This window comes from Raoultibacter timonensis (assembly GCF_900240215.1).
Classification (GTDB): domain Bacteria; phylum Actinomycetota; class Coriobacteriia; order Coriobacteriales; family Eggerthellaceae; genus Raoultibacter; species Raoultibacter timonensis.
The window spans coordinates 1,841,774-1,893,609 of the sequence record NZ_LT964679.1 but is presented as its reverse complement, the minus strand read 5'-3'; the positions used below and the strand labels follow the sequence as shown (position 1 = coordinate 1,893,609).

34 protein-coding genes and 1 pseudogene are annotated in these 51,836 nt (G+C 61.1%); 26 read left to right on the top strand and 9 right to left on the bottom strand.

The genetic code is table 11. The features are described from left to right. Window positions 1-144: 144 nt before the first annotated feature. The 7 genes from nrfD (C1722_RS08370) to C1722_RS08340 all read left to right on the top strand — a co-directional run bounded on the left by nrfD (C1722_RS08370) (window position 145) and on the right by C1722_RS08340 (window position 8,215). Window positions 145-1,197 (top strand): NrfD/PsrC family molybdoenzyme membrane anchor subunit, encoded by a 1,053-nt coding sequence (gene nrfD, locus C1722_RS08370; protein WP_342352763.1) that lies wholly within the window; start codon window positions 145-147, stop codon window positions 1,195-1,197. A gap of 65 nt (window positions 1,198-1,262) precedes the next feature. Continuing rightward, window positions 1,263-1,748, top strand: a complete 486-nt coding sequence (locus C1722_RS08365; protein WP_102378819.1) for a GntR family transcriptional regulator — start codon at window positions 1,263-1,265, stop codon at window positions 1,746-1,748. A gap of 6 nt (window positions 1,749-1,754) precedes the next feature. After that, entirely contained in the window at window positions 1,755-2,768 is a 1,014-nt protein-coding gene (locus tag C1722_RS08360) for a slipin family protein (protein ID WP_102378818.1), read from the top strand. Between the two features lie 262 nt (window positions 2,769-3,030). After that, on the top strand, window positions 3,031-5,439 hold the full coding sequence (locus tag C1722_RS08355) for a molybdopterin-dependent oxidoreductase (RefSeq protein ID WP_102378817.1): 2,409 nt from the start codon (window positions 3,031-3,033) through the stop codon (window positions 5,437-5,439). Between the two features lie 9 nt (window positions 5,440-5,448). Next, window positions 5,449-6,066: a 4Fe-4S dicluster domain-containing protein gene (locus C1722_RS08350; RefSeq protein WP_102379594.1), complete on the top strand. Its 618-nt coding sequence runs from the start codon at window positions 5,449-5,451 to the stop codon at window positions 6,064-6,066. Between the two features lie 12 nt (window positions 6,067-6,078). Beyond that, window positions 6,079-7,299, top strand: coding sequence for an NrfD/PsrC family molybdoenzyme membrane anchor subunit (gene nrfD / locus C1722_RS08345; protein WP_102378816.1), 1,221 nt, complete (start codon window positions 6,079-6,081; stop codon window positions 7,297-7,299). A gap of 100 nt (window positions 7,300-7,399) precedes the next feature. Beyond that, on the top strand, window positions 7,400-8,215 hold the full coding sequence (locus tag C1722_RS08340) for a TorD/DmsD family molecular chaperone (RefSeq protein ID WP_102378815.1): 816 nt from the start codon (window positions 7,400-7,402) through the stop codon (window positions 8,213-8,215). Here C1722_RS08340 and C1722_RS08335 read toward each other — a convergent pair. Then, window positions 8,189-10,294, bottom strand: a complete 2,106-nt coding sequence (locus tag C1722_RS08335) for a DUF6541 family protein (protein ID WP_102378814.1) — start codon at window positions 10,292-10,294, stop codon at window positions 8,189-8,191. The two genes, C1722_RS08340 and C1722_RS08335, sit on opposite strands and share 27 nt — an antisense overlap. Before the next feature lie 530 nt (window positions 10,295-10,824). On the opposite strand from C1722_RS08335, the gene C1722_RS08325 reads away from it, so the two are divergent. Further along, window positions 10,825-11,274 carry a PIN domain-containing protein gene (locus C1722_RS08325; RefSeq protein WP_102378812.1) on the top strand — a complete coding sequence of 150 codons (450 nt, stop codon included), beginning with the start codon at window positions 10,825-10,827 and terminating at the stop codon, window positions 11,272-11,274. A 252-nt stretch (window positions 11,275-11,526) separates the two neighbouring features. Here C1722_RS08325 and C1722_RS08320 read toward each other — a convergent pair whose 3' ends face one another. The 3 genes from C1722_RS08320 to C1722_RS08310 all read right to left on the bottom strand — a co-directional run bounded on the left by C1722_RS08320 (window position 11,527) and on the right by C1722_RS08310 (window position 15,310). After that, complete coding sequence (locus C1722_RS08320; RefSeq protein WP_102378811.1) at window positions 11,527-12,936, bottom strand: helix-turn-helix domain-containing protein; 1,410 nt, start codon at window positions 12,934-12,936, stop codon at window positions 11,527-11,529. Between the two features lie 167 nt (window positions 12,937-13,103). Further along, window positions 13,104-13,355, bottom strand: coding sequence for a 4Fe-4S dicluster domain-containing protein (locus C1722_RS08315; RefSeq protein WP_102378810.1), 252 nt, complete (start codon window positions 13,353-13,355; stop codon window positions 13,104-13,106). 44 nt (window positions 13,356-13,399) lie between these two features. Next, window positions 13,400-15,310 carry an FAD-binding protein gene (locus C1722_RS08310; protein ID WP_102378809.1) on the bottom strand — a complete coding sequence of 637 codons (1,911 nt, stop codon included), beginning with the start codon at window positions 15,308-15,310 and terminating at the stop codon, window positions 13,400-13,402. Between the two features lie 473 nt (window positions 15,311-15,783). Between C1722_RS08310 and C1722_RS08305 the strand changes: the two genes are divergently transcribed. The 8 genes from C1722_RS08305 (at window position 15,784) to C1722_RS08265 (ending at window position 25,748) form a co-directional block, all read left to right on the top strand. Continuing rightward, window positions 15,784-17,112, top strand: coding sequence for a lipase family protein (locus C1722_RS08305; protein WP_244902499.1), 1,329 nt, complete (start codon window positions 15,784-15,786; stop codon window positions 17,110-17,112). A 205-nt stretch (window positions 17,113-17,317) separates the two neighbouring features. Further along, complete coding sequence (locus tag C1722_RS08300; RefSeq protein WP_102378808.1) at window positions 17,318-19,063, top strand: sensor domain-containing diguanylate cyclase; 1,746 nt, start codon at window positions 17,318-17,320, stop codon at window positions 19,061-19,063. A gap of 114 nt (window positions 19,064-19,177) precedes the next feature. Further along, a complete protein-coding gene (rlmB, locus tag C1722_RS08295) occupies window positions 19,178-19,927 on the top strand; it encodes a 23S rRNA (guanosine(2251)-2'-O)-methyltransferase RlmB (RefSeq protein WP_102378807.1) in 750 nt (249 codons plus the stop codon). A 7-nt stretch (window positions 19,928-19,934) separates the two neighbouring features. Beyond that, the gene (locus C1722_RS08290; protein WP_102378806.1) at window positions 19,935-20,477 is read left to right on the top strand and encodes an NYN domain-containing protein; all 543 of its coding nucleotides are present in this window, start codon (window positions 19,935-19,937) and stop codon (window positions 20,475-20,477) included. A gap of 116 nt (window positions 20,478-20,593) precedes the next feature. After that, complete coding sequence (locus C1722_RS08285) at window positions 20,594-22,357, top strand: DNA-3-methyladenine glycosylase 2 family protein (RefSeq protein WP_102378805.1); 1,764 nt, start codon at window positions 20,594-20,596, stop codon at window positions 22,355-22,357. Window positions 22,358-22,411: 54 nt separating this feature from the next. Beyond that, entirely contained in the window at window positions 22,412-22,942 is a 531-nt protein-coding gene (locus tag C1722_RS08280) for a methylated-DNA--[protein]-cysteine S-methyltransferase (protein ID WP_102378804.1), read from the top strand. 1,148 nt (window positions 22,943-24,090) lie between these two features. Continuing rightward, window positions 24,091-24,897: a helix-turn-helix domain-containing protein gene (locus tag C1722_RS08270; protein WP_102378802.1), complete on the top strand. Its 807-nt coding sequence runs from the start codon at window positions 24,091-24,093 to the stop codon at window positions 24,895-24,897. A gap of 8 nt (window positions 24,898-24,905) precedes the next feature. Beyond that, window positions 24,906-25,748: a DUF4097 family beta strand repeat-containing protein gene (locus C1722_RS08265; RefSeq protein ID WP_102378801.1), complete on the top strand. Its 843-nt coding sequence runs from the start codon at window positions 24,906-24,908 to the stop codon at window positions 25,746-25,748. Window positions 25,749-26,032: 284 nt separating this feature from the next. Here C1722_RS08265 and C1722_RS08260 read toward each other — a convergent pair whose 3' ends face one another. Further along, entirely contained in the window at window positions 26,033-29,293 is a 3,261-nt protein-coding gene (locus C1722_RS08260; RefSeq protein WP_180995101.1) for a cell wall-binding repeat-containing protein, read from the bottom strand. Between the two features lie 257 nt (window positions 29,294-29,550). Continuing rightward, entirely contained in the window at window positions 29,551-31,137 is a 1,587-nt protein-coding gene (locus C1722_RS08255; RefSeq protein ID WP_180995100.1) for a diguanylate cyclase, read from the bottom strand. Between the two features lie 190 nt (window positions 31,138-31,327). On the opposite strand from C1722_RS08255, the gene C1722_RS16700 reads away from it, so the two are divergent. From C1722_RS16700 to C1722_RS08210, 9 genes and pseudogenes are all read left to right on the top strand, one after another. Continuing rightward, window positions 31,328-31,675, top strand: a complete 348-nt coding sequence (locus C1722_RS16700) for a hypothetical protein (protein WP_180995099.1) — start codon at window positions 31,328-31,330, stop codon at window positions 31,673-31,675. A 617-nt stretch (window positions 31,676-32,292) separates the two neighbouring features. Further along, window positions 32,293-35,686, top strand: a pseudogene (rpoB, locus tag C1722_RS08245) (DNA-directed RNA polymerase subunit beta). After that, window positions 35,686-40,104, top strand: coding sequence for a DNA-directed RNA polymerase subunit beta' (locus tag C1722_RS08240; RefSeq protein ID WP_102378797.1), 4,419 nt, complete (start codon window positions 35,686-35,688; stop codon window positions 40,102-40,104). The pseudogene rpoB and the gene C1722_RS08240 overlap by 1 nt, the downstream one beginning before the upstream one ends. A 50-nt stretch (window positions 40,105-40,154) precedes the next feature. After that, window positions 40,155-40,649: a phosphoribosyl-ATP pyrophosphatase gene (locus tag C1722_RS08235; RefSeq protein ID WP_102378796.1), complete on the top strand. Its 495-nt coding sequence runs from the start codon at window positions 40,155-40,157 to the stop codon at window positions 40,647-40,649. 5 nt (window positions 40,650-40,654) lie between these two features. Further along, a complete protein-coding gene (glmM, locus tag C1722_RS08230; RefSeq protein WP_102379592.1) occupies window positions 40,655-41,989 on the top strand; it encodes a phosphoglucosamine mutase in 1,335 nt (444 codons plus the stop codon). A gap of 109 nt (window positions 41,990-42,098) precedes the next feature. Continuing rightward, on the top strand, window positions 42,099-43,676 hold the full coding sequence (locus C1722_RS08225; protein WP_102378795.1) for a helix-turn-helix transcriptional regulator: 1,578 nt from the start codon (window positions 42,099-42,101) through the stop codon (window positions 43,674-43,676). A 210-nt stretch (window positions 43,677-43,886) separates the two neighbouring features. Then, window positions 43,887-44,930 carry a TAT pathway signal sequence gene (locus C1722_RS08220; RefSeq protein WP_102378794.1) on the top strand — a complete coding sequence of 348 codons (1,044 nt, stop codon included), beginning with the start codon at window positions 43,887-43,889 and terminating at the stop codon, window positions 44,928-44,930. Between the two features lie 95 nt (window positions 44,931-45,025). Then, window positions 45,026-45,235, top strand: a complete 210-nt coding sequence (locus tag C1722_RS08215; RefSeq protein ID WP_102378793.1) for a hypothetical protein — start codon at window positions 45,026-45,028, stop codon at window positions 45,233-45,235. A gap of 68 nt (window positions 45,236-45,303) precedes the next feature. Then, window positions 45,304-46,011, top strand: coding sequence for an ECF transporter S component (locus C1722_RS08210; protein WP_244902498.1), 708 nt, complete (start codon window positions 45,304-45,306; stop codon window positions 46,009-46,011). On the opposite strand, the gene C1722_RS08205 is transcribed toward C1722_RS08210, so the two are convergent. Together C1722_RS08205 and C1722_RS08200 are read right to left on the bottom strand one after the other, a co-directional pair. After that, complete coding sequence (locus C1722_RS08205) at window positions 46,008-46,493, bottom strand: HsmA family protein (RefSeq protein ID WP_102378792.1); 486 nt, start codon at window positions 46,491-46,493, stop codon at window positions 46,008-46,010. The two genes, C1722_RS08210 and C1722_RS08205, sit on opposite strands and share 4 nt — an antisense overlap. A 269-nt stretch (window positions 46,494-46,762) precedes the next feature. Continuing rightward, window positions 46,763-48,271 (bottom strand): FAD-dependent oxidoreductase, encoded by a 1,509-nt coding sequence (locus tag C1722_RS08200; protein ID WP_180995098.1) that lies wholly within the window; start codon window positions 48,269-48,271, stop codon window positions 46,763-46,765. Between C1722_RS08200 and C1722_RS08195 the strand changes: the two genes are divergently transcribed. Continuing rightward, on the top strand, window positions 48,270-49,031 hold the full coding sequence (locus tag C1722_RS08195) for an IclR family transcriptional regulator (protein ID WP_102378790.1): 762 nt from the start codon (window positions 48,270-48,272) through the stop codon (window positions 49,029-49,031). The genes C1722_RS08200 and C1722_RS08195 overlap by 2 nt on opposite strands. 33 nt (window positions 49,032-49,064) lie before the next feature. On the opposite strand, the gene ppk1 is transcribed toward C1722_RS08195, so the two are convergent. Beyond that, entirely contained in the window at window positions 49,065-51,713 is a 2,649-nt protein-coding gene (gene ppk1, locus C1722_RS16965; RefSeq protein WP_425319376.1) for a polyphosphate kinase 1, read from the bottom strand. Window positions 51,714-51,836: the final 123 nt, after the last annotated feature.

Here is a 51,836-nt window from a genome sequence, read left to right as displayed (position 1 = left end):
GACGGTTTCGAAGGCCGTACCGTGCGCTGGTCGCAGGAGGCTAGCGCGCATGCGCCGCCGCATGGCCGGGATATGAATTCTCATCGCATCGCCGAATAACTCAGGTGCGTTTTCCCGCCGCTTCGCGTACAATGATCGAGGCTATTGTCTTATGATAATCCCGTCGCAACGACGAACGGGTCGAGCGGGCCTTTGGAACCATGCCATGAGGGGCGGATCATGTTCGGTATGTCGATCGTACTCTATCTCTTCCTTGGCGGGGCGGGCGCGGGTGCGTGCCTCGTGCTCGCGGTTGCGGGCTTGCTCGTGCCCGGCGAGTGCATCGCCGTTTCGCATCCCGATCGGGCGCGTCGCGCGTCGCAGACGGTTTTCTGGGCACCGAGCACGTATCGGAAGCTCTTTGCTCCAGCGTACGGATGCGTTCTGGTTGTTCTGTTGTTGGGCGTCCTGTGCTTGGTCGCCGATCTGGGCAGGGCCGATCGGCTGCTGCTGTTGCTGTCTACGCCGACGTTTTCCCACATCGTCGTCGGGGCTTATGCCTACGCCGCTTGCTGTGCGCTCGCCGTCATGCTTGCTTTGGCGTGGGCGGGCGTTGTTCGGGGCGTGCCCTTGGGTTGGGTGCGCTTCTTCGGGGTTCTCGCCGTACCCGTTGCGGCGGTTGCGATGGTGTACACGGGGCTTTTGCTGCAGAGCTTGGCTGCGGTGCCGCTTTGGGCGGTGTTCTGGCTGCCTGCCGTGTTCGTGCTCTCGTCTCTTTCGTGCGGGATCGCCCTGTTCGTAGGCGCTGCCCATATCAGCGAGGCCGGTACGGCGTTTGCCACTCTGTTCAGGCGGATCGTTTTGTGCGATGCGGTTGTCGTTCTGCTCGAGATTGCGGCGGTTGCGGCGTTTCTCGCGGCGTGCGGAGGAGCCGTCGACGCACCCGCGAGCGGTACGAGCGAGGCTGCGGTGAACTCGTATCTTGATCTGATTGCGGGTTCGAACGCGGGCTTATGGTGGGTGGGGTTCGCAGGCTTGGGCCTTGCGGCGCCTTTGGCGCTCGAGGTGGTGTTTTTGCGCAGGGCGCGCGTGGGTCACACGCCGCGCAGGCTGGCACTTGCTGCTTCGGCGTGTGTGCTGTTCGGCGGTTTCGTCATGCGGTTCTGTATCGTGGAGGCGGGAATGCATCCCGTGCTGGCCATCGCTGCGGGCGGGTGACGTCGGCTTGCGGTGGTGGGTTGAAGCAGGCGAGGTAAAGGCGGCGAAGATTAGTAAGGTGAGCGATGTTACCATTTGAGGTTGATACGACAAGCGATGTGCCCCTTTGGGTGCAGTTACGGCAGCGGCTGATCTACCTTATCAATTCGGGGTACTTCAAGCCAGGCGACCAGCTTCCCACGGTGCGCGGGCTCGCATCGGATATATCGATCAACTACAACACGGTTAACAAGGCGTATCTGAGCCTTGTTTCCGATGGGTATCTGGAGTCGACGCGAGGGCGCGGGGTGTTCGTACGCGATCTCGATGCCGAGATGGACGAAGAGTATACAACGGAGATAGAACGGCTGATGGACGACTGCGTGATGGCATGCCGCGATCTGGGACTCTCGCTCGACGATATCGAAAAGTGCATGGCCAAGAAAATCAAGCAGATCAAGAAGGCCGAGGGCTTGACGGATGTCGGCGAGGGCTCGTCGGCGATGGGGCCGGGGCGAATTGTAACGATCGACGTTTCCGCAAAGCGCGCGAAGCGCGAGGGCGAAAGGTAGGACGCCATGGCAATCGGGAAAGAGAAAGCGTATGAGGCGGGTTTTGCTGCGGGCCGGTCGTCTGCCGGCAGCCACTGCGGGGACGCGGGTTCCTCTCGGCCGAGATCGCGGTTCCGGGTTGTTCCCGACGCGAGTACGGAAGTGGTAGGGGAGCGGGCTTCGAATGCGGGCGTTGTTTTGTTCTCGGCGGTTGTGTTCCTTGTTTCGTTTTGCGCAGCGTTGGGAGCCGCATGGGTGCTGCAGGGCGAGTTGGGCGTAGCATCGCTGCTGATCGCGCTTGTGGTTGCCTTGGCTGTCATGTCTTCGGTCCATATCGCCCAGCAATGGGAGAAAGTCGTGGTGTTGCGCTTCGGCAAGTTCAATCGCGTATCGGGTCCCGGGCTTTTCTGGACGATTCCGATCGTCGAGCAGAATACGATGCGCGTTGACGGACGCGTCCGGGCAACGTCGTTTGGGGCGGAGGAGACGCTCACCGCCGATCTGGTGCCCCTCGACGTGAACGCCGTTCTGTTCTGGATGGTGTGGGACGCAAAGGCGGCGTGTACCGAGGTGGGGGACTTCACGCGAACCGTCGAGCTAGCCGCGCAAACGGCGCTGCGCGATGCGATCGGGCGCGCGGGCGTCGCCGAGGTTGCGATACGGCGAGAACAGCTGGATCGCGAGCTCAAGCGCATTCTCGAGGAGAAGGTTGCACCGTGGGGCATCACGATCCTCTCGGTGGAGGTCCGCGACATCCTTTTGCCCAAAGAGTTGCAAGAAGCGATGTCGCTCGAGGCGCAGGCGGAGCAGCGCAAGAAAGCGCGCATCATCCTCATGGAAGCCGAGCAGGACATCTGCGAGATGATGGACGATATGGGGGATTCCTACTCCAAAAACGACGCGGCGTTGAGATTGCGCGCAATGCATCTGCTCTACGAAAGCGTCCGCGAAACTGGGGGAACGGTGGTCGTTCCGAGCTCGTTCTCGGAGGGTTTTGGCGACGTGCTTCCCGACACCTTGAAGGACTCCTTTAAAGGTTAATAAAGTAAGATATCACTAATATATAGATTGCTGATCTGGGATAATCTAAAAATACCTGCTAATCTTTATTCTAAAAATAGAATAAAGATTGCAGAAATAATCATATGACAATTCTTGATTGTCATATGATTATTTCGTATAGTGCAGATAGTGGAATCGGCCGATTCTCGAATGACGAGGAGTGTCTACCGCGCTGACGAGTGCCCAGCGATCGACGGATCGGGCAGTGTAGGTGGTGGGACGCGATTGTTAAGGAGGAGAGATGTCAGAAGCGAACGGTTCGCAGAACGTGCTTACGCGCAGAAGCTTCCTCAAGGCTTCCGGTGCCGCCGTTGGGGCATTGGGCCTAGCGGGAACCGCTATGTTGACGGCCGATGAATGGCTTGCGCCAGCTCAGGCCCATGCCGATGAGCAGGAAAGGACCGGCTATACGTTTCATTATCGGCACTGCCAGTGTAACTGCCATTTGAAATGCACGGTACGCGACGGGCGCATGGCTTTTATCGAGCCAAACGATTGGCCCGATAAAAGAAACGAAACCATATGCCTTAAGGGCATTTCGGAAATACAACACGTTTACAGCGTTGACCGCCTTCAGGTTCCGCTCAAGCGAGTGGGTGAGCGCGGGTCAGGCGAATTCGTGGAAATCACCTGGGACGAGGCGCTTGACGCGGTAGCTCAGGGCATTCAGAAGGTGTGGAGCGACTACGGCAAGCAGGCGATCGCCTATATGCCGTCGGTCGATACGCTCTCGGTTAACCTCGGGAGGATTCTCGGAGCCCAAGAGAAGCCGCATCGCGGTATCGACATTGGCCTCGGCAACGGCTTTTCGCCTGCAATCGCCGAATCGGGCGGGCAGGGCGCGGCCTCGAATGAGATGAAGGATTGGAAGAACGCCAAGACGATTCTCAACGTGGGGTGCAACGTTCTCGAAACGTGCATGGTGACTGCGCCGTATTTCTTTGAGGCGCTGGAAGCCGGGGCCGAGATTATCACGATCGATCCGAACTACTGCACGACGGCTGCGAAAAGCTCGCGGTGGATACCCATCGAACCCGGCACCGATGCCGCGCTCTACTTGGGCATGATGTCACTCATTCTCGAAAACGAGTGGTACGACGAGGCCTACCTCAGGGAGAATACAAGTATGCCGTTTCTGGTTGACGAGGCCGACGGTTCGCTCCTGCGCGACCATCCTGCGGAGTCCCCGAAGGAGACAGGCGCCGACAACCCGTTTATGGTGTGGGATGCAGTAAGCGATTCGATGCAGCCCTACGATGCGGATGGCGTCGACCCGAAGCTCGATGCTTCCATCGAAATCGATGGGAAAACCTACTCGACGGTATTCCGCAAATTCAAGAAGCAGCATGAGGCATACCCGATCGAGTGGGCGGCAGAAAAAACCGGCGTCTCGGAAGAGGTGCTTCGGGAGATTACCGAGAAATACGCATGCAACGGGCCTTCTATTCTGTCGTTCGGATTCGGCGGCGCCGACAAGTTTTCGAATGCCGACGTTTCCGGGCATGCGGCCGTGGTTTTGGCGACTTTGGTGGGGACGTTTGGATCCGAGGACGGCGCCGGTGCCGGCGCGTACGTGAATGCGTACCAGAAGGTTTTCGGCGCAGGCAAGCTACCGAATTGGCCGCTGCCCGAAGAATGCAAAGCGGCTTCTGCCCCGAAAGAAAGCGTCGACATCCGCGATGACAAAAGCGGCATACGGATGCTGTATTTCCAAGACGGGGCCATCCAGCAGTGTAGCGCAAACATGAACGAGACGGCAAAGTGGATCGATACCCTCGACTTCGTCGTGGCGCAGGAGATATACCACACTCCATCGGTCGACTATGCCGATATCGTGCTTCCCACTTGCTCTCACTTCGAGCTTGATCAAGAAATCGGATCGCTTCGTGCTCTACGCGGCCATGCCTTGCTCCAGCAGAAGGTTCTCGATCCCCTGTTCGAGAGCAGGACCGATTTCTGGATCGAAACCGAGATCGCAAAACGACTTGGATACGGCGATGCCATCCCCGAAAGCTACGAGGAGCTTGTTCGCTATCAGCTTGACAACGCCAAAGACGAAGCGGTCAAGGGCATCACGCTTGAAGAGCTTATTGAATCCAACGGGGTTGTGGCGCTCAACGACCAACCGGAAATAGCCCGCAGCTACGTGGGGCAGAAATACGCCACCGCATCGGGTAAGATCGACCTGTATTACGAGAATCTGGTCAATTACGGTCAGGCGCTTCCCGCATGGGAGGATCCCTGCGAAGCGTATGCCGGCAACCCCTTGCGCGATGAGTATCCGCTGCAATTCTTTCAACGCAGAACCAAATACCACATCCATTGCAACATGGTCGATTCGACGTGGATACAGCAATTCTTTAAGCCGAGCGTCGAGATGAATCCCGTGGACGCCGAATCGCGCGGGCTTGCTTCGGGGGATATTGTCGAAGTAGTTAACGACAGAGGATCGTTTTCCTGCGAATGCGTGATAACCAACGCCATCCGCCCGGGCACCGTGGCCGTCGTCGAAGGCATATGGGACAAGTATCTTGAAAGCGGCGCGATCCAGAGTGTGACGAACGACACTGCGATCGACCGCGGACCGGCGCTGCCGAAGGGACGCGTGATCCCCTTTAACGACACGCTTGTCGAAGTGAAGAAAGCGTAGGTGATCAATATGACGCGATTTGGTCTAGCAATCGATCTGAGCCGCTGCACGGGATGCAACACCTGCGTGATGGCTTGTAAGATGCAAAACAACGTTCCGATGTCCCTCGCCTGGAATCGGGTAGTGGTCGAAGATTGCGATTTCGAGGTCGGAGCGGTTGGAACCTATCCGAACCTTACCCGATCCTACCTTCCCATCGCCTGCCAACATTGCGAGAATCCGGCCTGTTTGAGGGTTTGTCCAACGGGTGCAACGTACAAAGACGACAAGGGGCGCGTCGAGATCGACTACGACAAGTGCATCGGCTGCCGCATGTGCATGGCGGCATGCCCGTACAACGCACGTGTTTTCAACTGGGAAGACCCGGTTCGCGATCCCGATTTCAACTACGGAGACAAAGACGTTCCCGTAAGGCCGAAAGGCGTAGTCGAGAAGTGCACGCTTTGCAAAGAGCGTACCGACAGGGGAGATGAGCCCATGTGCGTTCGCTGCTGTCTTTCGAAAGCTCGTACGTTTGGCGATCTCGATGATCCCGAGAGCGAGATCTCGCGGCTCGTTCGCGAAAAGAAGGCTGGCGTACTCCTGGAAGAACAGGGCACGCGTCCGCAAGTCCACTACTTCAATTAAGGGGTGCGCACGATGCAAACTTCAGTTAAATTCAAAGCTGCCGCGGGCGTGCTCGCGGTGCTCACGGCGGCGGGCGTCGCCGCCTGGATCTACCAGATCATGGGCGGCCTCGGCGTCACCGGCATGAACAACGGCACCTCGTGGGGCCTCTACATCACCTGCTTCATGTTCTTCGTCGGACTCTCGGCCGGCGGCCTCATCGTGGCCTCCTCGGCGTCGGTCTTCCACGTGAAGGAGTACAAGAAGGTGGCGCTGCCCGCGGTCATCCTCTCAACCGTGTGCATCTGCCTGGCGGGCATGTTCGTGCTCATCGACCTCGGCGGCATCCAGCGCATCTACCAGCTGCTGCTCTCGCCGAACGTCATGTCGCCCCTGTTCTGGGACATCTGCGTGATCTCCTTGTATCTCGTGATCAACGTGATCTACCTGGTGTTCATGTTGTCGAAGAAGTCCGGGGCGCAGGATCGCGTGGCCATCGTGTCCCGCTTCGCGCTGCCGGTGGCCATCCTCGTGCACAGCGTGACGGCCTGGATCTTCGGCTTAGAACTTGCGCGCGAGGGCTGGTACTCGGCCATCATGGCGCCGTTGTTCGTGGTGTCGGCGATGGATTCGGGCCTCGCCCTGCTGCTGCTCTCCCTTATGGGGCTGAACAGATCGGGCCTGTTCAAAACTGACAAGAAGCTCTTGTCGAACCTTGCGGGGCTGCTCGCCGTCTGCATTGCAATCGACGGATTTTTCGTCGGTTGCGAAATTCTCACCATGGCGTATCCCGGTGCCGCGGGCACCGAGACGCTTGCGATCATGGCAACCGGAGCTACGGCGCCGTTCTTCTGGTTCGAGATCGTAGCGGGCATCTTGATTCCGTTTGTCATCCTCGTATTCGCGAAGAATCGCGCACGCATGGGGCTGGTCGCTTTTGCAAGCATCTGCGTGATCGTCGGCGTGTTCTGCAAGCGCGTATGGCTGCTGCTCACCTCGTTCATCGAGTTCAATGTAGCAGGCGCGCCAGGGGTTATATCGGGATCGTCGGCCGCCGCCCACGCCTCGGGCACCGATGTGTGGGCTCTCGCGGGAGCCTATGCGCCCACGTGGGTTGAGATCGTCGTTGTCGTCGGCGTCGTGTCGCTCGGTATCCTCTCGTTCATGGTTCTCTGCAGGAAACTGCTCCCCGGCAACCGTGCTGCTGCGGATGCCGAGTCTTCCGGGAAAGGGGCAATCGGCGAAATCGCTTGATTTTCTGGGCCGCCTGTAGCGCTCGACATACGGGCGGCCTCCTCCCAACCCGCGAGCGCCGTACCGCCTCGCTCCCGTTGCCAGTCAAAAGGAGATTGCAATGTCTATCAACATCCCATGGAGCGATTTAGCCGACGTATACGGCTTTATCGGCAATTCGCTGCTCAAACCGATGACGCAGACAGCCGATGCGGGCATCGATCCCGGCTTCTGGGCTTCGTTTCCCGATTTCGGAGATGCTTCGATTCGCGAAGCGATCGCTCGCTGCAGGCGCTTCGCAGAGCAGGCTGCTTCGCATGTTTCTAACGGGGAGGATGTCGTTTTGCGGGTCTCGGTCGAATACACGAGCTTGTTCATCGGACCACCTTCGCCTGCAGCGCCCCCGTGGGAAACAATGTATCGGTCGGACCATGCAACGGTGGGGTTCGGGAACCCGACGTTCGAGATGAGGCGGATCCTGCGCGAGTCCGGCTTGGAGCTCAGCAACGAGAACAACCAATACGAGGACCATATGGGAATCGAGCTTCTGTACCTGTCTACGCAATGTGCCTCGTTGGGGTTTGCTGCGGGAGGCGAACCTCGAGAAGCTTCCAGTGGGGCCGATTCGAATGCGCTGGCTGTGCTCGGCTTTATCACGGGCCATCCGTTGGACTGGATCGGCGGCTTCCGCGAACGGATAGCGCAGACGCATCCCGACGGTTACTTCGCCGTGTTGCTCGGACTGGCGGAAAGCGTGCTGACATGGCACGCGGACGCGCTGCGGACTCGGGATTGGATGGCCTTGCGATGCGATGAGGTGCCTTCGGCAACCGAGTCTCGGCGGCCGAGACTCGGATTCGGTTCGGCCGCGCCTTCCTTTGCCGAATGCGGGCATCCGCAAAAGCTGCTGTCAGGCGATCTCGTCGATCTGGTATAGCCGCATGTCTCCTTCGCTCAGCAGCAGCGTGAAGCCGGGCGTATCGGCTGTGACCGACTCGAGGCCCACCCATTTGGCGGCTTCGTAGCGTTGGTCGGTTATCGTGGGATTGTCTCCCGTGGGGTCGTCGAGCAGAATGAGGTATCTCGCGCCTACTTCGCGGATCGCCTGCTGCACCTCTTCGTCGGCGGCAATGTTAGCCAAGCGCGTACGGATGATCTCGTTTGTTGCGGGAGGGAAGGGGTTGCTGCCGTTGTCTCCGGTGCGGCGGAACAGCACGCGCAACCCGTCGGTTCCGTAACACCAAGCCGTTCCGTCGTTGGGAACGTTGATCACCGTGGCGTTTTCCTCGACGAGTGCAGCAGCCTGCTGCACGAAAGCCCGCTCTTCTGAGGTGTAGATGTCGTCCCACGAATACAGGCTTGCCACCTGATCCCGCATTGCGGGCAGTCCGTTTTCTATCGAGCGTTTTCCGAGGCTTATCTGGAAGGGCATCGCTTGACATAGCACGAAAACGACTGTGAGCGCCGCTGCCGCGTATGCGTTTTTGCGTTCGCCAACCTTTAGGAGCCGGGAGAGAGCGGAGCCGAGAAGGCGTACCAGCCAAGCGAACCCGAGTGCTGCCAGGGGGATGGCGAACAGCGCGTTCATGGCGCCCGTGCGATAGTAGTCCGAATACCAGAATCCGGAAATCACCTGGCGCAAAACCCCATCAGTGCATACGTTGCCCATGTAGATGACGAGCGTGATCACGTAGGCTACGGCAAGCCAGAGCCAACGGCGGTCGCGCAGCGAGGCAATCAGGCCGAAGAGCACTGCGATCGACAAGAACGGCTGGATGCCGCCCCATTTCACGTACATGAACGACAGGACGGACAGTACCGCCTCGGGAAACGACAGCAGGGTGTCCCATGGCCCGTACGTGACCACGCTGCGCAAGGGGGGAGCGAGGTACAAAACCGCCCACAATGCACAGGCGCCCGCTACGAGGCCGACGGCGCAGGCGATCCTTTTCGGTGTGATAGTGGCGCGCTTGTCGTCTGGGCGGCGGAAGATGCGGCAGAGGGCGTAGGAAGTCATTCCGATGACGCAGGTAAACGCGCCGTTCGGTTGGCAGAGCGCAATGGAGACGAGCGCGATGAGCGCCCCTGCGGCAAGGCGCGCGCGGGTTCCCCTGTCGTTCGCTTCAACGGCGGATACGAACAGCGCGATGGCGGCGGGGATGAGCGCGAAGGACGCCAGGTTGGGCAGAAGCTGGCCTTTCGTCAGAAATCCCCACGGCATGATGGCGAAACTCGCTGCGAACAGCGATCCCGCCAGAACGACTCCGCGTCGATTCGGAAATATGGTGCAGAGCAGCAGGCATACTCCCAGCGGGAGCACGACGACGGTAAAAGCGATCGTGGCCGCGTTGGTGGCGATATCCACTCCGCCGCCGATGCACGATGCGGCTATGGCGACAACGATATGCCAGGCGGACGGGTAGTACGTGCCTGCGGTTCCCTGATCGAGAAAAGAGCCGCTGTGCAGCGTGGAGTAGGTTCCCGAATCGAGAAAGGCGCGGACGATGGACAGATGCACGGTGGTATCGTCTTTTCGTGCGAAAGAATCGGGTCCGTCGATGGCGGTCAGGAACACGAAAGCGCACACGACGAGCCCAACGCATGCGTACAGGGCAAAGGCCTGCCAGGTAAAGCGGGATGAAAGCGCGTCGCTTTTCTCAGGGGTGCGTTCGGAAGGCGAGGCGTGTCGGGGGCGAGGTTTCTGGGTTGTTTGGCCGGGTTGGGGCGTGCTGTTCGCGTGGCCGGGTTTACGCGAGCGTTTGCCCTGGATGCCGCGGGCAAGTGCGAAGGCGATGAGGGTTACCGCGCCAGTGGCGGCAGCGAGTGCCAACGCGTGGCAGGATATGCCCGCCGTCCGGAAAACTACACCCAAGACGACCAGCGGCGCAAGGGAGAGGGCGGGCGCTGCGGCGCAGGAGACGGTGCGTTTCAGCGAAAGCGCGCGCCCGATCAGGTAGCCGGGAACGTACAGTACCGCAATGCATATGATAACGGCGAGAAACAGCGTGAACCACATGGGATACCCCTCAAAACGTGCGCACGATGCGCTCAACGTGTTTCGAACAATGTCAGGGACGATTATAACGGTATTGGCCTGTTGCGCAATCGACCTGCGTCGATCGGCTCGGCGAGGCGCTTGGGTATCGGGGCGAGATTCGTTCAAGGCGCCCTTCCCGTATGTCAACTGTATTGCATTACGTAATGCAATACAGTATGCTGAAGATACTCTTTGAAAGGGGGAGCAATGGGAATGGCAACGTTGAATGTTCGTATGCCTGAGGATCTGAAGCGAAGCGGCGATCGCGTGCTCGAGCGTGAGGGTGTAAGCGTATCGGAAGCCGTCCGGAGGCTCTACCGGTATCTTGAGGACGAGCAGAAGGTGCCGGAATGGCTTCGTGATGGCGAGGGCGGAAACGAATACATATTTGAGCGAAGAAGGCGTGCTTTGTGCCAGCTCGTCGGCAGTGTAGAGCTTCCGCCTGATTTCGATCTCGATGTCGTTCGTCATGAGCGATTGATGCGAAAAACCGAACCGGGGGTTCGGGTATGATGAAGATTCTCTATGATGCGAACGTCGTGGTAGACATTTTTGGGAAGTCGGAAGATTTCTTTCACTCGTATATTTCTTACGATGTTGCCCTGACGAAAGGGTTCGTTCCGTATGCGACGGTCTCCTCCGTTTCCGATATCGTCTACGTGCTTGCCGCAAGGAAATATCTTTCGAAAAGGCAAGCGCGTAGCTCGATTGCCGGCCTCATGGAAATGTTCGATCTTCTTGACGCCTTACCAGCCGATTGCAAGCGAGCGAACGAAAGCGACATGGATGACTTCGAAGACGCCCTCATCGCGTACGCTGCGGAAAGGAACGGAATCGATTTCATCATCACGCGCAACAAGAAGGATTTCCTCAAGTCGCCCGTTCCCGCACTGACTCCCAAGGAGTTCGTTGCCATCTACAAGCCCGAGTGCCTGGAATACGAGATGGTAGAGTCTTAGCGCAGCGGATATACGGTCTCGGGGCGTGCTTGGCGGAGCAGCTTCCCGGTTTCAAAGTGCGCTTAACCGAGCCGCTTCACGGCCTTAAGGCGCACCTTTCCGGAAAGTCATCGATCCGTCGCGTAGAGGTAAGCGAGCCGTTGGTTGCTTCGGGTATCTGCGAGCACGACAATGAGGGTTATCGAAAGGCAGTGCGCGGCCAGGTGCCGCTCAAATGCGATAGCGCAGCCGTGCGAGCGCGAGGGTCGGAAGTCAGTACTTAAAGCTCTCGACAAGCTGTATCAGATCCTGTTTCGAATGGATCCCGAGCTTCCGATACAAATTCCTCGTGTGGCTGTTCACGGTTGATTCCGACAGATACAGCGCCTCGGCGGTTCTCTTTGCGCTGTAGCCGCGGTACACGTATTCTGCGACCTGCAGCTCTCGTTCGCTGAGGTTTCGGTTCTCCAGAGCAGTTTTGCAGATCGATTGGTGAATGTCGTCTTGGCGACGACTGATGGCTTTTGAGAGTTTCATCATTTCAAAGGCGAGAAACACGATCGACAGGGCGGCGGTAACGAACGTGGCGACGATCGCAAGGGGGCCTGCCATGTCGGTATGGATGATCCAGTCGAGAAAAGGCGACTGATACGAGAGGTCGAAAGAGACGAAATCGGGAAGGGCGACGAGGGTTAGTAGGAAGAAGCCGAAGGCGACGATAGGCGAAAGGATCTTCCTGCTAACGAGGCAACAGAGCGCCACAAAGACGAACAGTTTAAAGCATCTCCCGCTTGCAGCCCATATCCTGTTAACAACAACGTTCGTCTGATCGGTGATGAGCAGCACGACGACCAGCGCGGCGATATAGAGAATTACCAGCGTTGCGAATACCACGACGAGCGTGTTCGGCGAAAACGATCTGCCCTTAAGGAATGCGATAATGCCGAACGAGACCACGAGGGCAACGAGCGAAGTGAACACGTGGAGAGAGTCCGACGTGCTCGGATCTTGGGCGAAAAGTATCTTCACGTACACAATGTTGAAGAACACGAGAGCAACGCTGCCGATAATCATGTACCAGGGTATTTCCGAGCGGACGATTCGAATGTCGAGCGGATGGCCTTTTCGGGGTTGCGCAAGCAGTGCAAACAAGGTGGCGAGCGCGGGGGATAGCACGAGCACCAGCCCGGTGTTCGTGCCCGTCAGATTCAAGACGAGCGAAACGAGTTCCCAGATGACGAAGGAGAGGACCGCTTCGACGGCCACGCGTCCCGGCTCTCCTTGGGATAGCATCCCCCCGACGGCAATGCAATACGACGTCACGTAAACTGCTGCAAGGATCAGCCCGACGACGAAAACCCAGACAGGAATCGCCGGCCACGCTTGGGGAATGCAGAGAATGGCATGACCGATTACGCCGAACGCACCGCATGCGCCCAGCATGCGCACGGATGCTGGCCCCGGAGTTTGCTTGCGGCTTCCAAGCAGAAAGGCGAAAACGAGCGCAACGATCAACAGGGAGGGGAAGACGATGAAAAACGGGAAGTCCGTGAGTGAAGACACGGCTGCATTCGAGGCAATCGTCGTGTAATACGTTGTCGGAATAAGGCATGGCCAAAGAAAAGCCATGCTCAGCACAGCGAACGGATCGCTTGTTTTTCCGAGGCGCTTTACTATGCCCATGCCGTCTTTTCTCGTGATTGGCGCTATTCCCCGGCGCCGTTTTTCCCTCAACCGCCATAGAGCAATATAGCATGCAATGGGGGTTCGTTCGATAATGGAATTATACCAATGCCGCGCACGAGGAAGGAGCCCAAAGGGGCTCCTTCCTCGTATTGGGTTGCAGTCGGTTAGGCTGTTTGAGATTCATGTATTTCGGGTGCGCGGTAGGTTGTGATCGGCTGACCCGCTTCGTACCAGGTGATCACAAGCGAGCGTCCCGTGCAGTTCACGAAACACTGCCCGCAGCTTTGGCAGCTTTCGGGGTAGGCGATTACCGATTTCATCTCCGAGCTGTCGAACCGGAATACGTCCATGGGGCAAATGGTCACGCAGTTTTTGCATCCGATGCATTTGTTCAAATCGTAACGAGCGACGCTCATGGTGTTTCCTCCAATCGTTGGGTGTTGTCTGTGCGACGCGTCTGCTACTCGGGGAGGCCGAGGGCTTCGGCTTCGCCGGGAAGGCGGGTAACGTAGCGTTCGGTGTAGGGCTGCGAGAGATCGCCCTTCCACTCGTCTTTCACGGGAACCCGCTTGATCTCCATTTCTCCGTCCTCGTTTTTCGAAGCGGTTATGTAGCAGAGGAAGTTTTCGTCGTCGCGATAGGGATAATCGCTTCGGTAGCAGTATCCGCGGCTTTCCTTCCGCTCGAGACTCGTCCTCAGCTTGATTTCGGCGTTGAGGATCTTGTGCTTAACCTCATGCACGGTACGCAGATCGTGGGAGTTCGTTGCCATGAGCTTCGGCGCAACGTTTTCTTGCAATTGCATGACGTTTGCGAGAGCTGTTGAGAGGCTCTGTTCGTCTTTGACCATGTCGACCCAGTAGGGAGCCATGATGCTGAGAAGCACGTCTTGCGCCCAGTAGGGGCTGAATCCCGTCTCGAGGCTCATTGGTGCGAGCAGCTCCTCGGATTTCGACGATACGGTGTCGGCGTCGATCTTTACAAGGTCGACGGTGTCGGCGTACTCGGCCGCCGCTTTCGCGGCGCGCCTTCCTTGTATGTGGGATACGGGAACGGATCCCCCTTGTCCGGGGGTGTAGACGGAGCCGTAGATCATCGAGGCAAGCGTATCGCCTGCTGCGTAGAGGCCGGGGATTCCCGTGTATCCCACGAGATCGTCGACTCCGCAGAAGATCCCGTCGCACTTATGGATTCCCTTGCCAACGGCTGCACCGTCGATGTCTCGTGACGGCATGGGGTCTACATCGTTGCCGATGATGCGCGGATCGTCGGGGTTCGTCGAGTTCTTCGCGTTGTCGAGCGGCTGGTCGGAGGTTTTGCCGGCATCGATCGGTTCGAGGCCGTTGCGGGCTTTGTTGATCTTGCCGACGATGGTGCTGGTTCTTGTTTTGATCCTCTCGGGTACGTCCTCGGCACCGAAAATGCCGCCGACCGGATGAATGTTCTCCAGGTATCCCCACGTGTACACGCGCCACCCGCATGTCGGTGCAACCGAACTGGTGGCGATCTGGTACGTGAACTCTTTGCCGGTGATCGAGGCTCCCGCATTATACCCGATCCAGTCGCCGTCGAACGTATCGCCCGACATGGGCCATCCACCGTTCTTGTAAGCGCCGCCGCCCATGCACAGCACGACTGCCTTGGCGTTGAACGTCATGACGGTACCGCTTGGAACGTGCAGGCCCATGGCTCCGATAACGCGACCGTCTTTTTTGACGACATCGGTGATCATCGTGTACTCGACGCTTTCGATACCTTTGTCCTTAAGCAGCTGGTTCCAGCGAGCGCGGCGATCGTACTGGGCGAACTCATCATGGTAGTCTTGGTAGCGCTTCGTATCGAAATAATCTCCCGCTTCCGATGCCTTGGGGAATCGTTCGAAAATACCCCATTCCTCTAGCTGATCGAAGCATTCTTTCGACTCGTCCATGTAGACGTTGTACCAGTCGAGGTTTGCGATGTATTCGCCGGCAGCTTTGGTGACTTCCCTTTGGGCATCGCGATCGTCGCCCCATTCTTCATTGAAGAACTGGTAGCACTGGGGAAACGGGCTGCATCCCGAGTAGCCGGGATGCCCTTTGTCTACGAGAAGGACTGACTTGCCCTGCGCCTGGGCCTCGATGGCAGCGGGGATGCCCGCGAATCCGGCTCCGACGATCAACACGTCGGTTTCGTATTCGGTAACGGACGGCGCCTCCGCTTCGGGAATGGGCAGTTCGGTGATAACCGGCTCCTGCGGGTTTCCACCCGTCGCCTTCGTTTCGTCTTGGCTCTTCGGGGTTCCTCCCGAGCAGGCCGTAAGCCCGGCAAGAGCCGTCGCTCCGCCGACAAAGGCAGCGCCTTGCAAGAACTGTCTGCGATCAATGGTCATATTTGCTCCCTACTCCTCGGTGTTTCTGCTGGGCGCATCCGTCTTGTTGGCGCGAGTCCCAGCTGGTGACACGCGTGGACTCATGCGATTGCGCCTGACCGCAACGATAGCGAGCGGACGTACGAATGAAGCCCCAAGAATCTTATGAAAGGCCGATTCATAAGAAAATGATGAGGTACTGACGGCACGGCACCGAATCTACCCCGAACGGTCGCTCAGCTCTTGCCTTCGTCTCCGCCGACGCTTCCCGGGTGCCGGGCGCGTAAGGGGCGATGCGGCCGCCTGGGCGACCGGGCGGCCAATCCGAGGCCGTCATCCGCTCCGTACAGCCCGAACCTTACACCACCCTTACAAACGTGTGGATATAATCGCGGTTAGCTGACAGCTGGCATCTTCCGCGCGATTGCCCCCTATACTGGTGGAAGTTGATACGTGTTTCCGACCAGTGGAACCCGACGAGAGGGAGATGGCCTGTGGCGACGAACCGCCCCCGATCGATCCGATCGGCTGCCCGCATTGTGGCGACGACCTTCTTCTGCCTTATGCTCGTATCCGTTTTCTCCATCCAGCTGCGCTACAGCGCCGCGGTCTTCGGGTTTCTTCCGGTGCCGCAGGCCAACGCGTACGAGCACGAGGGAGCTGCGGGCCAAGCTCGGGTTGACGGGCCGATCACCGTTTCGGTCGACTACACGAGCGAAGTAGTGGCGGGCAACGATCGCATGAACCCGTCGGGACTCACTTCCACGCAGATGACGTTCGACGATGCGTGGTTGCGTGCCGATTCCCATACCTACAATCATGATCTTGCGACGGCGTGCGCGGTGCTGAGCGCCGTCGTCAACTCCGAGTCGCAGTTCTACGGCAGCGTCGATGGGGCCGTTCCCTACGCAGAGAAGGCTTTGAGCTCGCTCGGATTCGACAACGTGCGCACCGAATCCTTCGCTCTGCGCAGCCATGTGCTCGATCAGATTGGTGCCCTGTTCGCGGGATCGCATGACGTCGCCGCGTACGCGTTCGCCTCCAAGACGCTCGAGGGTGCCGACGGCGAACCCGACGAAACGCTCATTTTCGTGGGCATTCGCGGCAGCTACGGCATCGAATGGTTGAGCAACTTCAATCTGGCCGGCGGCGAGGCGGGCGCCGATCATCAAGGTTTCAAGCGGGCGGAGTCGGAGATCGCCGAAGCGCTCGAACAGTACGCGAAAGGCATCGGGGCCGATCCCGACCATACGAGGGTTCTCGTAACCGGGCACAGCAGGGGCGGTGCCGTAGCGAATCTGCTTGCAGCCGATCTCGACGACAGGGCGGCAACCGACCGTGCGCTCGCTCGAACGGACGGCGTGTACGCCTACACGTTCGCCGCCCCCGGATCGACCCAGTCGATCGAGCGGAACGCTTCGTCGTACGGCAATATCTTCAACGTAGCCAATCCTTCCGATATCGTTCCGAAGCTTCCTCTGTTCACCTGGGGATACGGACATTACGGGGCAACCGTCGAGCTTCCCGATGTGAAGGATTCGACGTTCTCGCGCGAATACGAGGCGATGCAGGCGGCGTTTCAGGCTAATACGGGGTACGCGAACCCCTGCTGTTCGGAGGATCTCGGCGCGCTCGATTCGTTCGATGTGAAGGCGGCGAAGACGGTTCCCTCTCTCGAGAACATGCTCAGCATCGAAGGCGTCGTCGGCACGGTGCAAGCGTTGGCCGGAATCGATTACCCCAAGGCGCTCGCCGCCCACTATCCCGATACCTACATCGCATGGATGCAAACCGTCGATTCCCGTAGGATGACGGTCGTCTGACCGCGTTGCCCGTCGGTCTCGACGGTCGATCTGCCGAGTTCGCGATAATGCGGACGATGGTGATAATGATCGGCTGAACGAACGGCCGAAGCGGTATACTCGAAACTATAAGCAAAACGGTTGTTTTAAACGGGCACGAAGCCGATGGCCGAGGGCTTCGCGCATAGCATGAGAGTCGACGTACGGGCACAGGAGGTGAGGTCGGATGAATCCGCTTTTCGGACACGCTGTCGAATTCGTATCCGATACGGTCCATCGGTTTTACGGCGGTAAGGAAATCGATCGGGTCGTCGAGCGGTTCGCCGATGATTTCAGCTGGATCGGCGCAGGCGAAATCGAGTTCTCAACCGATTCCGCCGGCATCGTGTCCTACCTCGTCGAGCGCGCGCCGCTCGCACCGCCGTGCGATGTGTCCGAGGAGGAGTTCCATCTCGTAAACGTAACCGATCGAACCTGCACTGTCATGGGGCGCTACCGCGTGCGCACGGGCGCCGAATCGGGCATGGTGCTCGAGGAACATCAGCGATGCAGCTACGAACTCGTCGATGACGGCGGTTCGCTGAAGATCCGCCACGTACATGTGTCGAACCCGTATCAGGCGATGAAGGACGAGCCCTATTTCCCGTTCGAAGCGGGAACCCAAAGCTACGAATACCTCCAGCAGCTCCTCCGCGAGAAGACGGAGATGATCGATCTCATCACGAAGAACACCAACGGTGGCCTCAAGGTGAGCGAAGACGACGATCTCTACACGTTCGCCTACGTCAACGAGGGGTTGGCCGGCCTGCTTGGGTACACGGTCGACGAGTTCATGGAGATGAGCGGCGGAACGGCCGTCGGAGCGGTTTACCCGCCCGATCTCGAAAACGCTCTCGGCGATGTGGCTCGCTGCTTTGCGAGTGGGCCTACGTACGAAACGGAGTACCGCATTCGCAAGAAGGACGGAACGCTCGCCTGGGTGCTCGATTCGGGCCGCAAGGTTCCGCTTGCCGACGGAACGGTGAAAATCAACAGCGTGATCATGGACATCACGTCCCGAAAGACCATCGAAGAAGAGTTGAGGTTGGAACAGGAGCGCTACCGCGTGGCACTGCGCAGCGTAACCGACGTGCTGTTCGAATACGAAGTCGAAACCGATACGCTCGTCGAGTTCCGGCGCCCCGAGGGCGCTACCGACGAGAATCCGCTCCAAGAGCACCGCATACCCGGCTACAGCAACCGGATGAAAGACGGTTTCTGGCTGGTGCTCGAAGATTTCAAGCGGTTGCCCGACCTGCTCGAGGACGGCCAAACGGCTACGTTCGATGTGCGGAGATCCTCCGTCGAACCTGGCGCTCGGCAGGGTTGGGTGCGCCTGCACATCATGGTGGTGCGCGACCCGGCGGGCAAGCCGGTGCGCGTCATCGGCAGCTGGAAAGACGTGACCGACGAGCACAGCCGCATCGAAGAGCTTGAGGACAGGGCGCGCCGCGATCCTCTTACGAAGCTGTACAACCAGGTTGCGGCAAACGATCTGGTGGGTTCGGCGCTTGCGGACTGCCTAGCACGCGGCACGGGCGTTCTGTACGTGATCGATGTGGATGATTTCAAGACGGTAAACGATACGGTCGGCCATTTGATGGGCGACGATCTCCTTGTCGAGGTTGCCCGTGCGATCGAGGGTACGTTTGCGGACAACGGGGGCATAGCGGCCCGCGTGGGCGGCGACGAGTTCTTGGCGTTTCTGCCGACCGCCGACCGCGATCGCGCCGTCGAGGTTTCCGGTGATTTGTCCGATGCCGTACGCGACATACGGGTTTCCGGCCGTCGGGTAACGCTGAGCGTGGGCATGGCGATGGTAGGCGAAGACGGCGACAGCTACGAGCTTCTGTTCGAGGCGGGCGATCGTGCGCTGTACCGAGCCAAGCGCGAGGGCAAGGACCGTACCGAATTCGCCGACGGCGAGCAGTAGGGCAGTTCGTTCTTGCTCGTTTTCTGCTGCTTCGTCCCATATGGGCGGGCGGGGACTGTCTCTGGTACCATAGATGCGAAAAGCGAAACCGCCGAGAAAGAGCAGCATCACCCCATGACAGATTACATCGAAGGCAAGCGTCCGGTTATCGAAGCGCTGCGCACGCACGTGCCCATCAAGCAGGTCCTCATCGCCGACAACCTCAAGCGCGATGGGCTGGTCGAAGACATCCTGCGCAAAGCCAAAAAGGCCGACGTACCCGTAAAGACCGTGCGCCACCGCGACCTCGACGAGAGGTCGGAGCGGGGCAGCCATCAGGGCGTCATGGCCGAGGCGAAGCCCTACGAGTACTGCAACGTGCAGACGATCCTCGATGCGGCCGAAGCGCATGCCGCCGAACACGACGGCGCCGCGCTCGTAGTGCTGCTCGACCATATCACCGACGCAGGGAACCTCGGCGCAATTGCCCGATCGGCGGAAGTGGTGGGTGCGAGCGGCATCGTCATCCCCAACAAGCGCAGCGCGCACGTGACGGCCGCTACCTATAAGAGCTCTGCGGGGGCCATAAGCCATCTCAACGTGAGCCAAGTCGCCAACATCGCGCAGGTCATCGAGCGCCTCAAGAAGGAGGGGTTCTGGGTTGCCGGAGCGAGCGAGCATGCGAAAGAGGTCGTGTGGGATTCCAACCTCAAGGGCAAGATCGCGCTCGTGATGGGCAACGAGGGGGAAGGCTTGGCGCGTCTCACCCAGGAAGTCTGCGACTTCCTCACGAAGCTGCCGCAGGAGGGCAACGTCGGTTCGCTCAACGTGGCTCAGGCGGCGACGGCTTGCATGTACGAGTGGATGCGCCAGAACCGCGCATAGATTCGCCATGGCAAAGCAGCGCAGAAAGATCCTCATCATCGACGGCTACAACGTGCTTCGTTCGGGCAGTCGCTACAAGCAGATAGCCGGACCCGATTACACCGACGATGCGTTCAACCGCGCTCGCGAGACGCTGATCAACGACGTTGTCGGCTACGCCGGTCATGAGTGGGGAGCGGTTATCGTGTTCGACGGTGCCAAGAACAGGTTCTCTACCGGGGAAGCCGAATCGGTTGGCGGCGTGCGCATCATGTTCTCGCCCTCGGGCCAGTCGGCCGACAAGGTGATCGAGAAGCTCGCGCACGATGCCCGCGAGCGCGGCATCGAAGCGCTTGTGGTTACGAGCGACGCCACCATTCAGGATACCGTGTTCGGCGGCGGGGTCGATCGCATGAGCGCGAACGACTTCAGCTGGGAGATGAACAACCTCCTTGTCGAAAACGAACTCGATGCAACGCCGCGCGTATCGAGGAAGAACACGGTTGCCGACCGCATCGATCCTGCCGTGCGCGCCAAGCTCGAAAAGCTCAGGGACGCTGCGCAGCAGTAGCCGGCGTCCGCCCCGGCGTTCTGCGTGCCGTGCGACTTTCGTGTCCGAAAACGGCTAGCGTAGGTTCCTCTAGTGTGGTTTCATTGGTGGAGAAGCGAAGCGCGGAGGAAGACCGTATGAAACAGCAGAGCACAACGCGACAACCGTTCCAGTCCAAGCATGGCGCCGAAGCAGTCGAGGAAGTGCTCGGTGCCGAACGATCCTTCGGCACGCCGCTGCCGGATGGGGATACCTGCTGGGAGGCGCTCGGCATGCGCGATCCGCGCCTCGACGGGCTGTTCTTCGTCGGAGTGAGCTCGACGGGCATTTACTGTCGTGCGGTATGCTCCGCCAAACGGCCCAAGCGCGAGAACTGCACGTTCTTCAAGACGGCTGCCGAAGCCGAGGCGGCGGGTTTCCGCCCCTGCCTCAAGTGCCGGCCCGAGCTCGCGCCCGGCGTTCCCTTGGCCCCCGATACCGACCGCGCCGTCAGGCGGGCCGCCCAGCTTATACGCGAGGGATCGGGAGCCCGGGGGATTGCCGACATCGCCGCCGAGCTCGGGCTTTCGGAGCGTCAGATGCGACGCCTGTTCGCGCGGGCGTTCGGCGTCACGCCGACGGAGTACCGGACCACATGCCGCCTGCTTTTGGCTAAAAGCCTCCTTACCGATACCGAGCTGCCGATCACGCGCGTTGCGTACGCGTGCGGATTCTCGTCGGTTCGCCGATTCAACGATGCCTTCTCCGAACGCTATCGCATGCCGCCGAGCCGCTTTCGCGTCAAGGCAGCCTCGGGCATATCGCAGACCGGCGCCGGCCCCATTGTGCTGCACGTCGGGTATCGTCCGCCGTTCCGTTTCGACCTGCTGCTTGATTTTTTGCGCATGCGAGCCATCGACGGCGTGGAGGCGGTTCGCGAAGACTCGTATGCGCGTACGGTGCGTCTCGATGCTTCTTCGCCGCGCATCGGCCTCGACGCCTCGTCCTTCGATGGGGAAGCGCGGGCTGCGACAGGCGGCACGGCTGCTTCCTATCCGCGTATCGGCTGGATCGGCGTCGAGGACGAATCGGAGAAAAGCCGTCTCTCGGTCACGGTCTCGCCCGAACTTTTCGACGATCTCCCGCTGGTGCTCGCACGCGTGCGCCGCCTGTTCGACACCGATTGCCTGCCGTCGTCGATCGAGGCGGGTCTCGATGATTTTTACGGGCGCGTGCCCGGTTCGCGCCGCATTGCCGGCGTACGCCTGCCATGCTGTTTCGACGGGTTCGAAATGGCCGTGCGGGCCATCCTGGGGCAGCAGATCACCGTGAAAGCGGCGGGTACGCTTGCCGGACGGGTCGCGCACGAGTTCGGGCATCCGGTCGATACGCCCTACGAGGGGCTCGACATAGCCTTTCCGCCGCCCGTTGCGTTTTGCGCGCCCGACGCGGCGAACCGACTCGGTGAGCTCGGCGTCATCGGGCAGCGAGCCCGTGCCATCTGCGCGCTTGCAGAAGCCGTCTGTTCGGGCGAGGTGGGGTTGTACCCCGGCGCCGATCTCGAGACCGACGCGGCGGCGCTCAAAGCCATCCCCGGTATCGGGGATTGGACGGTGCAGTACCTGCTCATGCGCGCCTACGGCCATCCCGACGCCTTTCCGGCAGCGGATCTCGGGGTGCGCGACGCCTTTCCCGGTCTGAAGCCGCGCGAAATCGCAGCGCTCTCCGAAAACTGGAGGCCGTGGCGGTCCTATGCCGTCATGTCGCTTTGGTCGTCCCATGCGACGAGCGCGTTCGGCTCGCAGGGGGGTAAAGCCGCTTCGGGCAAGGCGACCGGCGCCTCTTTGCGAAGCGGTTTCGGCAAAGAAGTCGGCACCCGTTCGCAAAGCGGTTCGGCCAAAGGGATTGAGTCCGCCCCGTAAACCGGCCAAGCGGCGCATTCTCCGTGCAGACAGGCTAACGACAGGAGCAAACCTATGGATTACATCGACCTATACGAATCGCCTCTCGGCCCGATCACGCTTGCCAGCGATGGCGAGTCTCTCGTGGGTCTGTGGTTCGAGCAGCAGAAGTACGACAAGGCTACACTCGGCGCGTGCGAGGCTCGGCCCGATCTCCCGGTCCTTCTCGAAGCACGCAGGTGGCTCGACGCATACTTTGGGGGCAAGGACCCCGGTCCTATTCCTCCCGTCAACCCGCGCGGCACGGAGTTTCGCCAACGCGTTTGGAGGCAGCTCGCCGAGATCCCGTACGGCCGGCTGACAACGTACGGCGAAATCGCCCAGCGGATCGCCGAAGAGACGGGCGCCCGCGCATCCGCCCGTGCCGTGGGCGGGGGAGTCGGCCACAATCCCATCTCCATCATCTTGCCGTGCCATCGCGTCGTGGGTGCCAACGGAAGCCTTACGGGTTTTGGCGGTGGCCTGCCGCGCAAGATCGCACTGCTCGAGCTCGAGGGCGTCGACCTTTCGAAACTCACCGTCCCCACGAAGGGCACTGCGCTGTAGCGGTCGGCGGCGGTTTCGCGCGAAGCGCCGGCTCGACGGCATCGCTGGTAAGCGGCAATGGGCTGCGCTCGATCAGGTAAGAAGTTAGCGCATGAAAAGCAGGCACTTGGGCGCAAGAAATTTCGTTTGGGGGATCCTCCCAATCCGACGAAGGTTTGCGCTTCCGAAATCGCAAACCCGTCAGAACCAAGGACGGCGCACCTTCTCGACCTGGACTGTCTCCAAGTAAAGAAAAGCCGCGCTCCGCCGCCCTTTCCCTGCTGCAACGACCGATCCTTCAGATCGGCGGTTTTTGTCGTCAACGCCCGATTTCCGTTGCCGAACCGATGTCGGCATGCGCCCGCTCGGGGCTTCGGAGCGTCAGGCCGCTGCCGGGCGCCTTGCAAGGGCGCGTCGATCCCGGTTTACCAGCGGAACCCGATTGACCTTGCTAAAACACGACGGTTCCATCCGCCTCGTCGCACGGATCGCAGAGCTGCAGAAAGTCCCACCCATGGATGGGTGTATGTATGTATGGATCGTCTCCACCCATGCACGAGAGTCCCTGAGCGTCGGCGGGAACTGGGCATGGGATGCAAGGGTCCATCCAAGCTGTGCGCCTAGCCGCGCGCCTCTACAGGCCGTCTCCCGCTCTGACGAATAACCCGGTGGGCGGCAGCGAGGTTGCCACGTGGCAGGGCGCGGATGCGGAGCGCGTGCGGCTTGCGGTGTCGGCTATCATGAGATGGACGGGGCGCTTCGCGATGCCGATGCTTGCGAAGTCCGCCGATTCGACGGCCCTTCGTTCGGGAGTGCGGTTCGCTGAGGGAAGGGCGCGCGTGAGCGGCGGTCGGTTGAGAGCATGGTCCGATCGCCAGAATCCTAGAGCCGATTCGTATCCGATGAAAACACCCATAGAAGCAGCGTAGCATGCCAGCCTTACCGCGGTTGAGCCGCGACCTTGCCGTTTTCTTACGCGAATCGGAATCGGGTACCTGGTTACAAACGATTGTTTTTCGGATAAAATCCCACTTCATGCACGGTTGCAACCGACGGTTGCGTAAAATGATTACCAGACTTGCTAGTGCAACCGCGCCCGCAACGGTACCGTTGGGTTCGTCGACGAAAGAGAAAACGCCATGGCTCGAACATCACGGAAGGAACCATTCATGAACGTCGAGATCGCCCAACGCCTCGCAGAGCTGAGACGCGAGAAGGGCTACAGCCAAGAAGAGCTTGCCGAAAGGCTCGGACTGTCCCGCCAAGCGGTATCGAAGTGGGAGCGCGCGGAATCGTCTCCCGACACCGGAAATCTCGTTGCGCTCGCAAAGCTGTACGGCGTGACGCTCGACGAGCTGCTCCGCTTCGATGAGGATTTGGAAGACGATATAATCTACGAGGCGCAGGATCGCAACGCATCCGCCGAAGAGAAGGCGCAAGCGGCAGCCGAGAAGGCGAGCGTTGCCGCGGCCCAAGCGGCTGCGGCGGCTGCACAAGCCCAAGCGGCCCAGACCGCGGCGAAGGCAGTGCAGGATCAGCAGGCCTACGCCGCCGCATCTCAGGCTGCTCAACCCGCCCAAGCCCCGCAAGGCGCCCCTCAGCCGCATCCGGCTCAGACGGCCGCCTACGCCGCGCCCCCGTACCATACCGCCCAGACACCACCGCCTCCGGGCGCCTACGCGACGGGTCCGAGCATCCCGCCCCAGTCTCCCCATCAGTATCCTGTTGGAAGCAAAGAGTGGGAGGACGCCTACGTCGAGCGTGAAATGCGCAACGCCGTTGGCGACATCAACGACGGCGGCCATCGCAAGGGCGCGTGGTCGAGCTTTCCCTACCCGATCCTGTGCGTGATCGTGTTCTTGCTCGCCGGTTTCTTCTGGGGCATCTGGCATCCCGCCTGGATCGTGTTCCTCACGATTCCGATCTACTACTACATTGCCCATGTCATCGAAAGTGACCCCAACTACAGAAAGTAGGACGAGCCATGGCACGATTGACCGGGGCGTCTTACGCCAAAATCGCATCAGCCGTTCTTCTCGCCGTGGCGCTGTTCGCCATCGCGGGGTTCGGCGCAGGCTGCTCTTCGTGGCAGCTGAGAGCGGGAGGAGATTCTATGATAGGAAGCGCAAACGTCGCTGCGAGCGACGTGAAGAACATAGAGGTTGATTGGGCGGCCGGCTCGGTACAGATGCACGTGGTCGATTCCGCCTCCGACGAGATCGAGCTTATCGAGACGGGCAACGGCATCACAAAGGGACAGGAGATGCGTTGGAAGATCTCCGGCAATACGCTCTTCATCGATTATGGCGGATGGTTTTCCTGCTTCTCGTTCGGCAGCAAGAGCCTCGAGATTCGCGTCCCTCAGAAATACGCCGCCGACTTCGGCCTCGTGAAGATCGACGGGGCGTCGGGTTACTACAACGTAACCGGTATCGGTTGCGACAAGCTCGACGTCGATCTCGCTTCGGGCGAGCTCGAGGCGAGGGATTTTGCCGTCCGCGAGCTCAACATCGATGTGGCAAGCGGCAAATCGTATGCGCAGGGATCGGTGTCGGAGTCGGTCAAAACCCATGCGGCATCGGGTCGGATCGAGGTTGTGAGCAGCGTGTGCCCGAACGTCATCGACGCCGACATGGCGAGCGGCACCATCGCCGTGACGATTCCCGACAACGAGGGGTTCACCGCCTACGTCGATAAAGCTTCGGGTTCGTTCGAGAGCCAGTTCGAAACCGTCCGGCAGGGCGACGGCTCCTATGTGCATAAGAGCGGCGGTGCGAAGTTCGACATCGACATGGCGTCCGGTCATTTCATCTTGAACAGGCTGTAGAGGGAGGCGCTTGCGGCGGGGCATCGGCGAGCTGGGCATCTGCGACAAAGTGCCTGCGGGCGAGGCGCCTGCAGTTGAGCGGGCCCCGTAGACAGGCGAAGGCTGCGCTTGGCTGATAAGCGCGAGGCGTTTGCGCAAATCGACAGGCGGAAGCGAATGGAAGCGAATGCGCCGATCCGTTTTGGTTCGCCGGGTCCGTTGACGAGAAACGAGAATCCCGCCCGAAATGCGACTCGGGCGGGATTCTTTCGGCTGCGGCATCGGTTCGATTGCCGGCCTCGGCGCTATTTCACCTCGAACGCTACGTCGTCGTTCGGTTTCCAGAGGATGGAATCCCATGTGAGCGCCTTGATAAGCGCTTTCGAGGTGTCGAGCGATATCGCGTATTCGTTACCGAAGAAGCGCAGCTCGGCAACGGTGCCGTCGTTTGCGGCGAGCAGCGCCAGCGCGTAGCTGCTTGCGGAGGTGCCGCTCGTCAAGAGCACCGGCGAGCGATCCCTTCCCTGCAGGGCTCCGCCGGTAAGCGAGTCGGCATGCTTGTCGCCGCGTGCGAGGGCGGGCTTGTTCCATGACAGGCGCTCGACGGCGGAACGCTCGTCGGACGTGGTCCATTCTGCTACGAGTGACGATGTATGGTAACGGTCGGTTCCGCCGAGGCGAACAACCTGCGCGTCGGTGAGGCCCGCGGCAGCCTGTGCTTCCTTGAGGGTTGCCGCCGATACGGAGTTCTCGTCGCCGAGGACGAGCACGCGATCGAAGCCTCCCGAAGCGAGCGCTTCCTTCGTCCCCTCGGTCAATCCCGCCGATCCGGATTTGGCGAGGAAAATCGGGCTTTGGGTAACCGCGGACCACGATGATGCGGAGAGCGAATCGGGGAAATCGTCGGCCCGTGCGATGATGGCGGTCGTGGAGCGAGACGAGCCGATTTCCCGATTGACGAGTTCGGCGGTCTCGTAGCGGTCGGCTCCGCCGATGCGCTCTACGGTTGCAACGGAAGACAGCGCGCGCACGCTTGCCTCGACCTCGGAAGAGACGGCGTTTTGGTCTCCGATGATAATGACGGTTCCCGCTTGCAGGTCCGATTCGATGGCCGCGCGGGCATCGTCGGCGAGCAGGTCGGTGGGCGTCAGCACGATGGGGGCGTTTCCGAGGTTGCCGGAAAGCGCCGAGGCCGTGAGGGCATCGGGGAAGTGGTAATCGTCGCCCGAGGCGAGAATCACCGTGTTTTCGGTACCGCGTTCATAGGTTGAGACTTGCCTCGAGGTTGCGTAGCGGTGCTCGCCGTACAGGCGCGCAACCGAAAGCTCGACCGATGTATCCGCCTCGCCGTAGCGGGCGTACAGGTGCACTTCTCCATCGAGCAGATCGTCGGTTTCGACAACGATGTTTGCGCCGGGAGCGTAAAGGGTCTCTCCGGCAACCTCGTGCTCGGTGAGGGCCCAGCCGACGAGCTCCATGTTCTCGGGGGCGAGCGTCTCCGCGTCGAGGCCCGCAAGATCTTTAACGGCCGTTTCGGTAAGCATGCCGTGCGGTCCGTCCGGGTCGGTGATCTGCGTGGAGGAATCAGGATGGTAGACGAGGTCCGCCTGGTCTTCCCAAAGCGGCACGAGCACATGGAAGCTGCCCTGAATGACGTAGGTGCTCCCGTCGACGATTTCGCTTGCGTCGAACCCTTGGGCTTTGAGCAGGTCGTCGTTGATGCCGTTGGATATCACATAGGGCTTATCGCCGTATCCCTCGAACACGATGGGTTGTCCGCTCGAGGTTACCTCCCCGATTGGGAAATACCAGCCGAGCAGCCGCTTGCCGTCTTCGTGACCGACCGTCAGGCCTCTTTTTTCCAGCTCGGCCGAAATGGTGCGCGTACCCACGCTGAACATACGGGTTTTGTCGAGCCCGGTATCGCTCCAAACGGCGCCGGTGTCACCGGTGTAGAAGTACGTGGAGAACGCATAGGTGCTGATGTCGTAGTTGTTCAGGCAGTTCGACGGGGCCACCATGGCGTCGGGCGCCTGCGCGGTCAGGCCGGTGACGTTCTTGACGTTTGCGCGGTAGTGGTTCGCGAGATCCGAGAAGACGAGCCCCGATCCTATCGCGGACATGGGCTTTTCGATATTCCAGTTGAGCTGGCCTGCCGATGCGTAGTTATCCTCGAAGTACGCTCCATCGATGGTGTAGTAGGTGTTGGGGTTGCAGTTCAGCGCGCCGCCGCTTCCTGCAAGGGCGCTGTTGCCGATGAACCGGACGTTCGAGAAATCGAAACCTTGGCCGTAAACAGCACCGCCGCTCTTCGCCGTGTTGCCGGTAAACGTGCACCCTGAAATGGCGGAGTAGGTGCTTTGCGTGGCGGAGTTCTGGTAAAACGCTCCGCCGACGCCCAGATAGGCGTTCGAGCTGGTTCCCGCAGCATTGTTTGTAAACGTGCTGTCGGTTATGGTGTGGCCGCCCTTTTGCGACTGGATGGCGCCGCCGCTTTCCCCTGCGGAGTTGCCGGTGAACGCGCACGAGGTTACGATGTAGGTGCTCGCTCCTCCCCGTGCGTTCGATATAACGCCGCCGGAGTCTGCTGCCGAACAATCGTCGAACGAGACTCCGATGAACGTGTGGGTGCCCCCTGAAACCAGAGCAAAGCCGCCGTTTCCTCCGGAGCGCGCTCCCGATACCGTACCTCCGCTTACGGTGAGGCTTCCGTTGTAGTTTATGCCGCCGGCATCCGAGGTGTAGAAGCCTCCGTTGCCTGTTGCCGACACGTCCGAGATGGTGCAGTCGGTGAGCGTAACGTTGGCGCCGTAGCTGACAAGGCCGCCGCCCGTGCCGATGCCGTGCACCCCGGCCATCGTCACGTTGTTCCAAGCAAGCGTTGTTTTCGATCCTCCGACGTGCATGCCTCCGCCCGCTTTGCGGTCGCCGAGCGCCGTGCTGGAGTCGATGTTTTCGTTATGACCGATGAGCGAAAGGTCGACAAGGGTGATCGCCCTAGTTCCCGAGGGATAGCTTTCCGCATCGATGTGGAGGCCTTCGTATCCGTCGGCGAGTACGAGACGGTGCCCGTTGCCGTCGATCGTGACGGATGCAAGGTTGTTGGGGATGTAGAGCGGGACGTTCGTCGCTTGAACCCAGCCGGTCGATTGATCGTACGCCATGCCGTTGCCGTCGATTTCGATATCCTGGGATAGTTCGATGACGGCTCCGTCCGAGGCGTCGATGAGCGCTTGCTGCAGTTCTGCCTGCGTGGTGGGCGCAGAGAGCGGCGAAACCGCCGATGTCGCGCCGAAGGACGCGGGCCCATTGCCCGATGGTTGTGCGGGCACGTAAGAAAGAGCGGCTTCATCCTCGGTATGAGGGGAGCGGTTCTCGGCATCCTTTGCAGCCAAGGCGTCTTCGCCTTGGTCCGTGCTGTCGAAGGGAACGTCGATGTCGAGGGAATCGACAGCGCCCCTCTCGGACGCGTACGCGCTTGACTGAGGAATTCCGGAGAAAGCGAATGCCAGGGCGCAAGCGAGGAGGAGGGCTAGCGGCCTTCGGGCCGGGTGCACTGTATCCATACCTGTCCTTTCTGCGAGTATGCAACGCGTAAAATACAAGATCTTACATAAATACAAAGCGGAGTATACCATCATGTAAGGTAATGTGTAAGATATTTCATATTAATATATCGAGGGCGCATGCGATCGGCGTGCGATCGGCGGGGTAGTGCATGCGGAGGCTCCCGCGCCGAGTGGGGCAGGGTGTCAGCGTCGCTTTCGCTTGCGTGACGACGCGATCCGTCTAATCGGTTCGGAGTTTTGCGTTTACCTGCCCGCTAATCTTGGGACCACGTGCAGCACTGCGATTTGCCGGCCCGCTTCGCCTGGTAGAGCGCTTCGTCGCTTCGCCTGATAAGCTCGTCGATCGAGAGGCCTTCCCCGAGATCGGTAGCGATGCCTATCGAGCCTGTCGTGCGGCAGAGCAGATCGTCGGCGGCGAATTGCGTGCGGATGCTTTCGAGGCAAGAGAGCGCTTGAACCTCGACCGAATCGACGGGGCGCCCATCGAGGATTGCGACAATGAACTCGTCCCCTCCCATGCGCACCACGATGTCGTCGGGAAACCGCTCGACGAGGATCCGGCTCGTCTCGACGAGGATCCGGTCGCCCATCTGGTGGCCGAAGGCGTCGTTGATGCCCTTGAAATCGTCGAGGTCGAGATATGCCAGCGTGATCATGCTGCTCGAAGCCTTCGCAAGCTGCTCGTACAGGTACCGCCGATTGTAGAGGCCGGTGAGGTAATCGGTGTTGGCGCTTTTGAGGACGCGCTCTTCGAGTTCGCGTTCTTTCGTCACGTCGCGGTAGATGCGCAGCTGGCCGGTCTCGTTGCCGAACACGTCTACGATCATGCGCTGATTGATTTCGAACGTCTTTCTCGTACCGCCGATGTCGGCGGTGAAGAAGCTCGAATCGGTAAAGTCGTTGGCGTCTACGACCGCATTGCCGAGGACGAGCCTGCGCCATTCGTCGAAGTCGCCGCCGATCACTGCTTCGCGCTTCACGTCGAAGTATTCTTCTGCGTGGTCGTTGACGTTGATGACGGTTCCCTCGGTGTCGAGTACGACGATGGCGTAGGGCATGGAGTTGATGAATATCTCGAGTTCGGTTTCGATGTTGCCGAGGTCGGTCACGTCGTGGGCGATGCCGACGGTGCCCATCACCGATCCATCGTAATCGAACAGGGGCGATTTGTAGGTTTTGAATTGCCGCATGCCGTGGCTCGTTTTGATCTGCTCGTCGAACAGGCAGGTTTTGCGGGCGCTCATGGTTTCTTCCTCGGATTCGAGGCAGACGTATTCGCCCTGCGAGTACTCCTCGGGCGTAATGTCCCAGATGAAGTAATGTCCACGGTCCTCGATCTGCTCCTTGGTCTTCTCGACCGTCTGGCAGAACGCTTCGTTGACTTTCAGGTGCGAACCGCGGGCGTCCTTGAACCAGACGAGTTCGGGGATCGAGTCGATGGCGGTGTCGAGGTACTGCTTCGAGAGGGCGAGCTCGGCGAGCGCCTTTTCAAGTTCGAGGAGCTTTTCGAAACGAAAGGCGACGAGCGAGGGGGGCATGGGAGTGAGCCAAACGTCGTCGACCATTTCGTATATGCCCCGTCCCAGGCGATTGATGTCTTCAGCGGGGATGCGCAGCACGATCTTCGAGCTGCTTTTGCGGGGCGGGAAGGTTGCGTTTGAGCTCTCGAGTCCCTGTAAGTCGATGACCGCCAGATCCGAAGCGGTGAACGCATCGGCATCGAATTCGGCATGCGGGCAGAGATCAAGTGAGAACCGTTCGGGACAAGGTACGGAGCGTATGGCCGCTTCCGCCTCTGCGTCGACGCCGAACAGCGCAATGTGGAGAACCCGGTGATACATCGATGCCCTTTCCCTGCTACGCGATTCTGAACGTAAACCAAATCGGTTAACAATAGCATTTCGTATTGTGCTCCAAAAAGGGCTCGGCTGGAAGAGCCAATCTTCGTTCCCGGGAGATTCACCGCCGTTTGACGCCGTTCGATTGGCGCCTTGCAAACAGCAGCCGAGCACCAAGAGTCGCTCGTGCATTTTGATTGAACGGCAGGTCAACCTCTTCATCGAGGGATCTAATACGCTGCATGCGAGCATGACGAGCTCCTCTTCGCCGACGGCCAGCACGTCGCCCGCACCTTCGAGCTTGCGCGCGGACGACCCCGACGATCCAGCAAACCCAACCGACCCGACCGATCCAGCCGAACCGGTTGATCCCGGAAATCCGGGAGGCTCGGGATCGTGGACGGGCGGCGGTTCTCGGGGAGGCCTCGCCGCCGTAGGCGACGAGCTGGGCGCGGCTCCGCTTGCGGTTCTCGCCCTCTGCTCGCTCGTGGCGGCGTACGCGGCTTTGGGCGCGAGAAGCAAAAGAGGCGAGGATCGCTGAACCGAAAAGGCGGCCCGCCCGCCGGGATGTATCGAGACGGTGCCACGGCCGCCGCACGAGGCGCCGTCGGTGCTGGCTTCTGCGCATCCCAACGGGGTCTCGGCGGCGGAAGGCCCCTTTCTTGCATGAGATTTGCGATAGTGACACGCAGTAGGGAAGTTACGGTATATTTGAACTGGGCATACGTCTTACAGGTACGGGCGCGCGGGTGGAAAAGGACTCTTTTCGGGTTCACTACCGTAAATCTCATACAGGTAATCGCCGACCCGGATGCTCTCTTCGAATGCGCTCCCGAAATCGTGCAGATGCGGTTTTGAAGCAGTCCTCGTCAAATCCGTTGGCAAGCCGTCCTCGGGATGCATTCGCGTACTCTGATGGCGGCTTGCCTGCTGGCGGGGTCCTCGAGCCGCGAACCTCAGGATTGGCGAGCCTGCCGGCGCGGACTCCTCGGCGGCACCAAAATGTCATATTCGCAAAACCCCAGTTCGCTCTCATAATTTCAGAGAATAACCACAATTCGAAAAACTTTTTCTTGACAGTGAGGTAACGGGGCAGTACTTTTGGAAATTGCGACTTTTTCGCAGTTTACCTGATTCTCATGAAGGAGGAACAGCCTCGTGGCCCAAGCAAAAAAAAGCGCTCCCACCAGCCTTTATAGGAATCGCAGAAGCTTCGCCAAGATCCCAGACGTCATGGACGTCCCCAATCTGATCGCCATTCAAACGGGTGGATTCGAATGGTTTAAGAACGAGGGATTGGACCAAGCATTCGGCGATATCAGCCCGATCGAGAACAGCACGAAGGATATGTGCGTCGAGTTCGGCAAGCACGAGTTCGGCGAGCCGAAGTACACGGTTGACGAGTGCAAGGAAAAGGACGTCAGCTATCAGGCGCCGCTCTTCGTCGAGATCCGTTTCATCAACCGGGAAACCGGCGAGATCAAGGAACAGGACGTGTTCATGGGCGATTTCCCGCTCATGACCCCGCGCGGCACGTTCATCATCAACGGCACCGAGCGCGTCGTCGTCTCCCAGCTCGTCCGCTCCCCAGGCGTCTATTTCGCCTCCGAGCGCGATAAAACCTCCGATAAGATCATCTACAACGCCAAGGTCATCCCGTCCCGCGGTGCATGGCTCGAGTTCGAAACCGACAAGCGCGACATCCTGTCGGTTCGCATCGACCGCAAGCGCAAGCAGCCGGCCACGCTGCTGTTGCGCGCCCTCGGTTTGGCCGAAAGCCGCGAGGAGATCATCGAGCTCCTCGGCAACGACGAGATGGTGCTGCGCACCCTCGATCGCGATCCGGCCACGACCAAGGAAGAATCGCTGATCGAGCTCTACAAGCGCTTCCGTCCCGGCGAGCCGCCGACAATCGATTCGGCGCGCACGCTTCTCGAGGGCCTGTTCTTCAATCCGCAGCGTTACGATCTGGCGAAGGTGGGTCGCTACAAGATCAACAAGAAGCTCGGTTTCGATCCCGATTACGAGAGCTCCACGCTGACCGACGAGGACATCATCCGCTCGATGCAGTATATCGTGGCGCTCCACGCCGGTCAGGAGGGCTTCTCGACCGACGATATCGACCATTTCGGCAACCGCCGCATCCGTACGGTCGGCGAGCTCATCCAGAACCAGTTCCGCATCGGCCTCTCCCGCATGGAGCGCGTTGTGCGCGAGCGCATGAGCATGCAGGAACCCGATGAGATCACGCCGCAATCGCTCGTGAACATCCNACGTGTGCTCTTCCGATCTCTACGGCCGCATGTGCCCGATCGAGACGCCTGAAGGCCCGAACATCGGCCTCATCGGCTCGCTCGCAACCTATGCGCGCGTGAATCCGTACGGTTTCATCGAGACGCCGTATCGTCGCGTCGAGCACGGCAAGGTGACCGACACGGTTGATTACCTGACGGCGGACGAGGAAGAGAACTTCACGATCGCCCAGGCCAACGACGAGTTCGATCCCGATACCCGCGAGTTCGGCCACTACGACGAGAACGGAACCTTCGTGAAGGCCGCACGCGTCCTCTGCCGCACCAAGGACTCCAACGGCGTCTTCGGCGAGCCCGATGAGGTGCCGGTCGACATGGTCGAGTACATGGACGTGTCGCCGCGCCAGATGGTATCGGTCGCCACCTCGCTCATCCCGTTTTTGGAGCACGACGACGCGAACCGCGCCCTCATGGGTTCGAACATGCAGCGTCAGGCCGTGCCGCTCTTGCGTCCCTCGGCGCCGCTCGTCGGCACCGGCATCGAGCACCGCATCGCGGTCGACTCCGGCGAGATCCTCGTTGCGCAGAACCCGGGCGTTGTCGACTACGTTGACGGTCAGACCATCATCGTGCTCAACAACGACGGCGAATACGACGAATACCTGATCCCGAAGTTCCAGCGCTCCAACCAGTCGGGCTGCATCAACCACCGCCCCATCGTGCGCAAGGGCGACGAGGTGCAGGCGGGCGACGTGCTCGCCGACGGCCCCAGCTGCGACGGGGCCGAGCTCGCACTCGGCCAGAACCTCATGATCGCCTACATGCCGTGGGAGGGCTACAACTACGAGGACGCCATCATCGTGTCCGAACGTGTGGTTGCCGAAGACCTGCTCACGTCCATCCACATCTCCGAATACGAGATCGACGCGCGCGATACCAAGCTCGGCCCCGAGGAGATCACCCGCGAGATCCCCAACATCTCCGACGACATGATCTCCGACCTCGATGCCGACGGCATCATCCGCATAGGCGCCGAGGTGTTCCCGGGCGACGTGCTCGTGGGCAAGGTCACTCCGAAGGGCGAAACCGAGCTCACCGCCGAGGAGCGCCTGCTGCGCGCCATTTTCGGCGAGAAGGCCCGCGAGGTCCGCGACACCTCCCTCAAGGTGCCGCACGGTTCCGGCGGACGCGTCATCGGCATCGCACGCTTCTCGCGCCTCGAAGGCGACGAGCTGGCGCCGGGCGTCAACGAGCTCGTGCGCATCTACGTTGCCCAGAAACGTAAGATCCAGCAGGGCGACAAGCTTTCGGGCCGTCACGGCAACAAGGGCGTCATCAGCCGCATCCTGCCGGTCGAGGACATGCCGTACCTCGCCGACGGCACGCCGATCGACGTCATCTTGAACCCGCTCGGCGTTCCCTCGCGTATGAACGTCGGCCAGCTGCTCGAATGCCATCTCGGCTGGGCAGCCAAGTGGGGTTGGTCTGACGACGAAAGCTCCGACGAGGTCGTCGAGGGCCCGATCCACGTGGCCACGCCCGTGTTCGACGGCGCGACCGAGAAGGAGATCTCGGACGCCATCCTCAGGGCGAACCGCAACCTTTTGAACATCAACCATGCCAAATACGGCGAGCATGCCGATGACAGCTTCGTGCCGCAGCTCACCGAAACCGGCAAGGCGTGGCTCTACGACGGACGTACGGGCGAGAAGTTCCGCGAGCCCATCACCGTCGGCCAGAGCTACATCCTCAAACTCGGCCATATGGTCGATGACAAGATCCACGCCCGCTCGACCGGCCCCTACAGCCTCATCACCCAGCAGCCGCTCGGCGGTAAGGCTCAGTTCGGCGGCCAGCGCTTCGGCGAGATGGAAGTGTGGGCGCTCTACGCCTACGGTGCTTCCAACGTGCTCCAGGAGATCCTCACGGTCAAGTCCGACGATACGTCGGGCCGCGTGAAGTCCTACGAGGCCATCGTCAAGGGCGAGAACATCCCCGCAGCCGAGGTGCCCGAGAGCTTCAAGGTTCTCGTCAAGGAGATGAAATCGCTGTGCCTGAACGTCGAGCTCGAGGGCGAAGATCACCATGCCATCGACATCACGCAGGAGCACGAGAACGAGCAGGACGCCGGAGACGCCGCACTGCTTGCGGCGCTGCAGGCCGACGCCAAGAAGACCGAAGAAGACGACGCGGCGTTCGCTCTCGACAACATCGCCGCTGAACTGGGAGATTTAATGAAAGACGTCGTAGACGGCTACAGCGATACGAACGACCTCATCGGTGAGGGAGAGGAGGAATAATGACGACGGAATTCGACGTGAACAACTTCGATGCTCTGCGCATTTCCCTCGCTTCCGCCGAGGACGTGCGCAGCTGGTCCCGTGGCGAAGTGAAGAAGCCCGAGACCATCAACTACCGCACGCTCAAGCCCGAGAAAGACGGCTTGTTCTGCGAAAAGATCTTCGGCCCCACGAAGGACTGGGAGTGCGCGTGCGGCAAGTACAAGCGCGTTCGCTTCAAGGGCATCGTCTGCGAGCGATGCGGCGTCGAAGTGACTCGCTCCAAGGTTCGCCGCGAGCGCATGGGCCACATCGAGCTCGCTGCTCCGGTGAGCCATATCTGGTACTTCAAGGGCTCGCCCTCCCGCTTGGGCTACCTGCTCGACATTCCTCCGAAGGAGCTCGAGAAGGTGCTGTACTTCGCAAGCTCCATCATCACCTCGGTGGATAAGGAGGCGCGCGAGGAAGACGCCGACGAGCTGCGCGACGAGTTGGCAGCCGATCTCGAAGAGCTGGACGCCGAGCGCGATCGCCTCATCGAGGCGACCCGCCGCCTGTCGACCGATTACGTGCCGGAGGACGATGATTTCGTCGACGACGTCGACGAGGACGAGCGTATGGCACCCGAAGAGGTCGAAGAGGAGATCGCCGACATCTACGAGGAGTTCAACGAGCGCAAGGCGCTTCGCACCGATGCGTTCGAGGCCTTCATGAAGATCGAGCCCAAGCAGCTCGTTCCCGATGAGGCTCTCTACCGCGAGATGCGCATGAACTACTCCGATTACTTCAAGGGCGGCATGGGCGCCGAAGCCGTGCGCGATCTGCTCGACGCAATCGATCTGGCCAAGACGGCAGACGAGCTGCGCGAGGTCATCTCGACCGGCAAGGGCCAGAAGCGCGCCAAGGCCATCAAGCGCCTCAAGGTCGTCGATGCGTTCCTCAAGAGCGTCAACAAGCCCACCGACATGATCCTCGACGTCATCCCGGTCATCCCGCCCGATCTGCGCCCGATGGTGCAGCTCGACGGCGGCCGCTTCGCCACGTCGGATCTGAACGACCTGTACCGTCGCGTGATCAACCGCAACAACCGCCTGAAGCGCCTGCTCGATCTCGGTGCGCCCGAGATCATCGTGAACAACGAGAAGCGCATGCTGCAGGAGGCCGTCGATTCGCTGTTCGACAACGGCCGTCGCGGCCGCCCCGTCACGGGGCCGGGCAACCGCCCCCTGAAGTCGCTCTCCGACATGCTCAAGGGCAAGCAGGGCCGTTTCCGTCAGAACCTGCTCGGCAAGCGCGTCGACTACTCCGGCCGTTCGGTCATCGTGGTCGGCCCGCAGCTGAAGCTCCACCAGTGCGGTCTGCCGTCGCAGATGGCGCTCGAGCTCTTCAAGCCCTTCGTTATGAAGCGCCTGGTCGAACTCGAGTACGCCGCCAACATCAAAGCGGCTAAGCGCGCGGTCGACCGCGGCGCCAGCTACGTGTGGGACGTGCTCGAAGAGGTCATCACCGAGCACCCAGTGCTTCTCAACCGCGCACCCACCCTGCACCGTTTGGGCATTCAGGCGTTCGAACCCGTGCTCGTCGAAGGCAAGGCCATCAGGCTCCATCCCCTCGTCTGCACCGCGTTCAACGCCGACTTCGACGGCGACCAGATGGCCGTGCACGTGCCGCTCGGCAACGAGGCGCAGGCCGAGGCCCGCGTGCTCATGCTCTCGGCCAACAACATCAAATCGCCTGCTCACGGCCGCCCGCTGACGGTTCCCACGCAGGACATGATCATCGGCCTGTACTACCTCACCGCCGCTCGCGAGGGCTTCGAGGGCGAGGGCAGGTCGTTCATCGACTTCGACGACGCCATGAACGCCTACGACGCGCGCGCCGAACTCGACCTGCAGGCTAAGATCTGGGTGCGCCTTTCCAAGGACACCGCGGTCGCGACCTCCTACAACGAGTTCGAGGAGCACAAGGCCGGCGAGCGCATCGAGACCACGATCGGCCGCATCACGTTCAACAACGTGCTGCCCGAGGATTACCCGTATCTCAACTACGAGATGAACAAGAAGGAAATCAGCCGCCTCGTGGAGGACGTGTGCAACCGCTACGAGCTCTCTTCGGTGCCGGCCATCCTGGACGGCCTCAAAGACGCGGGCTTCCACTACGCGACGCGCGCTGGCGTTACCGTGTCGGTGTACGACGCGACCGTGCCGCCGAACAAGCCCGAGATCCTCAGCCGCGCCGACGAGAAGGTTGCGGCTATCGACGAGGACTACGAGATGGGCCTCATGAGCCAGGAGGAGCGCCACAAGCAGGTCGTCGACATCTGGAACGAAGCCAACGAAGAGGTCGGCGAGGCCATGGCCGAGAACTTCGACAAGTTCAACCCCATCTACATGATGGCGTTCTCCGGTGCCCGTGGTAACATCAAGCAGATTCGCCAGCTTGCGGGCATGCGCGGTCTCATGTCCGACCCGAAGGGCGAGATCATCGACCGCCCGATCAAGGCGAACTTCCGCGAAGGCCTCTCGGTACTCGAATACTTCATCTCCACGCACGGTGCCCGTAAGGGCCTCGCCGACACGGCGCTCAGAACCGCCGACTCGGGGTATCTGACCCGTCGTCTCGTGGACGTCGCCCAAGACGTCATCATCCGCGAGATCGATTGCGGCACCTCCGACGGCGTGCCGTACCCGATCTACAACGAGAAGGGCGACTTGGACGAGAACCTCATCGGCCGTTGCCTGCTCGAGAACGCAGTCGATGCGAACGGCGAGATCGTCGTCGGCGCAGGCGAGTACGTGACGTCGATGTCGCAGATCAAAGCGCTTGAGGATGCGGGCATCACCGAAGTCATCATCCGTACCGTCATGACCTGCCACGCCGATCAGGGCGTGTGCCAGAAGTGCTACGGCTGGGACCTTGCAACGTCGCGTCCGGTCAACATCGGCACGGCGGTCGGCATCATCGCCGCCCAGTCGATCGGCGAGCCCGGCACGCAGCTCACCATGAGAACGTTCCACACCGGCGGCGTCGCGGGCGAGGACATCACCCACGGTCTGCCCCGCGTTACCGAGCTGTTCGAGGCCCGCAAGCCGAAAGGCCAGGCGGTCCTCGCCGAAATCGCAGGTACTCTGCAGATTTCGGGCGACAAGCAGACCAAGACGCTCACGATCCACGACCAGCAGGGCAACTTCCGCGAGTACGTGGTGTCCGCGCGCGCCCAGATGCTTCCGGGTGTGCTCGACGGCAGCCAGGTCAAGGTCGGCCAGCAGCTCACGAAGGGTTCGGTGAACCCGCACGACCTTCTGCGCCTCACCGACCCGAACACGACGCTGCGCTATATCGTGAGCCAGGTGCAAGGCGTGTACGTGAGCCAGGGCGTCGATATCAACGACAAGCACATCGAGGTTATCGCGCGCCAGATGCTGCGCAAGGTAGCCGTAACCGACGCGGGCGAGTCCGACTTCTTGCCGGGCCGCCAGGTGAACCGCTTCGAGTTCGAGAAAGTTGCCAACGGCCTCGTTCTCGACGGCAAGGAGCCGCCGGTCGGCCAGCCGCTTCTACTCGGCATCACCAAGGCGTCGCTTGCCACCGATTCGTTCCTTTCGGCCGCGTCGTTCCAGGAGACCACCAAGGTCCTCACCGATGCCGCCATCGAGGGCAAGGTCGACAACCTTGCGGGCCTGAAGGAGAACGTCATCATCGGCAAGCCGATTCCCGCCGGTACCGGTCTGCCGCGCTACCGCAAGGTCGGCCTCACCTATAAGGGCCGTCCGGTCGATCGCGTGACGAGCGATACGCTGCCCGAGTTCGCGCCCGACGCGTTGCGCGATATCGAGGACCTGCTGCCGCAGCCTCAGGATTGGTCGCTCGACGGCGACAGCTACCTCAATATGGGCACGAACTACACGAACTACTACAGCGGCATGTCGCTCGGGCACCGCACGCCCAACCTCACCGACGAAGATGCGCGTCTCTACATCTACGACGATCTGGGCGTATCCCAGCGGTGGGCAAACAAGTTCTCCGAGGCAGGTATCGAGACGGTTGCCGATCTCGTGGGCCATACCGAGGAGGATCTGCTGCGCATCGAGGGCATCGGCGTCAAGGCGATCGAGGAGCTCAAAGAGGGCTTGGAGCAGCACAACCTGCTCCACGTCATCGAGGACGACCTCGCTGCAACGAGCGACGACATGAGCCAGCTGCTCGATATGGTGTTCAGCCCGGACGATACGATCCTCATCGGCGGCGACGAACCTCCGACATTCAACACCGAGGGCGAGGATATGCTCGGCGAGGCGCTTCCGCCGCGTTCGTACCAGCGCAACCTCGAGGAGCTCGACGCGTTGCTCGGCTCCGTCGGTTCGATCGGGTTCGGCTTCTCGAACTCCGAGGACGATGACGCCCTCGGCGACGAGTCCGGCTCCGACGAAGAGAAATAGTTCGGTCAGGGGGCGCCACCGAGCGCCCCCTTCCTCTAAGGGTGCATTTCATGGCTGACAAAACCTATATTCCCGAGGGCGGGGCAGTTCCGCCGTCTCAGATCGGTGCGACGATCGAGGCGCTTGCGGCCACCATCGCCGCCCGCCGCGAGGCGGGAGCGGAAAGCTACACCCATCGGCTGCTCGAGGGGTGCGAGGACGATCTCGTCAAGAAGGTCGTCGAAGAGGCGAACGAAACGGCGCTTGCCGTCAAAGACGTCGAGTGCCGTATGCTCGTCGCCCAGGAATCGGCGGAGGCGCTCGCTCTCGGCTTGGGAGAAGACGGCGGCTCCGTGTGCGCCGAGCTTCCCGCCGAATACGACGAGGCGGTCGATCATCTGCGCTACGAGGCGGCCGATGTGGTGTACCACCTGCTCGTCGTGCTCGAGCGCTACGGTATCGGGCTCGACGAGTTCGCAGCCGAACTCAACACCCGCATGACGAAAGAGGAGCGCCCGCAGGGCGGCGTCATGCTGTTCGACGACTACGTGAAACGGGGGAAATAGTGCCGATGGCTCGATTATTCGGAACGGACGGTGTTCGCGGAATCGCGAACAAGGAACTCACCTGCGAGACGGCGTTCAAGCTCGGCCAGGCGGCCGTGGCGTTTCTCGGCAGGAACATCGTTATCGGCAAGGATACGCGCCAAAGCGGCGATATGCTCGAGGCGGCGGTGGTCGCCGGCATCATGAGCATGGGCGGTACGGCGTTTTCGGCGGGGATCATCCCCACGCCGGGCGTAGCGCTGCTCGTGCGCGAGCTGTACTGCGACGGCGGTATCGTGATCTCGGCTTCGCATAATCCGCCCGAGTACAACGGCATCAAGTTCTTCGACGCACAGGGTTACAAACTGCCCTGCGACCTCGAGGACGCCATCGAGGAGTTCATCGTGTCGGGCAAGGCGTCCGAGCTGGAGCTTCCGATCGGCGGCGGCGTGGGCGTGTCGATTCCGATCGATGACGCGGCCGAACTCTACATCGAGCACGCCATTGCAAGCGTGGCCGAGCAAGGCGTGCGCTTCGACGGATTGAAGGTGGCCCTCGATGTGGGCCATGGCGCTTCGGCGGTGTCGAGCGCCGAAGCCCTTATGCGCCTGGGCGCCGACGTGCGCGTCATCAACGACGAGTTCGACGGCACCGACATCAACGTGTCGTGCGGATCGACCCACCTGGAGCCGTTGCGCGAGCTCGTTGCCGAGATGGGCGCCGATATCGGCATTGCCCACGACGGCGATGCCGATCGCGTCATGTTCGTCGACGCGGAAGGCGGCGAAATCGACGGCGACGTGGTCGAGGCCGTGTGCGCCGTCGATCTTGCAGGTAGGGGGCTCTTGCCCGAGAACGCCGTCGTATCCACGGTCATGTGCAACCTCGGGTTCGCCCATGCCATGCGTGAGGCGGGCATCGAGGTCATCCAGACCCAGGTGGGCGATCGCTTCGTCCTCGAAGCCATGCGCGAGCGCGGTCTTGCACTCGGCGGCGAGCAGAGCGGGCATATGATCTTTCTCGAGTACAACTCCACGGGCGACGGTCTCGTGACGGCGCTGCAGTTCCTTGCGGCGTGCCAGCGCACCGGCAAATCGGTCGCCGAAGCGGCGAGCGTGATGAAGCGCTATCCTCAGGTGCTCCTGAACGTGAAGGTCGCCGACAAGCATGCGCTCGACGGCAACGAGCCGGTGGCGCGCGCTGTTTCCGACGCGGCTGCCGAACTCGGCGACAACGGCCGTATCCTCGTGCGTCCGAGCGGCACCGAACCGGTCGTGCGCGTGATGGTGGAGGCTGCCGATCTCGAAACCGCTCGGCGTTACGCCGATGCTGTGGCGAAGGTCGTCGAAGCGGAGCTGTAGCCGATCGGCTCGCTGCCGGGCAATCGGATCGTCTTTCGCGAGCGCCGCCGCATAGCGGGGGCGCTAGTGGTACTATTGTACTGACAATAACGCGAATGGAAGGGCGGCCATGGGAGCTCGGCAGGCAGGCCATCGTTGGGCGGGTTTCGACATGCTTTCGCTGCTGTCGCTGACGGCGTTCTTCGCGAGCATGCCGTTCCTCCTCGCGCCTTTGAACCTCCTTCGGCCCCTGCTTTTCCAGGCGACGGCCGAGCCCTTGCTCGAACCCCTTTCGGCAACGCCGTTCCTTGCGGCGATGGCTCTTGCCGCCATGTTCGCCTCGCTTGCGATGCTCTTCGTTTGCCTTCTGAAAACCGCCTATGCGCGGTTGGGCCGCCGTCTCCTTATCGCTGCCGGCGGTGCGTACCTCGTCGGCATGGCCTTTACGTGCTTGGCGCGCTTCGCACCGGGCGTGCCGTCTTCCCTCCTCGTCGTCGCGGGGGCTTTCGTCGGTGCCGGCGGTGCGGTTCTCTGCATGGCGTGGGCGCGCCGAGTGCATCTTCCCGACCTTCGTGCATCCCTCGCGTCCCTCGTTGCGCTCGGCGCCGCCCTGTTCGTGCTCGATGCGCTGATCTCGCTTGCCGGCGATGCCGTGCGCGCTATCGCCCTGTTGGCGCTTGCCGCCGCGGGAACGGCGGGATGTTTGCGCGGGGCCCTTGCGCAGAGCGGCGCCGAGAGCCGCTCGACCACATCGGGGGCGAACTGGTGGGATGTGTTCGGGAAGCTCGACCTATCGCTTTTGGGGGAGGGTGGAAGCGATTTCAAATCGCCCTGGTCCCGAACGCTTTTTTTCATCGTCACGCCAGCCGTGGTGTTTCTCCTGTTCGTTTCAGGCATGAACATGCACCATACCTTCTACGGCGATTTCCCCATCGAGATCGCGGGCGGGTTCGTCGCCGTGGCGTGTGCAGCGGTGCTCCTGCTCGCCAAAAGCGAGCGCGCGGTGGTGAACGCGGGCTATCGCATGTACCTTCCGATCATCGCTGCGGTGGTGTTCGTGGTGGGCGATTTTGCCATGATCGAGCTGCGCGGGCTGTTCCTCAACGTGGGCGTGTACGTGTTCTGCTTCGTCTACGGGCTTCTCATGTGCGCCATGATCATCACGATGATGAGCCGCATGGAATCGTTGAAGCTGCCGGCGGCGTGCATGCTCGTCATCGCGGCGTGCCTCATCGCGCAGCTCTCGTATGCCAACATCGATGCGGGCGTGCTCGGCGCCTATCGGCTGAACGTCCTGCTGTTCTTGCTTGTGGTTTCGGTCGTGCTGCTGATCGCCATGCCGTCGTCGCGCGTATGGCGCATCGTCATCGAGGGCATCGACGTATCCGACGGCGCCGATGCCCCTGCTGCCGAAACCGAGACAGACGCCGATGCGGCGAAGGACGATATCGTCACGCTCGAAGCGCGGTGCGCCATGGTGGCCGAGTCGTGCGGCCTCACACCGCGCGAAGCCGAGATCCTGCGCTTCCTCGGGCGCGGCTACGGATCGGTGTACATTGCCGATACGCTCGTTATCGCCGAGAGCACCGTGCGCAGCCATGTTAAGAGCATCTACCGCAAGATCGACGTTTCTTCGCGCGAAGAGCTCATCAGCCGTATAGACGAAATTGGGGAGACGGTCGATAAGCCGATTGCTCCCATCGGGTAACCAGGTAATCATCCATAGAAAAACACCAGATCAATAGCCTCATTGCGATTTCCCCCAACGCGATGATTCACAAACGTGCGCCTCGCTTCTAATCTTTCGTCCAGCAAGGCGGATGGGCGAGGGCTCGACGGCATCGAACGGAATCCCTTGAATCCCCGCATCGTCCGCCCGGCGAAATCAACTTGGTTTTCACTCATAGGGAGGAATCACATGAACGATCGCATCATGAGCAGGCGCACGTTTATCGTTGCGGGGGCATCTTTCAGCGCACTGTGCCTGGGGGCCGCGCTTTCCGGTTGCGCTCCGTCGCAGGCTTCGGGCAGCGAGCAGAAGCCGAGCGGTTCCGCAGCGCCCACCGAGGGCGATCATGCCGTAACGCTCCATCGCGGATACGCTTCCGCTCACGGAGACAAGTGCTTCACGCAGGTCGTCGTTGCCACCGCCGAGGACGGGACGATCCTTGCGGCGAGCGTCGACGACTACCAGTACATGGCCGCCGATACGGACGGAATCGTTGCGGTGCCCAATTCCGACGGAGCCTTTGCCGAGGGCTATGCTGCGGGGATGGTGCTTGCTTCGAAGTCGTTCAGCAACGAGTCGTATTCGGCAAGCATGGCCGAGAAGGCGGGTTCGACCCAGCCGTGGCTCACGTCCATGCAGGCCATCGAGGCATCGACGGTCGGCAAGCAGCCGAGCGAGCTCAAGCACGCGGGCGTTGACGCGGTGTCGGGGGCGACGCTCGTCGATACTCCTAACTACCTCGCCGCCGTTGCCGAGATCGCGCAGAACGACGACGTCATCGCCAAGGGCACGTATACGGGCGACGGCAGCGATCTCGAGCTCGGTATGATTTTGGCGGCGGCCCATGGCGATAAGTGCTTCACGAGCGCCATCGCGTTGGTGCAGGGCGACACCATCGTCGCGGCGAGCATCGACGATTTCCAGTACATGGCCGCAGGGACCGAGGGCATCGAGCCGGTGCCGAATTCCGACGCGGGCTTCGGCGAAGGCGCGGCAGAGGATAAGGTTCTCGTGTCGAAATCGGTGAACTCGCCGGTGTACAGCAAGTCGCTCAAGGAGAAGGGCGGCGCCACCCAGGATTGGATCACGTCGGTGGATGCGATCGAGGACTACCTTGCCGGTACGCCGATCAGCTCGGCGAAAGCGCCGGGGATCGATGCGGTTACGGGCGCTACGCTCGTCGATACCACGAACTACGCTCAGGCAGCCATCGACGCCGCAAAGGCCGTGTAGCGCCAACGCGTTCGAAACGCCCGTTTCGAGTCGTCGAAGTCGCCATCGTATGCGGCCCTCGGCCGCATACGATGGCTTTCGAAAGGAGTGGGGCCATGATGGGCCAGGGGACGTATGCAATGCAGGCTGGAAGCGCAGCGCACCATGGATCGCGCTTTCGCTGGCCGCGATTCGCGCTCATGGCGCTTGCCGTGATGATCGCGGTCGCCGCCTCGTCGTTCGTGTTCGTTCCGAAAGCGTTTGCGCCGGTTGTCGAAGACGATTGCTCCGCGTCGGTTTCCGCGCAGACCGATGTGCGCACCTGAGCGCTCTTGGCGCTATACTGGAACAGTCGATATCCTCGGGTGCCGAGGGGTGATGGAAGTCGGGTAACGTGGCTAACCTGGGTAGGCTCAACATACGCTCTCCGAAGCAGATCGCCGCGCTTGTCATTCTCGTGATGATGGCGATGGTGCTGAGTTTCGTCGAACTGCCGATTCTCCCGCAGGCGCCGTTTCTCAAGTACGATCCTTCGGGAGTGATCGCGGCGCTTGCGGCCCTTCTGTACGGGCCGTGGGTCGGGTCGGCCGTGGCGGTGCTCGCATGGATCCCGCGCCTCGTTACCGATCCTCTCGGCGCGTTCATGAACATCCTCGCGTCGGTGGCGCTCGTCATCGCCATGGGATCGATCTACCGCAAGCGGCCTTCCTTGGGAGGCGCGGTTGTCGGCGCCGTTGCGGGCATAGCGTGCGCGACGGTTGTATCCATCATACTCAACTTCGTAGTCATGCCCATCTACCAAGGGGCGGCGTTCGAGGACATCGTTTCGCTGATCATCCCTGCGCTGCTGCCCTTCAACGTAGCCAAGTCATGCGTGAACGGGGGAGTCGCCCTCGTGGCCTACCGCAGGCTCGAAGTTCTGCTCGCCGAGGAAGAACCTGCGGACGAGAGGGGGGAGGAACCCGACTTCGCGGCCGGGCTCCCGTTGAGGGATTCGGACGCCACCCCGATTTCCGCCGACCTTGCCGGGCGCGACCGCGACGATGCTTCTTGCGAGACGACATCGCCACCGAAGCGCTTTGGACGGACGAGTCGGCCTTAGCGCGCGCTCGGGCGCTTCGTTGCGGGTTTGCGGAGTACGATCAAAGCAGCGATTCCCGCCACCGCGAGCGACCCGATGCCCGCTTGCAGGTTCTGCAGATGCAATACCGGAATGCCCTGCAGTACGCCGAGCACGTACGGCATGAGCCAGAACAGCCATACGACGACGCTGAAGGTGTGAAAGCGCTTCATGCCCACCTCGTTCTTGCGGGCGAAGGTGACGGTTGCCCAGATGGCGTGCACGGCCATGAGCGCAATGGCGAGTGCGCCCGAGGCTGCATGCATCCCCAGAACGGCTCCACCGTCTTGCGCCATGACGGTCATGAGGGTGGTGCCGGTCGTATCGAGCGCGAGCCCCAGCCAAAACAGCGCGAGGCTTCCCTTGGTCAAAGTTCCCCGTTTGCGTTCGCTGAATACGCCTGCGGTATAGCAGACGAGGGCAAGCGAGATTGCGGTTGTTGCGGCGATGAGCGTGAGGGTCATGGCGGCATCCTTTCTTCTAACGATATGAACATCGTTCACTAAATTGAACGTTGTTCATATTAGGATGTTCCGATCCGTTGTCAATCAATAATGAACAATGTTCACAATTCTGTTGCCGTACAGTAAAGGGAAGCCGGCCAAAGCCGCGCCGTCGCGTCTCGCCATCTTGCGGTGAAGGTTGTTCTGCGGCAAGCGAAACCCACGGCGGATCCGCGTTATGCAGCGGATCCGCCGTGGTAGTGAAGCGCGCGCTGTCGCCTGTCTCGCCTTTACGCCCCTGCAGCCGATTTACCTGCGATGCGCCCCCAGTTGAGCGTACCCTGCAAGCAGGTGCCCGAGCCGGGGTAGTAGGGGCCGATCCAGCCTGCCGTGTTCACGCCCGCCCCGAACAGGTGCGGGATCGGGTTGCCCGCCTCGTCGAGGATGGCGGCATCGGTGTTGATGCGCAGACCTCCGATCGATCCGATGTTGGAGTTCTGCGTTCTCCATGCGTAGAACGGCGCCTCGTCGAGCGCAGTGAGCTGTTTCGTGCGGCCGTAGAGGCTGTCGGCTCCGGCAGCGCAGTCGTCGTTCCATTTCGCTACGGTGTAAACGAGGTTCTCGGCGGGTACGCCGATGGCCTCGGCAAGCCCCTCGAGCGTGTCGGCCTGCACGAGGGTGCCGTCCTCGAGCGCCGCTTCGCGAGCCTCCGCGCCGCCTTCGGCGTTGTCCGACCACGCGCACATCTTGTCCGAATCCGTCATCTTCGCATCCATGACCATGTAGGTTGCGCCCCCCGCGCCGCCCCATTGCATCGCCTCGTTGAACAGCGCACGGCAATGGAACGCGTAGGTTGTGTCTTCGCGGACGAAGCGCGTACCGCGCATGTTCACGAGGATGTAGGGAATCTCGGGGTTCTGGTTGTTGGTGTAAGACCAGGTGGGAAGCAGTAGATCGACGCAGCCGTGGAAGATCGTCTGCGCGCCGACGGCCATGCCCATTACGATGCCGTCGCCCGTGTCGGTGGGGGCGGTGATCACGCTTTGCGTGGTCAAATCCCAGTAGTGCTGCGGATTGTAGCGCTTGGCGAGATCCTCGTTGTGCTCGATGCCGGCCATGGCCAGCACGATGCCCTTGTTCGCTTTGTAGCGCTTGCCGTTTTTGACGGCGACGCCCGCTGCGGCATCCCCGTCCATGATGATCTCGCTCACTTCGATGCCGGTTTCTATTTCGCCGCCTTTTTCCGTTACGGCTTTCTGCGCGTTCGTCGTCCAGATCGCGCCGCCCGTCTTGGTCGGATCCGCTGCGTCGGCGATCAAGTGGATGCGGTCTTTCAGGAGGGCCTCGTCGAGATAGGGCGCGGGGTAGGCTCCGAACACGTTGGCGAACGTGATGCTGAAGCTGTCCGCCATCCACTGCACGTTGTCGGCGGCGTTGTCGGCCATGCAACGGATGAGATCGTCGTCGACGAGCCCCTCGCTGTCGGTCTTCCAGAACCGGTACAGCAAGTCGGGGGTATCGTCGGCGATGCCCTTGTCTTTCTGCCAGCTGGTGCCCGCCGCTTGAACGGCTCCTTCGGCAAGCGCCGTCGTGCCGCCGCACTGGGATCCCTTTTCGAAGACGATCACCTTTTCGGCGCCGTTCTCGAGCGCCGAGTATGCCGCGGTGAGCCCNGCGCTCCGCGGATCGCCGCCAGGCCCGGGCGGCGCGCTCCTGTTTCCCTGTGTTACATCGCGGTGCAGAGCCGCAGTTTTCGCGTATACTGCAACAAGAAGGCATTCTCCGGGGAGGGGAGACATGGGTGAGAACGGCGTACAGGTACTCGACCGGGCGTTCGATATCCTCGAGGCGCTCGCCCGATCGCGCGGCCCGATGGGTCTGACCGATCTCGCGCAGGTGACTTCGATGAGCAAGTCGACGGTGCATCGCATCCTGGGAACGATGCTCGATCGCGGTTATGCGGAAAAAACGCTCGAGGGGCTCTACACCATCGGCCCCAAGATGTTCGACACCCTTTCCTACCACATCAACTCGCTTGAGCTCACCACCGAGGCCAAGCCCTATCTCGCCCTGCTGAAGCGAACGCTCGGATTGACGGCCCATCTGGGAATACTCGACGGCGGCTACGTTTCCTACATCGAGAAGGAGGCGCCCGATTGGGGTGAAGACGCCTACACGACGGTGGGGTACCGATCCCCGGCCTATTGCTCTTCGATGGGAAAATGCCTTCTTGCATGCCTGTCGCGCGAGCAGCTCGAAGAGGTGCTCTACGATTACGAGTTCAAGGCGTACACCCCGAACACCTTCACGCGCAAAGACGAGTTTGCACGGTACCTGCACCGGGTGCGCAAGCAGGGCTGGGCGATCGACGACGAAGAGTACGAGCTCGACCATCGCTGCATCGCCGCTCCGGTGTTCAACTACCGCGGCGATGCGATCGCGGCGGTTGGCGTGAGCGGCACGATCGAGACCATCGCCGACGACCGCATCGAGCAGATCGCCCAGCAGGTGGTGCTCGCAGCCCAGCGCGTTTCCGGCTGCATGGGCTATGCGGAGTAGGACGCGGGGCTTCGATCGGCCGGCGGCGGCGCGCTACTTTCGGTTTCCGAACAAGCGGGAAAAGAGGCCCGGCCGCTTCGGCTTGGCGCGCTCCACGTAGATGACGCTCGGCGCAGACGCTTTGGCGTCTTGTCCGCGCGTTTCCGGATCGGTTAGCCGCCCTGATCGCGCAGCGTCCCGGTTGCCCGCTTCCCGCTCGGCCGCTTGCGGTTCGGTCGGTGTCGGCTCGGGTACATGCTCCGAGGACGGGGGCTCCTGCGTCGCCGCCTGCACGGCGGCCCGTGCATCCGATGCGTGTACCGGCACCTCGATATCCGTCTCGGACCTCCCCTGCGCGGCACCGTTCCCACCGGTCTCGAGCGCGCTTTCCCGGGCGGCGAGCTCTGCGGCCTTCGCGCGGTTCGCATCGCGTTCGGCGATCTCGGCTGCCGCGGCAAGCTTGCGGATCTTCGCATCTTCGATGAAGTACTCCTGCGAATCGAACAGGTTCTTTTCGCCGTCTGCGCCGACGGGTGCGAAGTATCCGAGCGGCGTATAGCTCTTGTCGGGCAGGAGCTCGCGCAGTTTCGCGGTATCGTGCAGCGAGATGTCGATGTAATCGGTGATTTCGCGGCGCAGGCTTTCGTTGAGTACCGGCCAGGCGATTTCGACGCGTTTTTCCATGTTGCGGGTCATGAGATCGGCACTCGACAGGTAGAGGTCCATCGTATCGTGCGGCCCGAACCCGTAGATGCGGCTGTGCTCGAGCAAGCGCCCCACGATAGAGACGACCCGCACGTTGTCGGTGTAACCTTCGACGCCGGGTACGATGCACGAGATGCCGCGCACGAACAGCGTGACGGGTACGCCCGCCTGCGACGCTTCGGCGATTTTCTCGATGATGTCCTTGTCGGTGATGGAGTTGGTTTTGAAGAAGAGCCCGCTTTGCTTCCCGGCACCCGCCCGTTCGATCTCGCGGTCGATGCGCGCGAGCAGCATCGGTTTGATCTGGAGCGGGGCGACCCAGAGGATATCGTAGTTGTTCGAGGCGTTTTCGAGTCCCATGTTGCGGAAGAACTCGGTCGCATCGCGCCCGATCGTCTCGTCGGTGGTGATGAACGACAGATCGGTGTAGAGCTTGGCGGTCTTCTCGTTGTAGTTGCCCGTGCCGAGCTGCGTGATGTGCTGCACGCCGTTTTCGGTTTGGCGGGTTATACAGCATATCTTCGAATGCACCTTGAAATCGCGGAAGCCGTAGATGACGTTCGCGCCCGCCTGCTCGAACCGCTGCGACCATTCGATGTTGTTGCTCTCGTCGAATCGGGCGCGCAGCTCGAACAGCGCGGTGACCTCCTTGCCGTTCTCGGCTGCGGTGATAAGCGCCTCGGCTAGATGCGACTGGCTTGCCAGGCGGTAGAGCGTGATCTTGATGGATATGACCGACGGGTCGGTCGATGCTTCGCGCAGGAGCTGTACGAACGCATCCATGCTCTCGTAGGGGTAGGAGAGCAGCGTCTCGGCTTCGGCTACCTGTTCGATGATCGGGCGGTTCCGATCGAGGTCGGCGGGCCATTGCGGCGAGAACGGCTGGCTGACGAGCTTCGCCGCGAGCTTGGGGCCGACGCGCCCTGCGAGTCCGAACGTGTAGCTCATGTCGAGCGGGCAGCTTGTCGTAAACACCTGGTGGGGTTTGAGCTTGAGCTTTTCGAGCAAGAAGTCGGATACGGTTTTGGAAAGCTTGCGTTCGCTTTCGAGGCGTACCGGCGCCAACCGCGAACGCTTCTTGAGGATGCGCTTCATGTGCTCGCGGTAATCCTCGTCGTTCTCGTCGGTTCCCTCGGTCGAATCGAGATCGGCGTTGCGCGTGACGCAGATGACGTTGGTGTGCTTCACGGTGTACATGGAGAACACGTCGGCGGCCATGAACTCGAGCGCATCTTCGATGAGGATGAAGGGGAAGCCCTCGCCGGGCAGCTGGATCACGCGTTCGCACTGGCGCGGCATCGGGATGATGCCGAGCGTGACGCCCTCGGCGGCGAGGTTCTTGGCCTTTTTGGTTTGCTTTGCCGCCGATTTGCCCGCCTTCTCTTCCTTTTCCGCGCGTTCGGGCTTTTCCGCCTTCGCCTCGGCGTCCTTCCTCTTGTCGGCTTCGATTGCCGATTCGTCGAGCCGCACGACTACGTAGAGGGCGCCGTTTTCCAAATGGGGGAACGGGTGGCGCGAGTTGACGATCTGCGGCGAGAGGAACGGCATGACGTTGAACTCCACGTACCTGTGCAGAAACGCCCGCTGCTCCTCGTCGAGCGAGGTTTCGGTGAGGTGGCGGATGCCGTAGGCGGCAAGCAGATCGCGCACCTGGGCGAACGTCTGCTCTTGGATGGGGTAGAGCTCGTGGCAGCGTTCGTAGATCGCATCGAGCTGCTCGGAGGGCGTCATGTTGGTTTTGCTGTCGATGATCCGCTTCTTGACGAGCGAGAGGTCGGTGAGGCTGCCGACCCGCACCATGAAGAACTCTTGGAGGTTGCTCCAGAAGATGGAGACGAAGTTGAGCCGCTCGAGCAGGGGCACGGTGGCGTCGGCGCCTTGGTCGAGCACGCGTTGGTTGAATGTGAGCCAAGAGAGTTCGCGGTTTTGCATGAACGGGCTTGCGGGGGCGGGCGCATGCCCCTCTCCTTCGGGCGAGATGCTGCTTTCGGAGAGCATTTCAGCCACGGTGTTTCCATCTCCGAGCGAACTGACGGTGCGATTCTTGGCGTCGAGCGTATCCATGGTTACCTCCCGTTCTTCGTGGTGCCGGCTTCGGCCGCTGCACGGCCTTTCGGCTTG

Bases quoted from the DNA above. Each gene is read 5' to 3' on its own strand.
- C1722_RS08300 (WP_102378808.1), top strand. From the start codon at position 17,318: ATGAATCCGCTTTTCGGACACGCTGTCGAATTCGTATCCGATACGGTC.
- C1722_RS08310 (WP_102378809.1), bottom strand. From the start codon at position 15,310: ATGACCATTGATCGCAGACAGTTCTTGCAAGGCGCTGCCTTTGTCGGC.
- C1722_RS08195 (WP_102378790.1), top strand. From the start codon at position 48,270: ATGGGTGAGAACGGCGTACAGGTACTCGACCGGGCGTTCGATATCCTC.
- C1722_RS08270 (WP_102378802.1), top strand. From the start codon at position 24,091: ATGAACGTCGAGATCGCCCAACGCCTCGCAGAGCTGAGACGCGAGAAG.
- nrfD (WP_102378816.1), top strand. From the start codon at position 6,079: ATGCAAACTTCAGTTAAATTCAAAGCTGCCGCGGGCGTGCTCGCGGTG.
- C1722_RS08315 (WP_102378810.1), bottom strand. From the start codon at position 13,355: ATGAGCGTCGCTCGTTACGATTTGAACAAATGCATCGGATGCAAAAAC.
- C1722_RS08335 (WP_102378814.1), bottom strand. From the start codon at position 10,294: ATGTGGTTCACGCTGTTTCTCGCCGTTATCATATGCATTGCGGTACTG.
- C1722_RS08320 (WP_102378811.1), bottom strand. From the start codon at position 12,936: ATGGGCATAGTAAAGCGCCTCGGAAAAACAAGCGATCCGTTCGCTGTG.
- rlmB (WP_102378807.1), top strand. From the start codon at position 19,178: ATGACAGATTACATCGAAGGCAAGCGTCCGGTTATCGAAGCGCTGCGC.
- C1722_RS08235 (WP_102378796.1), top strand. From the start codon at position 40,155: ATGGCTGACAAAACCTATATTCCCGAGGGCGGGGCAGTTCCGCCGTCT.
- C1722_RS08365 (WP_102378819.1), top strand. From the start codon at position 1,263: ATGTTACCATTTGAGGTTGATACGACAAGCGATGTGCCCCTTTGGGTG.
- C1722_RS08350 (WP_102379594.1), top strand. From the start codon at position 5,449: ATGACGCGATTTGGTCTAGCAATCGATCTGAGCCGCTGCACGGGATGC.
- C1722_RS08240 (WP_102378797.1), top strand. From the start codon at position 35,686: ATGACGACGGAATTCGACGTGAACAACTTCGATGCTCTGCGCATTTCC.
- C1722_RS08285 (WP_102378805.1), top strand. From the start codon at position 20,594: ATGAAACAGCAGAGCACAACGCGACAACCGTTCCAGTCCAAGCATGGC.
- C1722_RS08360 (WP_102378818.1), top strand. From the start codon at position 1,755: ATGGCAATCGGGAAAGAGAAAGCGTATGAGGCGGGTTTTGCTGCGGGC.
- C1722_RS08205 (WP_102378792.1), bottom strand. From the start codon at position 46,493: ATGACCCTCACGCTCATCGCCGCAACAACCGCAATCTCGCTTGCCCTC.
- C1722_RS08260 (WP_180995101.1), bottom strand. From the start codon at position 29,293: ATGGATACAGTGCACCCGGCCCGAAGGCCGCTAGCCCTCCTCCTCGCT.
- C1722_RS08215 (WP_102378793.1), top strand. From the start codon at position 45,026: ATGATGGGCCAGGGGACGTATGCAATGCAGGCTGGAAGCGCAGCGCAC.
- C1722_RS08255 (WP_180995100.1), bottom strand. From the start codon at position 31,137: ATGTATCACCGGGTTCTCCACATTGCGCTGTTCGGCGTCGACGCAGAG.
- C1722_RS08225 (WP_102378795.1), top strand. From the start codon at position 42,099: ATGGGAGCTCGGCAGGCAGGCCATCGTTGGGCGGGTTTCGACATGCTT.
- glmM (WP_102379592.1), top strand. From the start codon at position 40,655: ATGGCTCGATTATTCGGAACGGACGGTGTTCGCGGAATCGCGAACAAG.
- C1722_RS08290 (WP_102378806.1), top strand. From the start codon at position 19,935: ATGGCAAAGCAGCGCAGAAAGATCCTCATCATCGACGGCTACAACGTG.
- C1722_RS08280 (WP_102378804.1), top strand. From the start codon at position 22,412: ATGGATTACATCGACCTATACGAATCGCCTCTCGGCCCGATCACGCTT.
- C1722_RS08355 (WP_102378817.1), top strand. From the start codon at position 3,031: ATGTCAGAAGCGAACGGTTCGCAGAACGTGCTTACGCGCAGAAGCTTC.
- C1722_RS08220 (WP_102378794.1), top strand. From the start codon at position 43,887: ATGAACGATCGCATCATGAGCAGGCGCACGTTTATCGTTGCGGGGGCA.
- C1722_RS08265 (WP_102378801.1), top strand. From the start codon at position 24,906: ATGGCACGATTGACCGGGGCGTCTTACGCCAAAATCGCATCAGCCGTT.
- C1722_RS08340 (WP_102378815.1), top strand. From the start codon at position 7,400: ATGTCTATCAACATCCCATGGAGCGATTTAGCCGACGTATACGGCTTT.
- C1722_RS08325 (WP_102378812.1), top strand. From the start codon at position 10,825: ATGATGAAGATTCTCTATGATGCGAACGTCGTGGTAGACATTTTTGGG.
- ppk1 (WP_425319376.1), bottom strand. From the start codon at position 51,713: ATGCTCTCCGAAAGCAGCATCTCGCCCGAAGGAGAGGGGCATGCGCCC.